Here is a 41,735-nt window from a genome sequence, read left to right as displayed (position 1 = left end):
CTGCTTCGACGAGATGGTGATCAACAACACCGCGGACGCGATGATCCTGTCGCGGCTGTTCACCGCGCTACTGAACGAGGGCGTGGCGGTGGTGACCACCTCCAACAGGCCGCCGCGTGACCTCTACAATGACGGCCTCAATCGCGAGCTGTTCCTGCCCTTCATCGACCTGATCGAAAGCCGCGTGCAGGTCGTCGAGCTGAACGGCCCGACCGATTACCGCCTCGACCGGCTGCAGGGCGTCCACACCTGGCACGTCCCCAACGGCCCCGCCGCCACCGCTGCCCTCGCCCAAGCGTTCTTCCAGCTCACCGACTACCCCGTCGAGGACCGCGCCAAGGTGCCCACCGAGGAGCTGGACGTCGGCGGCGGCCGCACGCTGCACGTGCCCAAGAGCCTCAAGGGCGTCGCCGTCTTCTCCTTCAAGCGCCTGTGCGGCGAACCGCGCGGTGCGGCCGACTATCTTGCCATCGCCCAGCGCTTCCACACGGCCATCATCGTCGGCATCCCCGTGCTCGGCCCGGAGAAGCGCAACGAGGCGGCGCGCTTCGTCACGCTGATCGACGCCCTCTACGAGCACAAGGTCAAGCTGCTCGCCGCCGCTGACGCCGAGCCGGCTGCGCTCTACCCGGCGGGCGACGGCAGCTTCGAGTTCGCGCGCACCGTCAGCCGCCTGGAGGAAATGCGAAGCGCCGAGTATCTCGCCGAGGGGCACGGAACGCCCGACATGGCGGCACATGAGGTTGCCCCTTCGCCCCTCCCGGTCTAGAGCGCCCCGGCACACGCCGTCCGTCCGGTGCGGCTTCACGGAACAGGGGAAAACGCACCCAAATGGCTCGCAAGAAGATCGCGCTGATCGGCGCCGGGATGATCGGCGGAACCCTGGCCCATCTCGCGGCCAAGAAGGAAATGGGCGACATCGTCCTGTTCGACATCGCCGAGGGCATGCCGCAGGGCAAGGCGCTCGATCTCAGCCAATGCGGGCCGATCGAGGGCTTCGACGCGAACATCACCGGCACCAACGACTATGCCGACATCGCGGGCGCCGACGTGATCATCGTCACGGCTGGCGTTCCGCGCAAGCCGGGCATGAGCCGCGACGATTTGCTCGGCATCAACCTCAAGGTGATGAAGGCGGTGGGCGAGGGCATCAAGACCCATGCCCCCGACGCCTTCGTGATCTGCATCACCAACCCGCTCGACGCGATGGTCTGGGCCCTGCGCGAGTTCTCCGGCCTGCCGCACGCGAAGGTGGTCGGCATGGCGGGCGTGCTCGACTCCGCGCGCTTCGCCACCTTCCTGGCGGAGGAGTTCGGCGTTTCGGTCAAGGACGTGAACGCCTTCGTGCTCGGCGGCCATGGCGACACGATGGTTCCGGTGACCAGCTACACCACGGTCAGCGGCATTCCGGTCGACGACCTGGTCAAGATGGGCCGGTCGTCCAAGGAAACGATCGACGAGATCGTCAAGCGCACCCGCGGCGGCGGCGGCGAGATCGTCGCCCTGCTGAAGACCGGCTCGGCCTATTACGCCCCGGCCACCAGCGCCATCGCCATGGCCGAAGCCTATCTCGGCGACCAGAAGCGCATCCTGCCCTGCGCGGTCTATGTCGAGGGTAAGTATGGGCTCGATGGCTTGTACGTCGGCGTGCCGGTGGTGATCGGCGCCGGCGGGGCGGAGGAGATCATCGAGATCGCGCTGGATGACGAAGCCAAGCAGAACCTCCAGGTCAGCGTCGGTGAGGTCAAAGGCCTGCTAGAAGCATGCAAGCAGATTGAAGGCTCGCTGGCGTGATCGTCATCCCGGCGGAGGCCGGGATCCAGTGCGCTGAACTAGCAAAAGATCATCACGAGTCTTTGTTTGAGCTGGATCCCGGCCTTCGCCGGGATGACGCAGAGGAAGTCGAATGAGCATTCTCGTCAACCGGAACACCAAGGTCATCACCCAGGGCATGACCGGCGAGACCGGCACTTTCCACACGCAACAGGCACTCGCCTACGGCACGCAGATGGTCGGCGGGGTGACTCCCGGGAAGGGCGGGACGACGCACCTCGACCTGCCGGTGTTCGACACGGTCGCCGAAGCGGTCGAGCAGACCGGGGCCGACGCGTCGGTCATCTACGTGCCGCCGCCCTTCGCCGCGGACTCGATCCTGGAAGCGATCGAGGCGGAGGTGCCGCTGATCGTCACCATCACCGAGGGCATCCCGGTGCTCGACATGGTCAAGGTCAAGCGCGCGCTGGTCGGCTCCAAGTCGCGGCTGATCGGGCCGAACTGCCCGGGCGTGCTGACGCCCGATGAGTGCAAGATCGGCATCATGCCGGGCAACATCTTCAAGAAGGGCAGCGTCGGCGTGGTCTCGCGCTCGGGTACGCTGACCTATGAGGCGGTGTTCCAGACGACCAACGAGGGCCTCGGCCAGACCACCGCAGTGGGCATCGGCGGCGATCCCGTAAAGGGCACCGAGTTCATCGACATGCTCGAGATGTTCCTCGCCGACGACGAGACCAAGTCGATCATCATGATCGGCGAGATCGGCGGCGCGGCGGAGGAAGAAGCCGCGCAGTTCCTCGCGGACGAGGCCAAGCGCGGGCGCTCCAAGCCGACCGTCGGCTTCATCGCCGGCCGCACCGCCCCTCCTGGCCGCCGGATGGGCCATGCCGGCGCCATCGTCTCTGGCGGCAAGGGCGACGCGGAGTCAAAGATCACGGCGATGGAAGCGGCTGGCATTCGCGTGTCTCCGAGCCCATCTGAGCTTGGCAAGACGTTGAAGGCATTGTTGCAGGGCTGACCTGCGCACCTGCGAAGGCAGGTGCCCAGTTCCTTCGGCGCCGCTACAAGAGGCACTGGGCTCCTGCCTTCGCAGGAGCACATCGAGGCAAGAATGGACATCTTCGAAACCGAGCAGGGACCAAGCTGGCAACGGCCGAACTGGCCGCTGGCGGAGCTTGACGAGGTCAACCTCGGCTTGGATCCGACCCAGGCCACGATCGAGAAGCTCAAGGACGGCGCCAGGCAGGCCGCGAAGGCCGCCGGCGTCACCGACGAAGCCGCGGTCCGGCGCGCCGCCGAGGACAGCATCCGCGCGATGATGTTGATCCGCACTTATCGCGTGCGCGGACACCTGGCCGCGGACCTCGATCCGCTCGGCCTGACCCACCGCGAACTCCCCGCCGACCTCACGCCCGAATACCACGGCTTCACCGCGGCCGACCTCGACCGCCCGATCTTCATCGGTGGAGTGCTCGGCCTGGAGCAGGCCACCGTGCGCGAGATCGTCGCCATCCTTCGCGCCAACTACTGCGGCCACGTCGGCCTCGAATATATGCACATCAACGATCTTGGGGAGCGCCGCTTCCTCCAGGAACGGATGGAGGGCCGCGACAAGGGGATCAGCTTCACGCCCGAAGGCAAGCAGGCGATCCTCGAAAAGGTGATCCACGGCGAGCAGTGGGAGAAGTTCCTCGCCAAGAAATATGTCGGGACCAAGCGCTTCGGCCTGGATGGCGGCGAGAGCATGATCCCCGCGCTGGAGGCCGTGATCAAGTACGGCGGCCAGCTGGGGGTCGAGGAGGTCGCCGTCGGCATGGCCCACCGCGGCCGGCTGAACGTCCTCGCCAACGTCATGGGCAAGCCATACCGCGCCATCTTCAACGAGTTCGCCGGCGGCGCCGCCAATCCGGCTGACGTCGGCGGCTCGGGCGACGTCAAATATCACCTCGGCACCTCCTCCGACCGCGAGTTCGACGGCTGCAAGGTCCACCTTTCGCTGCAGGCCAACCCGTCGCACCTGGAAGCGGTGAACCCCGTAGTGCTGGGCAAGGCCCGGGCGGTGCAGACGATCAAGGGCGACAAGCACGGGGAGCATGTGCTGCCCGTCCTGCTGCACGGCGATGCGGCCTTTGCCGGCCAGGGCATCGTCTGGGAGTGCCTGAGCTTCTCCGGCCTGCCCGGCTACGGCACCGGCGGCTGCCTGCACTTCGTCATCAACAACCAGGTCGGCTTCACCACCTCGCCGCAATTCGCGCGCTCATCGCCCTATCCGTCGGACGTGGCCAAGGGCATTCAGGCGCCGATCCTGCACGTCAACGGGGACGACCCGGAGGCGGTTACCTTCTGCTGCAAGCTGGCGATCGAGTTCCGGCAGCAGTTCAAGCGCGACATCGTGATCGACATGTGGTGCTACCGCCGCTTCGGCCACAATGAGGGCGACGAGCCGAGCTTCACCCAGCCCGTCATGTACGATGCGATCCGCAAGCATCCGCCGGTCAGCAAGCTCTACGGCGACCGGCTGGTCGCCGAGGGGGTGGTCGACCAGGCCTGGATCGATGAGCGAACGCGGCAATTCATTGAACTGCTCGAAGGCGAGTTCGACGCGGGCGCGAATTACCTGCCCAACAAGGCCGACTGGTTCGAGGGCCGCTGGGCCGGGCTCAGCAAGCCCGACGAGCCGGTCGGCGGCCGCCGCAACATCGTCACCGCCATCTCCGAGGAAGAGGTGCGGCGGGTCGGTGCGGTGCTGACGACCGTCCCCGAAGGCCTCGCTGTCCACAAGACGCTGTCGCGGGTGCTCGACGCCAAGCGCGCGATGTTCGACACCGGGCAGGGCTTCGACTGGACGACGGCCGAGGCGCTGGCCTTCGGGTCGCTGCTGGCGCAAGGCCACAACGTCCGCCTGTCGGGGCAGGATTCGGGCCGCGGTACCTTCAGCCAGCGCCATGCCGCCTGGTCCGACCAGAACAGCGGCGACAAATACATCCCGCTGTGCACGGTGGAGGGCGGCCGGTTCGAGGTGCGCGACTCTCCGCTGTCCGAATTCGGCGTGCTCGGGTTCGAATATGGCTACAGCGTCGCCGATCCCCGGACGCTGGTGCTGTGGGAAGCGCAGTTCGGCGACTTCGCCAACGGCGCGCAGGTGATCATCGACCAGTTCATCGCCAGCGGTGAGGCCAAGTGGTTGCGGGCGAGCGGCCTGGTGCTGCTGTTGCCGCACGGGTTCGAAGGGCAGGGGCCGGAGCACTCGTCCGCGCGGCTGGAGCGCTATCTGCAGCTGTGCGCCGAGGACAATCTGCAGGTCGCCTACCCGACCACGCCGGCCAACTATTTCCACCTGCTCCGGCGCCAGCTGCTGCGGGACTTCCGCAAGCCGCTGGTGGTGATGACGCCCAAGTCGCTGCTCCGCCACAAGCTGGCGGTCTCGGGCGCGGCGGATTTCACCGGCGAGAGCCATTTCCGCCGCATCCTGTCCGACCTCAACCCGCCGGCGGAAGGCAAGACCAGGCGGCTAGTGCTGTGCTCGGGCAAGATCGCCTACGAGCTGATGGAGGCGCGCGACACGGCCGAGGCCAACGACGTCGAGATCCTGCGCATCGAGCAGCTCTATCCATTCCCGTCCGAGCCGCTGATCAAGCGCCTGGCCGCGATGCCGGCGCTGGAGGACCTCTGCTGGACGCAGGAAGAGCCGCGCAACAACGGCGCGTGGTTCTTCGTCGAGCCATTCCTGGAGGAGTGCCTGCAAGCCGCGGGCCTCGGCCTGCGCCCGCGCTACGCGGGGCGGACCGCCGCGGCGTCGCCGGCCACGGGCCTGGCCAAGCGCCACGTCCGCGAGCAGGCGGACCTCGTCGGGGACGCCCTGCGCACGGGCGGGGCCAAGCCGGCTGCCGCGGAGGCGGCGGTCGACACCGTCCGCAAGGCCGGTAAAGCGGGCAGCTGAGGACAAGAAGGAAGATCATGGCGACCGAGGTCAAAGTCCCCGCGCTGGGCGAAAGCATCACCGAAGCGACGCTTGGCGCGTGGCTCAAGAAGCCGGGCGAAGCGGTCGCGGCCGACGAGCCGGTGGCCAGCCTGGAAACGGACAAGGTCTCGGTGGAAGTGCCCTCGCCGGTGGCCGGCACCTTCGGCGAAGCGCTGGTGGCCGAGGGCGACACGGTGAACGTGGGCGCGGTGATCGCCACCATCGGGAACGGCGCGGCCGCTGCTCCGAGTACCCCGGCGCAAGCCAGTACCCCGGCGAAGGCCGGGGCCCAGCCGTCAGCGGCTGCTGAGCAGCCCTCCGCACCGCAGGCCGCGCCAGGGAACGACATCACGGACGAACAGGCCGCCGCCCTCCGCCTCAGCCCGGCCGTGCGCCGCGCCGTGCAGGAAAATGGCGTCGACCCGGCGACGCTCACCGGCAGCGGCAAGGACGGGCGCCTGACCAAGGAGGATGTGCTCGCCGCTGCCAGCACCCCGGCAAACGCCGTGGCCCAGCCGCCCGAAGCACGAGCGCCATCACCGCCGACGCAAGCTGCACCTGCACCCGCCTACCCAGCTGCACGCGGGGAACGCCCCGAAGAACGCGTCAAGATGACGCGCCTGCGTGCAACCATCGCTACCCGGCTCAAGGAAGCGCAGAACACGGCCGCGCTGCTGACCACCTTCAACGACGTGGACATGAGCGAGGTCATCGGCGCTCGCGCCCGCTACAAGGACCTGTTCGAGAAGAAGCACGGCATCCGCCTGGGCTTTATGGGCTTCTTCGTGAAGGCCGTCGCGCTCGCCGCGCGCGATGTGCCCGCGGTCAACGCCCGAATCGAGGGCGAGGAGATCGTCTACCACAACTATCTCGACGTCTCGGTTGCGGTGTCCGCGCCCAAGGGGCTGGTCGTCCCGGTGATCCGCTCCGCCGACCGCATGAGCTTCGCCGAGATCGAGGCTGCGATCGCCGGCTACGGCAAGAAGGCCAAGGACGGCACGCTGACCGCCGAGGACATGAAGGGCGGCACCTTCACCATCTCCAACGGCGGCGTGTTCGGCTCGCTGCTCTCCACTCCCATCATCAACCCGCCGCAGTCGGCGGTGCTGGGCATGCACCGCATCGAGGAGCGGCCGGTGGTCAAGGACGGCCAGATCGTCGCCCGGCCGATGATGTACCTGGCGCTTAGCTACGACCACCGCTTGATCGACGGGCGCGAGGCGGTCACCTTCCTGGTCCGGATCAAGGAAGCGATTGAAGATCCGACCCGGCTGTTGATCGACTTGTAAGTGTCACAACCTCAACCACCTTGGTTGGCCCATGCGCATATTCCGGGCGGTTCGGTCGGGTGGAGAATGGGTCTAGGAGAAGAGACGTACGATAGGTTCTACCGCTGGCTAAGCAGCCTTTCCGATGACGACGTGGCCGCTTACGCGAAGCAATATCCTGAGCCCTCCGAGTGGAGCGGCACATATGCTCGGATCAGAGCGCATCCTTGGAAGTGATCATGGCTGATAATTACGACTTCGACGTTCTGGTAATCGGCGCCGGCCCGGGCGGCTACGTCGCGGCGATCCGCGCTGCCCAGCTCGGGCTCAGGACCGCCTGCGCGGAGAGCCGGGAGACGCTGGGCGGCACCTGCCTCAACGTCGGCTGCATCCCGTCCAAGGCGCTGCTCCATGCCTCCGAGCTGTTCGCGGAAGCCAGCTCCGGAGCGCTCGCCAAGTTCGGTGTCGAGCTGCAGGGCGCCACGCTCAACCTCGACGCCATGCACGGTGAAAAGGCCAAGGCCGTCAAGGAGCTGACCGGCGGCATCGAGTTCCTGTTCAAGAAGAACAAGGTCGAGTGGCTCAAGGGCCAGGCGAGCTTCCAAGGACCGAACAGCGTGCAGGTGGGCGAGCGCACCGTCACCGCCAAGAACGTCGTGATCGCCACTGGCTCGTCCGTGACCCCGCTGCCGGGCGTGGCGATCGACAATGAGGTGATCGTCGACTCCACAGGCGCATTGGCGCTGCCGCGCGTGCCGGAGCACCTGGTGGTGATCGGCGGCGGCGTCATCGGACTGGAGTTGGGCTCGGTCTGGCGGCGGCTCGGGGCGAAGGTCACGGTGGTCGAGTATCTCGACCAGATCCTGCCCGGCATGGACGAGGAGGTCCGCAAGGAATCCGCCAAGATCTTCAAGAAGCAGGGATTCGAGCTGCGCACCGGCCTCAAGGTCACCGGCGTCGAGCGCAACGGCGTGGGCGCGACATTGACGGTCGAGCCGGCGAAGGGTGGCGCGGCCGAGACGATCCAGGCCGACGCGGTGCTGGTCGCGATCGGCCGCCGCCCCAATACCGAAGGGCTTGGGCTCGACAAGGTCGGGCTGCAGGTCAACAACCGCCTGCAGATCGAGACCGACCACGACTTCCGCACCGCGGTGCCAGGCGTGTGGGCGATCGGCGACGTGATCCCCGGCCCGATGCTCGCTCACAAGGCCGAGGACGAAGGCATTGCGGTCGCGGAGAACATCGCTGGCCAGACCGGCATCGTGAACCATGCGGTGATCCCCTCGGTGGTCTACACCCATCCGGAGATCGCGGGTGTCGGCCTGACCGAGGAGCAGGCCCGCGCTAACGGCGACGTCAAGGTCGGCAAGTTCCCCTTCATGGCCAACAGCCGCGCCAAGACCAACCGCGACACCGACGGCTTCGTCAAGGTGGTCGCCGATGCCAAGACCGACCGGGTGCTCGGCGTGTGGATGATCAGCAGCCTGGCCGGGACCATGATCGCCCAGGCCGCGCAGGCGATGGAGTTCGGCGCCACCAGCGAGGACATCGCCTACACCTGCCACCCTCACCCGACCCATTCGGAGGCACTCAAGGAAGCGGCGATGGCGGTGCAGGGCAAGCCCATCCACGTATGACGAACCTCAACCGTCATCCCCAACTTGTTTGGAGATCCATGCCTCCGCGGTGAGGATGGCTCGCGCCGGAAGATGGATGCTGAAACAAGTGCAGCATGACGCTAGGTGGCCCCATGCGCCTACGCCAGACCCTTCGCCGCTGGCACATCTGGCTCGGCTGGCTGGTCGGCGTGCCCATGCTGTTCTGGACGGTGTCGGGCGTGGTCATGGTGTTGAAGCCGATCGAGGAAGTGCGCGGCACGGAGCTGCTGGCTGAGCCTCCGCCTGTTCGCCTGTCTGCGCCGCCCGTTCCGCCGCAGCTCACCAGGGTGGCGTTCAGCAAGCTCATTCTCGAACCCCGCGCCGCCGGCCCGCGCTGGGTGGTACAGGTGGCGGACGGGCCGACCCGCCTGGCCGACCCGCTCACCGGCCGACTGCTGCCCTCGCTCGGGGCGGCCGAGGCCGCCCGCGAGGTCATTGCGCGATACACCGGCCAGGCGGAGGTCGCTTCCGTCCGCCGCACCTCAGCCGACGATCCGCCGCTCGATCTCCGCCGCCCTGTTGCTGCTTGGGCGGTGGAGCTGACCGACGGCACCCGCTTCTACGTCGACGCGGGCAGCGGGGAGGTGGTCGCCCGCCGTACCCGCTGGTGGCGCGTCTACGATTGGATGTGGGGGCTCCACATCCTGGACCTGCGGACCCGCGAGGAGTCGCACAATCCGTGGGTGATCGGCTTCGGCATCGCCGCGATGGCGAGTACGCTGCTGGCGCTGCTGTTGCTGCCGCTAGCGAGCCGGCGTCGGCGGCGCGGGCGCGAGCGCGGCTAGCGCAGCCAGCCGAGCATCGCTCCCAACACACCGGCGTCCGCCGCAGCGATCCGGGCGGGCGCGACCGGCGGACACTCCAGGCAGCGCACCTGCAGGGTCGGGCCGGACAGAATCGTCCGAACATCAGCCGCCGCGCCGAACAGCTGGTCGCGCTCCCGCACCGCGAGGCCGGCAAAGGCGTCGGTCGTGCCCGCATCATCGTTGGTGTCGCGGAACAGGTCGGCGACTTCTTCCCGCCAGCTGGTCGGCCGTTCGAGGTAGGTCACCCCGCGTTCGTCCCCGAGCTTCGCCAACTGCGCGGCCTTGGCGATCGCCTCGTCCATGCCGCCGAAGCTGTCCACCAAGCCCAGTTGTCGCGCGGTGCCGCCGGCCCACACGCGGCCCTGAGCGACCTGGTCGATTTGCTGCGGGCTCCGTCCGCGCGACTGGGCAACCAGGCCAAGGAAGCGGCGGTAAATGCCTTCCACGCCCATCTGCACCAGCCGGCTGGCCTGCGGCGAGGGCCCGTTGAGCAGGTCCGGCTCGCCCGACAGCGGCGTGGTCTTCACCCCGTCCGCGCCGATCCCGAGCTTCTCGAGCGAACCCTGGAAGCTCGGCAGGATGCCGAACACGCCGATGGAGCCGGTGATGGTCGACGGCTCGGCCATGATGTGGTCGGCGCCTGCGGCCACCCAATAACCACCCGAAGCGGCGACGTTGCCCATGGAAGCGACCACCGGCAGCCCCGCGGCCCTGGCCTGCACCACCGCCTGGCGGATGCGCTCGGACGCGGTGACGGAGCCTCCCGGGCTATCGATCCGCACCACCAGCGCCTTGAGCTTGCCCGAGCGCAGGCCCTTCTCGACCGCTTGCGCGATGCTGTCGCCGCCGGCGGTGCCGAGCGGGGCCTTGCCGTCGACGATATTGCCGGCAACGGTCACCACCCCAATCGGGCCGCCCGGGTTGAGCGGTACTCGGTCCGCTACATAGGCGGCGATCGCGATCTTCTTGTAGCCGCCCCGCGCCCGCTCATCCTCGCCGCCTAGCTCCGCCAGCCGCGCCTCGAACTGCCGCCGCTCGCCCACCCGGTCGACCAGCCCGGCGCGCCGTGCCGCCGCCGCGAAGTCGCCGCCCGAGGCCGCCACGATACCCGCCGTATCCCGCAGGTAGGGCTCGATCGCCGCGCGCGGACGCGCACGACGCAGGTCGTCGCGCCACGTTTCCAGCAGGTTGCCGGCTAGCTCTTGCGCATTCTGCCGTGCTTCGGGCGACATGTCGTTGCGCGTGAACGGCTCCACCGCCGACTTGTAGGTGCCGACGCGGTAGATGTTAGCCGTCACGCCCAGCTTGTCGAGCAGGCCCTTGAAGTACAGGTTGTTGCCGCCCGGACCTGCCAGCGCCACGGTCCCGAGCGGGTTCAGCCACACCTCCGACGCGTGTGCCGCGAGCTGGTAGGCATCGTCGCCGTAAGCCGTGGCGTAGGCGAGCACCGGCTTGCCCGACCGGCGTACCCCGTCGAGCGCTTCACCAAGCTCGGCGATGGCGGTCTGCCCGCCGCCGCCGAAGCGATCCAGGTCGAGCGCCACCGCCTTGACCCGGTCGTCCTCCGCGGCTTCGGTGAGCGCGGTGCGCAGCTGGCGCAGGCTGTACTCCTTGGGCGCCGAACCACCGCCCACCGCCGCGAACGGATCGGCCGCGGTCGGCTGCTCGACCACGCTGCCGTTGAGCTCCAGCGCCAGAACCCCGTCCGCGACGGCGGGTGATGGCTTTGCCGACAGGACCGCATAAAGCAGGCCGAAGAACAGCAGCATGAAAAGGAGGACCAGCGCGTCCTTGATGCCGACCAGCAGCTTCCAGATTCCCGCGGCGAAACGCATGGCCGGCACACCTCTCGATAGACTCGGCTTCGCGCTAGCCCAGGCGGCGCCCTCGCAACAGGGGCTTTCGACAAAGGCGGCGGGCGGCTAGGTCCGCGAAATGTCCCAGCACCGGTCATTCGGCGCGGCCCCGTCCGGCTGGCGCGAGGAGCTTGCCGCGACCCTGCGGCTGGCCGCGCCGTTGGTCGGGACCAACCTGCTGCAGATGGCGATCTACTCGGTTGACGTGATCTTCGTTGCGCGGCTCGGCGCGGGGCCGCTGGCCGCCTCCTCGCTCAGCGTGTCGCTCACCGGCCTGCTGATGTGGGCGATGAGCGGGCTGGTCGGCGGCGCCTCCCCGCTGATCGCCGCGGAACTCGGCCGCAACCGGCACGCGGTGCGGGAGGTGCGGCGGACGTTTCGCATGGGGCTGTGGCTGGCGGTGGCGAGCGGCGCTGCGTGCATGGTCGTCTGTGCGTTCGGCGAGGAGATCATGCTGCTGACGGGGCAGAAGCCGTCGGTCGCTGCGGCCGCGGGCGACTTTCTTCTGATCCTGATGTGGACGATCATCCCGCTGGTCCTCGCCGCCCATCTGCGGAACACCATTTCCGCGCTGGGGCTCGCTGCCGCGTCCACCGCCATCGCCGCGTTCGCAGTCGCAGTGAACGCGCTGGGCAACTATGCGCTGATCTACGGCCATTTCGGCTTGCCCGCGCTCGGCCTCAACGGCTCGGCCGTGGCCAGCGTGATCACCAGCTTCGCCATGCTCGCCGCCTATGCGGTGGTGATCCAAACCAACCGCCGCCTTCGCCGCTTTCACCTGTGGGGGCGGTGGTGGCGCGGGGAGTGGCAACGGCTGAGGCAGATGCTGATGATCGGACTGCCGATCGCCGGGACCATCCTCGCCGAAGCCGGCCTGTTCAGCGCCGCGGCCTTCCTGATGGGTCGGATCGGCGAGGCCGAGTTGGCCGGACACACCATCGCCCTGCAACTCGCGGCCATCGCTTTTCAGGTGCCGTACGGAGTGGGCCAGGCGGCGACCATCAGGGTCGGCTTGGCTTTTGGCGCCCGGAACGCCGAGTGGATCAGGCTTGCCGGCAACATCGCAGTCGCGCTCGGGATCGGGTTCATGGTCGTGACGGCGCTGCTGATCTGGGGCTTCCCGCGCACCATCCTGCGGCTCTACGTCGACCCGGACCTGCCGGCGAACGCGGCCATGGTCGGGTTCGCCGTCCAGTACCTGCTGGTCGCGGCTGCCTTTCAGCTGTTCGATGGCGCGCAGGCCGTGGCCGCGGGGGCGCTCCGGGGTCTGCAGGATACGCGGATGCCGATGCTGATTGCGGTGTTCAGCTATTGGGTGCCGGGGTTCGGCCTTGCCGTCGGTCTCGGCTTCCTGACCGATCTCAGCGGAACGGGCGTCTGGATCGGCCTTGCCACCGGGCTGGTGGTGGTCGCGGCGCTGCTCCTGTGGCGGTGGAATGCGCGCGGTCGATTAGGCCTGGTACCCGCCTGAACGAAGCATTGACGTGTTGGAAAGCGGCTCCCATATGCCGGGCGTCGCTGGCACTCCCTTGCCGTGAGTGCTAGCGCCAGGGTTCAATAGCAAACAGCAAGAAAGGGGCTAAGCACATGGCTTTCAGGCCGCTTCATGATCGCGTTCTCGTCCGTCGGGTCGAGGCCGAGGAGAAGACTGCGGGCGGGATCATCATTCCCGACACCGCCAAGGAGAAGCCGCAGGAGGGCGAGGTTGTGTCCGTCGGCTCGGGTGCCCGTTCCGAGGATGGCAAGGTCACGCCGCTCGACGTCAAGGAAGGCGACCGCATCCTGTTCGGCAAGTGGTCGGGCACTGAGGTCAAGGTCGACGGCGAAGACCTGATCATCATGAAGGAAAGCGACATCCTGGGCATTGTTGGCTGAGCCAACGGTGACCAACCCCGGCGCAGGCCGGGCCCCAGTCCAATCAAGCAATTCGAAAGGGTAGCCACATGGCAGCCAAGGACGTGAAATTCAGCCGCGATGCGCGCGAGCGCATCCTCAAGGGCGTCGACATCCTCGCCGACGCCGTCAAGGTGACGCTGGGTCCCAAGGGCCGCAACGTCGTCATCGACAAGAGCTTCGGCGCTCCGCGCATCACCAAGGACGGCGTCACCGTCGCCAAGGAGATCGAGCTCAAGGACAAGTTCGAGAACATGGGCGCGCAGATGCTGCGCGAAGTCGCTTCGAAGACGAACGACCTCGCCGGCGACGGCACCACCACCGCCACCGTGCTCGCCCAGTCGATCGTCCGCGAGGGCATGAAGTCGGTCGCGGCCGGCATGAACCCGATGGACCTCAAGCGCGGCATCGACATCGCCGTCACCAAGGTCGTCGAGGACCTCAAGGGCCGTTCGAAGCCCGTCAGCGGTTCGAACGAGATCGCCCAGGTCGGCATCATCTCCGCCAACGGTGACACCGTCGTCGGCGAGAAGATCGCCGAAGCGATGGACAAGGTCGGCAAGGAAGGCGTGATCACCGTCGAGGAGGCCAAGGGCCTCGAGTTCGAGCTCGACGTCGTCGAAGGCATGCAGTTCGACCGCGGCTACCTGAGCCCGTACTTCATCACCAACCCCGAGAAGATGCAGGTCGAACTGAACGACCCGTACATCCTCATCCACGAGAAGAAGCTCAGCAACCTCCAGGCGATGCTGCCGATCCTGGAAGCGGTCGTGCAGTCGGGCCGTCCGTTGCTGATCATCGCCGAGGACATCGAGGGCGAGGCGCTGGCGACCCTGGTGGTCAACAAGCTGCGCGGCGGCCTCAAGGTCGCGGCCGTCAAGGCGCCGGGCTTCGGCGATCGCCGCAAGGCGATGCTCGAGGACATCGCCATCCTGACGGGCGGCGAGATGATCTCGGAGGATCTCGGCATCAAGCTGGAGAACGTCACGGTGGCGATGCTCGGCACCGCCAAGCGCGTCACCATCGACAAGGACAACACCACCATTGTCGACGGCGCCGGCACGTCCGAGAACATCAAGGGCCGCACCGAAGCGATCCGCTCGCAGATCGAGAACACCACCAGCGACTATGACCGCGAGAAGCTCCAGGAGCGTCTTGCCAAGCTCGCCGGCGGCGTGGCGGTGATCAAGGTCGGCGGTTCGACCGAGGTCGAGGTGAAGGAGCGCAAGGACCGCGTCGACGACGCGCTTCACGCGACCCGCGCGGCGGTTGAAGAAGGTATCGTTCCGGGCGGCGGTACCGCGCTGCTCTACGCCACCAAGGCGCTCGAAGGGCTCCAAGGTCAGAACGACGACCAGACCCGCGGCATCGATATCGTCCGCAAGGCGCTCTACTCGCCGGTCCGCCAGATCGCGTCCAACGCGGGTCATGACGGTGCGGTGATCTCGGGCAAGCTGCTGGAAGGCAACGACCCGACCCAGGGCTTCAATGCTCAGACCGAGACCTACGAGAACCTGGTCCAGGCCGGCGTGATCGACCCCACCAAGGTCGTTCGCACCGCGCTCCAGGACGCAGCCTCGGTTGCCGGCCTGCTCATCACCACCGAAGCGGCGGTAAGCGAGATGCCCGAAGACAAGCCGGCGATGGGCGGAATGCCCGGCGGTGGCGGCATGGGCGGCATGGGCGGAATGGACTTCTAAGCCGAAGCAGACAGGACCGACGTCATGGGATTAACTCCCATGACGGCCCGCCCGAGTTCAAACAAAGAAAGGGCCGGCACCCCACGGGTGGCCGGCCCTTCCTTTTACCTCACGAGCACAACCAAAAGGGCCGCCGCGGCATCCCGCGACGGCCCTCCCGTCTGTCGTCAGTAACTAACGCGCGAAGCCTTACTGGCCCGCGACGTTGTCCTGGCCATTCGCGACGTCCTCGGTGACGTTCTCGACCGCATTGCCGGCGTTCTCGACGGCGTTGCCGGCCGAGTCCAGCGCGTTGTCGGCGGTCGCGCCGAGGTTGTCGCTCGCGTTCAGCGCCGAGTTGGTGTCGGAGGCCGCTTCGGACTCGATCGTGTTCTCGGTCGAGGTCGTGTTGTCAGGCGCATTGTCCTGGCAGGCAGCGAGGCCGAGACCAAGAACCGCAACGGCCGTAAGAGCAATCTTCTTCATGGTTTCCATCCCTATCAGTCGGTGTGTCTTTCGCTCCTCGCGAAAGGCACGGGCTCAACCCGCCGCATTGTTTACGATCGGGCAGCCAACGGATTTAGGAACACCCGCCTTGTCACGCAATCTTCATTGCGACGAACCGAAAAGACGCAAGCGTGTCAACGGCTTCGTTGACCATATAAAGATATGTTTATATCCTTAAGCCGTGACTTCCGCTTTGCCCTTGGCCGAACTGTTCCAGGCGCTGGCCGATCCTACCCGGCTGCGCATCCTGGCGCTGCTGCGGGAGATGGAGCTATCGGTGGGCGAACTCGCGCAGGTCCTGGCGCAAAGTCAGCCGCGCGTTTCCCGGCACCTCAAGCTGTTGTGCGACTCGGGCCTCGCCGAACGCCGCAAGGAGGGCAGCTGGGTATTCCTTACCCTTGGGCAAGCGGAGCTCTCCGCCGCACTCTTTGCCTTGACTGACCAAGCCGCAGACGCTGCGACCGGGCGCGCCTTTGCCGCCGACCGGGCGCGCCTCGCCGCGGTGCGCCGGGATCGGGCGGCCGCGGCCGAGCGCTACTTCGCGGGCCATGCGGAGGTATGGGACGAGATTCGCTCGCTCCACGTGGCCGAAAGCGAAGTGGAGGGGGCGATCGGCCGCGCGCTGGGGACGGCGCAGCTCGGCAAGCTTGTGGATATAGGTACCGGCACCGGCCGGATGATCGAGCTGTTCGCGCCGCAGGCAGAGGCAGCGATCGGAATCGACAAGAGCTCGGAAATGCTCCGCCTGGCGCGCGCCAAGCTGGAAGCCGCCGAGGTGCAGGCGAGCCTGCGCCAGGGCGACATGTACGCGCTGCCCCTGGCGGACGGCTGCGCAGACGTGGTGCTGCTGCACCAGGTGCTCCACTACGCCCATGCGCCCGCCGAGGCGATCGGTGAGGCGGCGCGCTTGCTTGCGGCCGGCGGCCGGCTGTTGATCGTCGACTTCGCGCTCCACGAGCGGGAGGAGCTGCGGGAGCGGGCGCAGCATGTTCGCCTCGGCTTCGCGGACGAAGCGGTGCTCGGCTGGTTCGCCGCGGCGGGGCTGGAGGGCGAAGTGGTGGAGCAGCTGGCCGGCGGTGAGCTGACCGTGACGCTGTGGGCCGGCACCAAAGCGACAATCCGGCAACCGCAACGGAGGGCTGCATGAGCCGTCCCGCCTTAGCTGCCGTGCCGCTGCCCGAACCCGCGCCGCTGTTCGCCGCCGCCAAGGGTGACATCGCCGTCAGCTTCGAGTTCTTCCCGCCCAAGACCGAGAAGATGGCGGAGGTGCTTTGGAGCTCGGTCCAGACCCTCGCGCCGCTCCGCCCGCAGTTCGTTTCCGTGACCTATGGCGCGGGCGGATCGACCCGCGAGCGGACCCACGCCACCGTTGAGCGGATCGTGCGGGAAACCGACCTGCCGGCCGCGGCGCACCTGACCTGCGTCAACGCCTGCCGTGACGAGATCAACACGATCGCCCGCTCCTATTGGGACTCGGGCGTGCGGCACATCGTCGCGCTGCGCGGCGACCCGCCGGAGGAGGGCGCAACCTACCAGCCTCATCCGGACGGCTACGCGGACGCGGCGGCTCTGGTTGCCGGGCTGAAGCACGTTGCGCCGTTCGAGATCTCGGTCGCCTGCTACCCCGAGGTCCACCCGCAGGCGAGCTGCGCAGCGGGCGACCTCGACAATCTGAGGCGCAAGGTCGATGCGGGCGCCGATCGCGCGATCAGCCAGTTCTTCTTCTCGCCCGAAGCCTTTCTCCGCTTCCGCGATCGGGTCGCGGCCGCGAAAATCGATGTCGAGCTGGTGCCAGGCATTCTTCCCGTCAGCAACGTCGGCCAGACCCGCAAGTTCGCCGGCCAATGCGGCGCCGGCATCCCCGAGTGGATGGACGGCATCTTCGAGGGCCTCGACGACCAGCCGACCGCCCGGCAACTGATCGCCGCTACCGTTGCCGCCGAGCTGTGCGGCCAGCTCTACGCCGGCGGGGTCCGCCACTTCCATTTCTATACGCTCAACCGGGCGGAGCTGGCCTATGCCATCTGCCACCTGCTGGGCGTCCGCGCCAAGGTTGCCGCATGACCGCTTCCGAACAGCTGAAAGCCGCCGCGGCGGAACGCATCCTGATCAAGGACGGGGCGTTCGGCACTGCCATTCAAGGTGCGGGTCTGTCCGCCGATTGCTACCGCGGCGGGTATGAGCTCGCCAAAGACCAGAAGGGCAACAACGACCTGCTCTGCCTGTCCCGGCCCGAGCTGATCCGCGACATCGCTTGCGGCTACGCCGAAGCGGGCGCGGACGTGCTCGGCACCAACAGCTTCAACGCCAACCGTATCAGCCAGGCCGATTACGGCGCCGAGCATCTGGTGCCCGATATGAACGTCGCCGCCGCTCGGATCGTGCGCGAAGTGGCCGACGAGTTCACGAGCCGGGACGGCCGCCCGCGGTTCGTGGCCGGTGCGCTCGGCCCGACCAACAAGACGCTGTCGCTGTCGCCCGACGTCAACGATCCCGGCTACCGCGAGGTCGACTTCGACTTCGTCAAGCAGGTCTACCGCGAGCAGGCGAAGGCGCTGCTGGAGGGCGGCGCCGATTTCATTCTGATCGAAACCGTGTTCGACACCCTCAACTGCAAGGCCGCGATCGCCGCCGTGCTCGACCTCGCGCCGATCATGATCTCGATGACGCTCACCGATCTGTCCGGCCGCAACCTGTCGGGTCACACGGTGGAAGCCTTCTGGGCCAGCGTCCGCCACGCGCGACCGCTGACAATCGGCCTCAACTGCAGCTTCGGTGCCGCCCAGCTCCGCCCGCACCTGGCAGCGCTGGCGCAAACGGCGGACACGCTGATCATGGCTTATCCCAATGCTGGCTTGCCCAACGAGCTCGGCCAGTACGACGAGGCCGCCGCGGAAACCGCGGGCCAGGTTCGCGAATGGGCGGACGAGGGTCTGGTCAACATCGTCGGCGGCTGCTGCGGCACCACCCCCGCGCACATCGCCGCGATCGCAGGAACGGTGCAGGGCGCGGCGCCGCGCACCATTCCCGCCGCGCCACGGCGCACCCTGCTCGCCGGGCTCGAACCGATGGTGCTCGCGGCCTGACATGAGCGAAGCCGACCCGAAGCTCGCCGCCACGGCGGCCACCGCTTTCGTCAACATCGGCGAGCGCACCAACGTCACCGGCTCGGCCAAGTTCAAGAAGCTGGTCCTTGCCGGCGATTACGACGCGGCAGTCGAGGTCGCCCGCAGCCAGGTCGAGAACGGCGCGCAGATCGTCGACGTCAACATGGACGAGGCATTGCTTGACAGCGAGCTCGCCATGACCACCTTCCTCAAGCGCATCGCCGCCGAGCCCGACATCGCCCGGGTGCCGGTGATGATCGACAGCTCCAAGTGGAGCGTGATCGAGGCCGGCCTCAAGTGCGTGTCGGGCAAGCCGATCGTCAACTCGATCAGCCTCAAGGAAGGCGAGGAGCCATTCCTCGAACAGGCCCGCGCCTGCCGGGCGTACGGCGCGGCGACGGTGGTGATGGCGTTCGACGAGACCGGCCAGGCCGACACCGCCGAGCGCAAGATCGAGATTTGCGAGCGCGCCTACCGCACGCTCACCGCCGACGGCTTTCCGGCCGAGGACATCATCTTCGACCCGAACATCTTTGCGGTCGCGACCGGGATCGACGAGCACCGCCGCTACGCGCTCGACTTCATCGAAGCCGCGCGGGAGATCCGCCGCCGCTGCCCGGGCGCGCACATCTCGGGCGGGCTCAGCAATCTCAGCTTTTCCTTCCGCGGCAACGAGCCGGTGCGGCGGGCGATGCACTCGGTGTTCCTCTACCACGCTATTCCCGCCGGGCTGGACATGGCGATCGTCAACGCCGGGCAGCTCGACGTGTACGACGCGATCGACCCCGAGTTGCGCGAGGCTTGCGAGGACGTGATTCTCGACCGTCGCGACGACGCGACCGAGCGGCTGATCCAGCTGGCAGAGCGATTCAAGGGCACCGACGCCGCGGCCGAAAAGGCGGCTGCCGAGTGGCGCTCGCTCCCCGTCCGCGAGCGGCTGTCCTATGCGCTGGTCAAGGGCATCGATGCGCACATCGTGGAGGACACGGAGGAAGCGCGCCAGTCCGCGCCCCGCCCAATCGAGGTGATCGAGGGTCCCCTGATGGACGGCATGAACGTGGTCGGCGACCTGTTCGGTTCGGGCAAGATGTTCCTGCCGCAGGTGGTGAAATCGGCCCGCGTGATGAAAAAGGCGGTGGCGCACCTGCTGCCCTTCATCGAGCTGGAAAAGGACGAGGGCGCCAAGGGCAAGGGCCGGATCGTCATGGCCACCGTCAAGGGCGACGTCCATGACATCGGCAAGAACATCGTCGGCGTGGTTCTGCAGTGCAACGGCTACGAGGTGATCGATCTTGGCGTCATGACGCCCTGGACCAAGATACTGGAAGCCGCGAACGAGAATGGTGCGGACATGATCGGCCTGTCCGGCCTGATCACGCCCTCGCTCGACGAGATGGTGACGGTGGCGTCCGAGATGGAGCGGTCGGGCATGCGGATGCCGCTGCTGATCGGCGGCGCGACCACCAGCCGTGCGCACACCGCGCTCCGGATCGCGCCGGCCTACACCGGGCCGGTGATCCATGTGCTGGACGCGAGCCGGGCGGTGGGCGTCGCCTCCGCGCTGGTCAGCGACGGGCCGCAGAAGGCCGAGCTGATCGACCGTACCGCGACGGATTACCAGGCGCTGCGGGACTCGCGCTCCGGCCGCGGCGAACATCAGCTGGCGAGCATCGAGGAAGCCAAGGCCAACCGTTTCCATGCGGACCCGGAGCGGAAGCCGCCTGCGCCGGCCCGCCCGGGCCTGCACAGCTTCGGCGAGTGGCCGCTGCGGGACCTGCGTGCGCATATCGACTGGACGCCTTTCTTCCGTGCGTGGGAGCTGCATGGCAACTACCCCGGCATCCTTGACGACGAGGTGGTGGGCGAGAGCGCTCGCGCCCTGTTCCGCGACGCGGAGTCCATGCTCGACCGGATCATCGCCGAGCACTGGCTGCGCCCCCGCGGCACCGTCGGGCTGTGGCGCTGCTGGCGTGACGGCGACGACGTGCTGGTGCTCGCCGGCAACGAGCCCGTCCGCATCCCCTTCCTCCGCCAGCAGGTGAAGAAGCGCGAAGGCCGCCCCAACATGTGCCTGGCCGACTTCATCGCCGAGGAAGGCGAGGACTGGATCGGCGGCTTCGCGGTCGGCATCCACGGCATGGAGCCGCACCTGCAGCGCTTCCGCCAGGTGCACGACGACTACAGCGACATCATGCTGAAGGCGCTGGCTGACCGCCTGGCCGAGGCCTTTGCCGAGCGCCTCCACCACCACGTCCGCACCAGCATCTGGGGCTATTCCGATGAGCACCTCAGCAACCAGGAGCTGATCCGCGAACGCTACGCCGGCATCCGCCCCGCGCCGGGCTACCCCGCTTGCCCGGACCACAGCCTCAAGCCGGTGCTGTTCGATCTGCTCGGCGGCGAGCCGTCGGGCGTGACCCTGACCGAAAGCTTCGCCATGCTGCCCACCGCTGCGGTCAGCGGCTTCTACTTCGCCCATCCGGACAGCGCCTATTTCGGTGTGGCCAAGATCGGGCAGGACCAGCTGGCGGATTATGCCACCCGTCGCGGGGTGGATCTCGACACCGCGACCAGGTGGCTGCGTCCCAACCTGGATTGAGCAATCACGTCACCCTGAACTCGTTTCAGGGTCCATTCACCCGCCAAAGCCTTGGTGCGGCATGGCAGATGGATGCTGAAACAAGTTCAGCATGACGCTAATGGGTCCGATGCTGCGCTTGCTCCTTCTTCTGCTGACCTTGCTCGCGGCTCCAGCGGCAGCCCAGCTGCGCCCGCCCGGTCCTTCCAACATCAGCCCGCAGCTGGTGGTGGATGGCCCCGTTCAGCCCGGCAGCGAAGTCGACCTCGCCATCCTGATGACTCCGAAGGCCGGGTGGCACGGCTACTGGCTCAACCCCGGCGACGCGGGCCAGCCGATGCGGGTCGACTGGCAGCTGCCCCCCGGCGCCGCAGTTGGCGCCCTGCGCTTCCCGGTGCCGGAGCGCCTCACGATCGCCGGGCTGATGAACTATGTATACAAGGGTCCGTACGCGATCCTCACGCGGCTTAGGGTTCCGGCGGACGCCCGCGGCACCCTGCCGATCCGCGCTTCCACCCAGTGGCTCGCCTGCACCGACCAGATCTGCGTGCCCGAAGGCGGCAAGCTGGCTCTGGACGTGCCGGTTGGAGGCGGCGCGGATCAGGCCGCTCGCTTCGACCCGTGGCGGCAGGCGCTCCCGCGGCCGCTCGGTTCGCCCACTCGCTTTGAGGTCAGCGGCGACCGGTTGCGTGTCGCCATTCCGCTGCCCCGCTCGGTGCCGCTCGGCGAGCCCACCCTGTTCGCAGCGACGGACGGCGCGATCGACTATGCGGCGCCGCAGCGCTTCTTCCGTTCCGGCGACACGCTGGTGGCGGAACTGAAGGCACGGGCGGGCGGCGAACTGCGGGACTTCGCCGGAGTGCTCACGACCGGCAACGGAAGCGGCCTTGAGTTCCGCGCCGGGCCGGGCGCGGTGCCGGCGGGCGGAACGCCGGTCGGCGAAGGCCAGGGCAGGGCCATCCTGCTCGCGGTGCTCGGCGCGCTCGCGGGCGGGCTGCTGCTCAACCTCATGCCCTGCGTGTTCCCCATTCTCGCGCTCAAGACCCTGGCGCTGGCCAAGGCTGGCGGCGAGGAGCGGGCGGCCCGCCGCGATGCGCTCGCCTACGCGGCGGGAGCGGTGATCGGCACGGGCGCGCTCGGCCTGGCGTTGCTCGCCATCCGGGCCGGCGGGAGCGCCACCGGCTGGGCGTTCCAGCTGCAGGACCCGCGCACCGTGCTCCTGCTGTCGCTGCTCGCCACGGCCATCACCCTCAACCTGCTCGGGCTATTCAAGCTGCCGGTCATCGGCGGCGAGGCCAGCCCCCGCAGCGGCTTCGCAACGGGTGCGCTCGCAGCGTTCGTGGCCACCCCCTGCGCCGGGCCGTTCCTCGGCGTGGCGCTGGGGGCCGCGCTGCTGCTGCCGGCCGCGGGCGCGTTGGTGGTGTTCGCGGCGCTCGGCCTCGGGCTCGCCTTGCCCTTCCTCCTGCTGGCCTTCGTGCCCGCGCTCCGCCGCCGCTTGCCCCGGCCTGGGCCGTGGATGGCGCGGCTGCAGCGCATCCTGGCGATCCCCATGGCGCTCACCGTCGCCGCCTGCCTGTGGCTATTGTGGCGGCGTGGCGGTGAACCGGCGCTGCTCATGGCGCTGGCTGCGGTGGCGCTGCTGGCGTTGCTGCTGATCGGCTACGGCCGCCTTCAGCCGCGCGGGCGGTCGCTGGGCGCAGCCGCTCTGCTCGGGTCGCTGGCGATCGGCGGGACGGCCGCCGCGGCCCTCCCTGTGAATACCGCCGCCACCCGCCCGGTGGCCGGTGCCGAGCCGTGGAGCGAGCAGCGGGTCGCCGCCGCGCTTGCCGAGGGCCGCCCGGCATTCGTCTATTTCACCGCCGACTGGTGCCTCACCTGCAAGGTCAACGAGGCCGGCGCGATCGATCGGGACAGCGTCCGGGACGCTTTCCGCAAGGCGGGCGTGGAAGTGCTCGCCGGAGACTGGACGGACGGCAATCCTGCGATTACCCGCTTTCTGGAAAGCCGGGGACGGGCAGGGGTGCCGCTCTACCTCTGGTACCGGCCGGGGTCGTCCGAGCCGGAGGAACTGCCCCAGGTGCTGACGCCGGGGATGCTTATCGCCCGGATTGAGGCTTAGCCTCCCACACCTTCTCACCCGCGATCCAGGTCTGCACCACCTGAGTCCGCGCCAACTCGTGCGGGCTAACTGCGGCAACGTCCCGATCAACCAGGATGAAGTCCGCGTGGGCGCCCGGCTCCAGGCTGCCGAACTTTCGCTCCGCGAACCCCGCCCAGGCCGCATCGCGGGTGAAGCCCGCCAGCGCCTGCGCGAAGCTCAGCCGCTCCCATGGCCACCACCCGCCCGTCGGCTGGTCGTCGAGCCCCTGCCGACTCACCCCTGCCGCCAGGCCGTGGAACGGATTGGGATGCTCCACCGGAAAGTCGGAGCCGAGCGCCAGCCGAGCCCCGCTCTTGTCCAGCGTCTGCCAGGCGTAGGCGCCGGTCAGCCGCCTGGGCCCGAGCCGCGCTTCGGCCATCAACCGGTCGCTGGTCTGATGCACCGGCTGCATGGAGGGGACGACCTTGCCGCGCGCGAACCGGCTCAGGTCGGCCGCGTCCACCACCTGCGCATGCTCCACCCGCCAGCGCTTGTCGCCGCGGGCCGAGCCGAGCGCCTCATAGGTATCGAGCACCATGTCGTTGGCCGCGTCGCCGATCGCGTGCACCGCCAGCTGGAAGCCCTTGGCCGCCGCCGCACCCGCCTGCGCCTTGAGCTCCGCCGGTGTCAGCAGCGGCAGCCCGCGCGTGTCCGGCTTGTCCGCATAAGGCTGCTTGAGCCAGGCTCCGCGCGAACCCAGCGCGCCGTCGGCATAGAGCTTGATCCCGCCCAGCCGCAGCCGGTCGCCATGTAGCCATTCGGTCGGCCCGCCCGGAGCGATGGCGTTCAACGCATCGCTGCCGCCGGCATAGGCGATCACCCGCATCTGCAGCCGCCGGCCTTCGTACAGCCGCCTAATCGCCGCCCAATCCTCCGGGCTCGTGCCCATGTCCGCCGCGGTGGTCAGCCCATGCTCGAGCAGCATGGCCTGCGCCTTGAGCAGCGCCGCCTCGCGCTGCGCCGGGGTGGGCGGCGGCACCTTGTCGTCGATGAGGCGGGTGGCAACGTCCACGAACAGCCCGTTCTCGATCCGCCCGCCCGGCGGTGCCTTTGTGGCCGCGGTCACGCCCGCCGCCTTCATCGCCGCGCTGTTGGCGACCGACGCATGGCCGTCGACCCGCTCCAGCCACACCGGCCGATTCGCCACCGCAGTGTCCAGGTCCGCCGCGGTCGGAAATCGCTTGTCCGCCCATAACTCCTGGTTCCACCCGCGGCCGGTGATCCACGGCAGGTCCGGGTTCGCCGCCGCATAGTCTCGCAAGCGCCCCTGCAGCTCGGCCAGCGACTTGGTGCCAGTCAGGTCCAGCTGGCTGAGCGCCAGGCCGAGCCCCATCACATGGCCATGCGCGTCGATCAGCCCGGGCAGCATCGTCCGCCCGCCGGCATCCACCGTCCGCGTGCCGACGGACAGCTTCAGCTGCTCGCCCCGCAGCACCTGCTTCACCTTGCCGTCGTCGCCGATCAGCAGGCCCGTGAAGCGCTGCAGCTTGCCATCCGCGCCGACCTGGACGCCGTTGGCGTTGGCGACCAGCGTGTCGGCGAGTGCGGGCGAGGCGAGCAGGGCGGCGGCGAGGAGCAGGGCGGTACGCATGAGCCCGCCCTAGCATTGTTCCCGCGACGGGGAACAGCTACGCCGCGCCCCCATGACCCTGCCGCTGCCCACCATTGACGACATCCGCGCCGCCGCCGCCCGCATCGAGGGCGCCGTCCTGCGCTCGCCCACGCTGAAGAGCCGCACCCTGTCGGAGATCACCGGCGCGGAGGTGTTCCTCAAATTCGAGAACCTGCAGTTCACCGCGGCCTACAAGGAGCGCGGCGCATTGAACAAGCTGCTCCACCTGACCGACGACGAGCGCCGCCGCGGGGTCATCGCGGCTTCCGCCGGCAACCACGCCCAGGCGGTCGCCTACCACGCCAAGCGGCTCGGCATTCCCGTCACCATCGTCATGCCGACCAACACGCCCACGGTGAAGGTCATGCAGACCGAGGAGCATGGCGCCCGCGTGATCCTCCACGGCGAGCGGTTCGACGACGCCTTCGCCCGTGCGCAGGAGCTGGAAGCGGCGGAAAGCTTGGTGTTCGTCCACCCGTTCGACGACCCGCACATCGTCGCCGGCGCGGGCACCGTCGCGCTGGAGCTGCTCGCCGACGTGCCCGACCTCGACACGATCGTGGTGCCGATCGGCGGCGGCGGGCTGATGTCGGGCGTCGCCACCGCCGCTAAAGCGCTCCGCCCGGACATCGAGGTGGTCGGAGTGGAAGCCGAGCTCTACCCGTCCATGAAGAACTGCATCGACGGCACCACCACCTCGATCGGCGGCGACACGCTGGCCGAGGGCATCGCCGTCAAGGAGCCGGGCGCGCTCACCCGCCGGATCATCGGTGAGCACGTCGACCGCATCGACCTGGTGGCCGAGCGAGACATCGAGCATGCGGTGGCGCTGCTGGTCGGGATCGAGAAGACGGTGGTGGAGGGGGCAGGCGCCGCGGGCCTCGCGCTCATCCTGGCGCAGCCGGAGCGGTTCAAGGGCAAGCGCGTCGCCACCGTGCTGTGCGGCGGCAACATCGACACCCACCTGCTCGCCAACGTCCTCATCCGCGAGCTGGTCCGCGCGGGCCGCATCGCGCGGCTGCGCATTGCGGCGCAGGATCGACCCGGCGCGCTCGCCGCCATCACCGCCAAGTTCCACGAGGGCGGCGTCAACATCATCGAGACCAACCACCACCGCATCTTCACCCGCCTGCCGGCCAAGGACACGGTGATCGAAGTCGAATGCGAGGCCCGCGACGCCCAGGCGATCGAGGCGCTGGTCGGGCGGCTGGAGGAAGGCGGCTTCGTGGTCGAACGGGCCGAGCTGGATTAAGTCTAGATGGGAGGCCTTGCCCCACCCCGGCACATCTTCCTAAATTAACCCTTCTCCTCCATGGCTCCAGCTCTTCCCAAGAGCGTTGGGCTATGGGTAGTTAGTCGCGTAAACCCTCTCGAGGATCAGCGAGGCCGCTTGAGCGCACCGTTTCGTTTTCCGAAATTCTTCGTCACCTCGCCGAGCCCGTGCCCGTACCTGTCTGGCAAGGTCGAACGGAAGGTGTTCACCGAACTGTCCGGCAACCATGCCGGGGAGCTCAATGAGGCATTGGGCCGAATCGGCTTTCGCCGCAGCCAGTCGGTTGCCTATCGCCCGAGCTGCATCGACTGCAATGCGTGCGTCTCGGTCCGTGTCGTGGCGGACGAGTTCCAGCCGACCGCCACCCAGCGCAAGCTGATCCGTCGCAATTCCGACCTCGAGGTCACCGCCTGCAAGCCGTGGACCACCGAGGAGCAATACGCCTTGCTCCGCCGCTACCTGGCGGTGCGCCACCCGGGCGGCGGCATGGCGGAAATGGACGAGAACGACTTCGCCGACATGGTCGAGCAGACGCCCGTCCGCACCTATGTCGTCGAGTATCGCGAGCCCTCGACCGACGGCCGCCCGGGCAAGCTCGTCGGCGCCTGCCTCAGCGACCAGCAGGCGGACGGGCTGTCGATGATCTACAGCTTCTACGACGTCGGTCCCGAGGCGCGCAGAGGCCTGGGCACCTACATCATCCTCGACCACATCGTCCGCGCTGCGCGTGCCGGGCTGCCCTACGTCTACCTCGGCTACTGGGTCGATGGCTCCGACCGCATGGCTTACAAGGTCGGCTTCAAGCCCATGGAACGCCTCGGCCGCGAAGGCTGGAAGCCGCTGGACGCGCCGGGCGCCGACCTGCCGGAGCGGCGCTTCATGCAAAACGCGATCGGGGTCGAGCGGCGGCGGGGGCTACTGAAGATTTAGCGCGAACTCTCTGCTCTGGCCGTCCGTTCTCATCGTCATTCCCGCGAACGCGGGAACCCAGACCAACACTCAAAGCGAGCCTAGTCCGAAGTCCTCCGCCAAGTCGCGCCACTCGGGATTGCTCGCATCGATAAGTTCAAGCTTCCAGGCACGGTTCCACTTCTTGATGCGCTTCTCACGTCCGATAGCAGCTTCCATCGTGGCATGCTGCTCGAACCAGACAAGCAGCTCGACGCCGTAGTCGCGGGTGAAGCCAGGAAGCAGTCCGAACCGATGTTTGTGGATGCGGGTGAGGAGATTGGACGTCACACCTACGTAGAGCGTTCCATTGCGCTGCGACGCGAGCAGATAGGTGGTAGGCCCGAAATCTCGGTGCATGGTCGGGCTTAGCTGGGTTCCCGCTTTCGCGGGAATGACGAACTAAGGCTCCAAACTCACGCCACCGCCGTCTCCGGCAGCGCATTCTCGTTGCTGTCCCGCAGCACGTAACCGCGGCCCCACACCGTCTCGATGTAGTTGTCGCCGCCGCACGCCAAGCTCAGCTTCTTCCTGAGCTTGCAGATGAACACGTCGATGATCTTGAGCTCGGGCTCGTCCATGCCGCCATAAAGATGGTTCAGGAACATCTCCTTGGTCAGCGTCGTCCCCTTGCGGAGCGAAAGAAGCTCCAGCATCGCATATTCCTTGCCGGTCAGGTGCACGCGGCTGCCGTCGACCTCGACCGTTTTGGCGTCGAGGTTGACCGCCAGCTTGCCAGTGCGGATCACCGACTGGCTGTGGCCCTTGGACCGGCGGACGATGGCGTGGATGCGGGCGACTAGCTCGTCGCGGTGGAAAGGCTTGGTGACATAATCGTCGGCGCCGAAACCGAGCGCGCGGACCTTCGAATCCATCTCGCCGATGCCCGACAGGATCAGCACGGGCGTGGTGACCTTGTTGCTCCGCAGCTTCTTCAGCACGTCGTAGCCGTGCATGTCGGGCAGGTTCAGGTCCAAGAGGATGATGTCGTAGTCGTACAGCTTGCCGAGATCGAGGCCTTCTTCGCCCAGGTCGGTGGTGTAGACGTTGAAGCCTTCGGTTCCGAGCATCAGCTCGATGCTCTTGGCCGTCGTCGGCTCGTCCTCGATCAGTAGCACCCGCATGCGTGTGTCCCCCCGTTCAGGTCGCCCGAGCGTTACGCCCTCTTAACGGCCTTGAAGCCAGCATTAACCATTCGCGGTCTGACCGACAAAGGTTAAGATGGTCTAAAGCAAGGTTTTCCGCGGGAATCGTTGCACGGGTGCATCAGTGACCTCGTCGTCACCCCCGGGGACTGACCCGGGGTCCGCCTTCCCTTTACCGTCATGCGTTTGAAGAACAGGCGGACCCCGGCCCAGGGCCGGGGTGACGAGTTGCGGTAGCTACGTCCGCGTGTCATCGCGCGCACCATGCTCTCCGACCGCATCCTCTTCGTCGACGGCGAGGCGCTCGTTATCGACAAGCCCGCGGGCCTGCCGGTCGACCGGCCGCGCGCCGGGGGCGAGAGCATCGAGGGGCGCCTCCATGAGCTGAAGCTCGGCTTCCAGCGTCCGCCGACCCCGATGCACCGGCTCGATCGCGATACCTCGGGCTGCCTGCTGCTCGCCCGCAACGCCAAGGCGCGGGCTCGGCTGCAGCAGGTGTTCGAGCAGCGGCTGGTCGAGAAGGCTTACCTCGCCCTCATCGGGGCGGAGCTGACGGAGGAGAAAGGCACTATCGCCATCCCGCTCGCCAAGCATTCCACCGCCGATGCGGGTTGGCGGATGGTGGCCGACGTCCGGGGACAGGAAGCGGTCACGCACTGGCGCCGGTTGGCCAGCTATGGCGAGCGCACTCTGGTCGAGTTCCGTCCGGTGACCGGGCGCACCCACCAGATCCGCGTGCACGCGCGCGAGGCGTTCGCCACCGGGATCGTCGGCGACCGGGTCTACGGCCTTCCCGGCGGGCCCATGTTGCTGCATGCCTCGCGCCTCCGCATGCCGCGCGACCCCAGGCCCGCAATCGACGCCACAGCGCCGTTGCCCGACTTCTGGCCCGAGGATATCCGGACGCATGGTCATACGGCCTGAAGAGGTGGTGCTCCCCGAAGCCGCGCTGTCCGAGCGCTTCCTCGCGGCCAGCGGGCCCGGCGGGCAGAACGTCAACAAGGTCGCGACCGCCTGCCAGTTGCGAGTGGACGTGTTCCGCCTCGGCCTGCCGCCGTATGCCTACGAGAAGCTCAAGAGCCTGGCCGGCAGCCGCATGACGGGCGCGGGCGAGCTGGTGATCACCGCCCGCAACTACCGCACGCAGGAGGCCAATCGCGAAGATGCGCGGCGCAGACTGGCGGAACTGATCGCGGCTGCCCATGTGCGGCAGGCCAAGCGTCGGCCGACCAAGCCGTCGCGCGCCGCCAAGGCTAGGCGGGTCGAAGCCAAGAAGGGCCGGGGTGCGATCAAGGCGGGGCGGGGCAGGGTGAGCCTCGACTGAGCGTCATCCCAGCTCACGCTGAGCTCGCAACCGCATGAGATCCCGGCCTGCGCCGGGATGACGAAGGAACAAGATGTACGACTTCGAGATCGCCGCCGCCGACAAGCCCACGCTCTACCGCGACCTCACCGCCGCCCTGGAGAGCCTGGTCGCGGGTGAGCCCGATCCGATCGCCAACATGGCCAACGCTTCCGCGCTGATCATGGAAAACCTGCCCGACCTCAACTGGGCCGGCTTCTACCGCAACATCGGCGGCGAACTCGTCCTTGGCCCGTTTCAGGGCCGCGCCGCCTGCATCCGCATCCCGTTCGGCAAGGGCGTGTGCGGCGCGGCGGCGCAGACGCTGCAGGTGCAGCGGGTAGAGGACGTCCACGCCTTTCCAGGTCACATTGCTTGCGACGCCGCGAGCGCGAGCGAACTGGTGGTGCCGATCGTCCGCAATGGCGAGCTGCTCGCGGTGCTCGACCTCGACAGCCCAAGCAAGGCGCGGTTTGACGCGGAGGATGAGGCCGGCTGCGTCGCGCTGGGAGAGGTGCTGGCGCGGGTGCTCTAGCTCAACTGCTCCAACCGCGCGTCACTCAGCCCACCCGGGATGATCATCACCGGGCACGGCAGCCTGCCCGCATCCGTGCCGGCGAACGCCGCGACCAGCAAGCCGGGCGACCCGCTCGGGGCCGCGCCAAGCACTAGGGCGGCGATCTCCTGCCGTGTGCCGATGACCTCGCGCACGACCTGCACCGGATCGCCCGCTTGCACGGTGATCCGTGGTCGGCTGCCCTCCGCGTCCGCAATCTCGCCGAGGCTGCCGCCAACGATGCCCTCGATCCGCAGTCGCTGCTCCTCCTCGATCGCCGCCTGCACTCCGCCCCACTGGACGAAGTCCTGCGGCTCGACCACCGCCAGCACCTCCATCGCCCCGCCGGTCTTGGCCGCGCGCCGGGCGGCGAAGCGCAGCGCGACGCGCGCTTCCTCGCTGTCGTCGATCACCACTAGGTAGGTACGGGTGGGCTCCGGCTCCATCATCCATATCCGTGCGCGTTTCGCTGCGTCCGCGCAAGCTTGACGGAGCGGGGCGGCTGGTCTTTGAGCGGGTGGACTCTTCTCACCCAGCGCAAGGCCTCTCCATGGCGACCGAACTCAAGATGCCCGCTCTGTCCCCGACCATGGAGGAGGGTACTCTGGCCAAGTGGCTGGTCAAGGAAGGCGACACCGTCAGCTCCGGCGATATCCTGGCCGAGATCGAGACGGACAAGGCGACCATGGAGTTCGAAGCGGTGGACGAGGGCACCGTCGCAAAAATCCTGGTGCCCGAAGGCACGGACGGAGTGAAGGTCGGCACCGCCATCGCGCTGATCGCGGGCGAGGGAGAGGATGCGGCGAGCGTCACCCCGGCGCAGGCCGGGGCCTCAGTCGCTGGAGAACCGAAGTCCCCGCCGCCTGAAACCCCGGCCTCCGCCGCGGCGACGCAACCGGCACCGACCGCACCTGCCCCCGTCGAGACCCCGGCCGCTCCGGCCCAGCCCGCGGCCACCCCGCAGCCCACGGGCGACCGTATCAAGGCTTCTCCGCTAGCCCGCCGCCTGGCGGAAGCGCAGGGTATCGACCTGTCCTCTCTGAAGGGCAGCGGCCCCGGCGGCCGCATCGTTCGCGCCGATCTCGGCACCGCCGCTGGTGGCGGGCTGGCTCAGCCGCAAGCGCAGCAGCAGCCGGCCGCCGCTGCCCCGGCACCCGCACAGCCCGTCACCACCGACATTCCGCATGAAGCGGTCAAGCTCAGCAACATGCGCAAGACCATCGCGCGCCGCCTGACCGAGTCCAAGCAGCAGATCCCGCACATCTACCTGACAGTCGACATCCGCCTCGACGCGCTGCTGAAGCTCCGCGGCGAGCTCAACGCGAGCCTGGCGGCGCGGGGCATCAAGCTCAGCGTCAACGACATGCTGATCAAGGCGCTCGCCCTCGCCCTCCTCGAAGTGCCGGAGGTGAACGTCAGCTTCGCCGGCGACAGCCTCATCAAATACAGCCGCGCGGACATCTCGGTCGCGGTCAGCATCGCGGGCGGGCTCATCACTCCCATCGTCACCGACGCCGCGGCCAAGTCGATCTCCGCGATCAGCACCGCGATGACCGACCTCGCCGCCCGCGCCAAGGACGGCAAGCTGCAGCCCCACGAATATCAGGGCGGCACCGCGAGCATCAGCAACATGGGCATGTTCGGCATCACCCAGTTCGACGCGGTCATCAACCCGCCCCAGGCGATGATCCTGGCGATCGGCGCGGGTGAGAAGCGGCCCTATGTCCACGGCGACCAGCTCACCGTCGCCACCGTGATGAGCGCCACCGGCAGCTTCGACCACCGCGCCATCGACGGCGCGGACGGCGCCCGCTTCATGAAGGCGTTCAAGGCGCTGGTGGAGAACCCGCTGGGGCTGGTGGCCTAGGTGCTGTCTCCCGTCGAACAACGGCAAATCAGCTTTGCGCCTCTTCTCCTAAAATCTTACCTGATTGGCACACCCGTGGCCGCGGCTGCGCTCCACATTGCTGTCGCACTGATCGCGCCGGGCGACGGTGGTACGATGCTCGCGCTTACCAGTGGATTGATCTTCATTCTGCTCCTGGTCGTTATTGCTTGCGTCGCGATGATAGCACTCCCCTTAGCTGCACTTGTTAGTTGGCCACTTCGGGGTCTTGTTTATTCTCAACCCGTCACCGCCTTCTTTCTAGCGACAGGGATTGGATTACTTCTCGGTGCAGTTCCAACGAAGACGCAGCTCCAGATTGGGCCTGGAGACTTTTGGTCCGGTCCTCTGGTTGGCTTCGTATTTGGAGCAGTCTGGTTCTGGGTAGTGCTTGTAGCTTCGCGAGAGGCGCGTCACGTTGACTAACCGCACGCCCCTCATCCGCACCACCGCCATGCCGGCCGACACCAACCCGTACGGCGGCGTGTTCGGTGGGTGGGTGATGGGGCAGATGGGCCTCGCCTGCGGCTCCTTCGCCTCGCGCCATAGCCAAGGCAAGGCGATCCTGGTGGCGGCCGACGAGCTGCGCTTTCCCGGCGCGATGGCGGTCGGCGACGAGCTGTCGGTTTATGTCGACTTGCTCCGCCAGGGCCGCACCTCGCTCCGCCTCAGGGCCGAAGCGCTCGGTCGGGAGCGGGACGGCGACAAGGAAGCGCTGGTCGCAAGCGGCGAGTTCACCTTTGTCGCGCTGGACGAGAACAACAGGCCGCGGCCCCTCGCGGCAGAGGATGGAACGAATGGCTGACCAATATGACGTGATCGTGCTCGGCTCGGGACCCGGCGGCTATGTCGCGGCGATCCGCTGCGCGCAGCTGGGCTTGAAGACCGCGATCGTGGAGCGCGAGAACCTCGGCGGCATCTGCCTCAACTGGGGCTGCATTCCGACCAAGGCGCTGCTCCGCTCGGGCGAGGTCTATCACCAGATGAAGCATGCGGAGAGCTACGGGCTCTCGGCGGGCCAGGTCGGCTTCGATCTCGCCAAGGTGGTCGCCCGCAGCCGTGCCGTCGCCAAGCAGCTCAATCGCGGCGTCGGCGGCCTGATGAAGAAGAACAAGATCGTGGTCCACATGGGCACCGGCAAGCTGACCGCGCCCGGCAAGCTGCAGGTTGCGCTCAACGATGGCGGCACCGCTGACCTGCAGGCGAAGCACATCATGATCGCCACCGGCGCCCGCGCCCGCGAGCTGCCCTTCGCCCAATCCGACGGCAGGCGCCTGTGGACCTACCGCCACGCCATGGTCCCGGAGGAGATGCCGACCGACCTCCTGGTCATCGGCTCGGGCGCGATCGGGATCGAGTTCGCCAACTTCTACAACGATCTCGGCGCCAGGGTGACGGTGGTCGAGATGCTCGACCGCATCGTGCCGGCCGAGGACCTGGAGATCTCCGCGGCGCTCCAGAAGAGCCTGGAAAAGCAGGGCATGACCATCCTCACCGGCGCCGGCGTCGAGAGCCTGACCGACGACGGTCAGGGCGTCGCGGCCAAGATTAAGGCCGCGGACGGCACCGTCAGCGATCGCCGCTTCAGCCATTGCATCGTCGCGGTCGGGATCGTCCACAACATCGAGGGTATCGGCCTCGAGGAATTGGGCGTCGTGGTCGAGAAGGGCCGCATCACCATCGACGGGTACGGCCGCACCAACGTGCCGGGCGTGTGGGCGATCGGCGACGTGACCGGCGCCCCCTGGCTCGCGCACAAGGCCAGCCACGAGGGCATCGTCGCTGCCGAAAGCATCGCCAAGGAACTCGGCAACAATCAGGTTCACCCGCACAAATTCGAGGCCAGCAACATCCCGGGCTGCACCTACTGCCACCCCCAGGTCGCTTCCGTCGGCCTGTCCGAGGCCAAGGCCAAGGAAGCCGGCTACGAAGTCCGCGTCGGTAAGTTCCCGGCGATCGGCAACGGCAAGGCCATCGCGCTCGGCGAGACCGAGGGCTTCATCAAGACGGTGTTCGACGCCAAGACCGGCGAGCTTCTGGGCGCGCACATGATCGGCGCGGAGGTGACCGAACTGATCCAAGGCTACACCATCGGCAAGACCGCGGAGCTGGTCGAGGACGATTTCGTCAACACCATCTACCCGCACCCGACCCTGTCCGAGATGATGCACGAAAGCGTGCTCGCCGCCTACGACCGGGTGCTGCACATTTAGCTTGCGCCTGAACCGCTTGCCGGGCGGAACCGGGCTGCTAGGGTCTTGGCGCAACCAACCTGCCGGGAACCCTGCATGACCGCTCCGCGCCGTTCGTCCGTTCGCCACCTGCTGCTTGGAACCGCGGGGCTGTTGCTCGCGGCCGGAACGGCGGCGCAGCAGGCGCCGATCCTCCAGCCCGGCGCGCCCGGTCAGCCTACGCGCCCCCTGTCCCCGGCGGACGCCGTGCGGATCGCGGACAACCGCTACTCGCCCGACGACGTCCGCTTCATGCAGGACATGATCGTGCACCACGCCCAGGCAGTGGAGATGACGGGGCTGGTCAAGGGCCGCACCGCGCGCAAGGAAGTGAACGACGTCGCCGGGCGGATCGACGCCTCGCAGGCCGACGAGATGCGCTTCATGCGCACCTGGCTGCGCGAGCGGAACCAGCCGCTGGCGGCGGCGCAGATGCAACACGGCGCCGGTCATGCCCAGCATGGCTCCGGGCATAACGAGCACGCCCGCATGGGCATGGCCACGCCCGAGCAGCTGGCGGCGCTCCGTGCGGCGAGCGGACCCGCCTTCGACCGTCAGTTCCTCCAGCGCATGATCACCCACCACGAGGGTGCGGTGACGATGGCCAAGGAGCTGCTCGACAAGCCCGGCTCGGCCCACGACCCCGTGCTGTACGCCTGGGTCGACGAGGTGATCAACGAGCAGGGCGAGGAGATCAAGCGCATGACCGGCCTGCTGGTCGGCCTGGTCGAGGACCCGCGCTCGGGCCTCCAGGCCGGCTTCCGCAATGCCGGCCAAGCCGCGCGGCACATCAGCCTGGTTGCCAGCCTGCCCAAGCCGACCGGCTTCTTCGATCCCGGCAACCCCGGCGGACTGCCGCTGCCCAAGCCGGCCAAGGCGGAGGAAGAAGGACGTAAGGCGGGCCAGCCCGCCAAGCCCGACGAGCCGGAGGTCAGCGACCGCGGGCCCTTCCTCGACTTCGCCAACACCGACATGGCTTTTTCCCGCGACCTGCTGGCGGCCGGCAACTACCACGGCTTCAATCTCTACCGCGTCGGGCAGAGTGCGCCGCCGCAGCTGCTCAGCTCGGTCATCTGCCCGGGCGGGCAGGGCGACATGAGCATCGTCGGCAACCTCCTCATCATGTCGGTGGAACAGCGTCGCGGCCGGGTCGACTGCGGCCGCCAGGGCGTCGCCGAGGACGTCAGTGCCGAGCGCTTCCGCGGCCTGCGCATCTTCAACATCGCCGATCCCACCCGCCCGGTGCAGGTCGGCCAGGTCCAGACCTGCCGCGGCTCCCACACCCATTCGGTGGTGTCCGGGCCCGGCCGCGACGGCAAGATCATCGTCTACGTCTCGGGCACCTCGTCGGTCCGCAAGGAGGAGGAGCTCAAGGGCTGTGTCGGCGACGTGCCCGGCGACCGCCGCACCGCCCTGTTCCGCATCGATGTGGTCGAGATCCCGGTCGCCGACCCCTCGCGCTCGCGCATCGTCGACAGCCCGGCGGTCTTCGCAGACCAGCGCTCGGGCACGCTCGCCGGCCTGTGGCGCGGCGGCGACCATGGCGACGGCACGCAGACCACCAGCCGCACCGACCAGTGCCACGACATCACCGTGTTTCCCTCCGCCAAGCTGGCGGCGGGCGCCTGCTCGGGCAACGGCATCATCTTCGACATCGCCGATCCGCGGAAGCCCCGCCGGATCGACGCGGTGGTCGATCCGACCTTCGCCTACTGGCACTCGGCGACCTTCAACAACGACGGCACCAAGGTGCTGTTCACCGACGAGTGGGGCGGCGGCAGCCGACCGCGCTGCCGCGCGCAGGACCCGCGGAACTGGGGCGCCAACGCGGTCTACGACATCGACGGCGGCAAGCTGAAGTTCCGCAGCCACTACAAGCTGCCGGCGATCCAGACGGAGCAGGAGAATTGCGTCGCCCACAACGGCTCCATCGTCCCCGTGCCCGGCCGCGACATCTTTCTCCAGGCCTGGTACCAGGGCGGGATCTCGGTGATCGACTTCAGCGACTCCGCGAGCCCGCGGGAGATCGCCTATTTCGATCGCGGTCCGGTCGATCCCAAGCATCTGGTGCTGGGCGGCTACTGGTCGGCCTACTGGTACGGTGGCCGGGTCTACGGGACGGAGATCGCGCGCGGCCTGGACGTGCTGGCGCTGCAGCCCAGCACCGACCTGACTGCCAACGAGATCGCGGCCGCAGCGCTCGCGCAGCACCCGGACGACCGCTTCAACCCGCAGCAGCAGCAGCCGGTGCGCTGGCCCGCCCATCCGGTGGTAGCGCTCGCCTACCTCGACCAGCTGGAGCGCAGCCGCAGCCTCGCCCCCGAACGGACGGCCGAGCTGCGGGCGGCGCTGGCGCAGGCCGCGCCGGCGATCGCGGCGCGCCGTACCGACCGCCAGCTCGCGGCCCGGCTGCAGGCGGCCGCGGGCGGGCTGACGCTGGCCGCGGCAGATCCGGCCGCGAGCAAGCGGCTGACCGCGCTGCGCGCTACGCTCGGCGCACTGGCTGGCACGTTGCGCTGATCCGCTGGGGCGGCGGGGCGTAACAGGTGAAAACCCTGTCCTACAGCCGCTCGGCTGTGCCATGGTTTGGGAAGGTCAGGAAGCAGGCGAGCAAATGAAGGTCACGAAGGTCACACGGTCCGTAGGCAATTTCTCCAGAACGGCTGATTTCCGCCAGGCTGGAAACCGTGTTCTTGGTCAATCGAGTCAACTTGCCCGCATGATCCTCGTCGCGGCCGCGGCCTTCGCCTTCGCGACGCCGGCCGCCGCCGAGAAGGTGGTGGTCACCGCCGACCGGATGGTCGACGTGCTGACCGGCCGGGTGGTGGAGCGCCCCGCGGTGTTCATCGGCGACGATGGGCGCATCACGGCCGTGGCCGACGCCCGCACCGCCCGCTGGGGCAGCGACGTCCGGCACATCGACCTCTCCGGCCAGACGCTCTTGCCCGGGTTCATCGACATGCACGTGCACTTGGACAGCCCGGCCGACATCGGCGGCTACCGCGACCTGGAGTTCACCGACAGCTTCTTCGGCATGACTGCGGTCGGCAATGCGCAAGACATGCTTCGTGCCGGCTTCACCACCGTCCGCAACGTCGGCGCGCAGAACCGCAACGATGTCGGACTCAAGCAGGCGATCGAGAACGGCTATGTGGTCGGACCGCGGATCGTTCCCGCCGGCTTTTCGATCGGCGCTACTGGCGGGCATTGCGATTCCACCTTCCTGCCCCCCAGCCTGGAGACGGAGCAGGAAGGCGTGGCCGACGGCGTTGAAGCGCTGCGCTACCAGGTCCGCCGCCAGCGGAAATATGGCGCGGAGGTGATCAAGGTCTGCGCCACGGGCGGCGTCTTCTCCCGCAACACCGAGCCCGGGCAGCAGCAGCTGTCGGAGCCCGAGCTCCGCGCGATCGCCGACGAAGCGCACCAGTGGGGCCTGCGCGTCGCCGCCCACGCCCATGGCGCCGACGGCATCAAGGCCGCGATCCGCGCAGGCATCGACACCATCGAGCATGCTAGCCTGGTCGACGAGGAAGGCATCCGCCTCGCCGCCCGGCGCCAAAGGCCGGTTTGGTTCTCCATGGACATCTACAACACCGAATATACCCAGGCGGAGGGCGCCAAGAACGGCGTGCTGCCCGACAACCTCCGCAAGGACCGGGAAGTCGCGCAGATCCAGCGCGACAACTTCCGCCGGGCGCACCGCGCAGGGGTGAAGATGGTGTTCGGCTCCGACGCCGGAGTGATGCCGCACGGGACCGCGGCGGGTCAGTTCAAGACGATGATGGACTATGGCATGACCCCGCTGGGGGCGATCCAGGCCGCCACCCGCAACGCCGCCCAGGCCCTCGGTCGGGAGCGTGACGTTGGCGCCATCGCCGTCGGCCGCTTCGGCGACCTGGTGGCGGTCGGGGGCGATCCGCTGACGAACCCGGGCACGCTCGCGCAAGTCAATGTGGTGATCAAGGGCGGCCAGCTGGTGAAGCCCGCCCCGAGCACGGCAGGACGGATCCTCAGCGGAACGGCAACGCCGCGCTAGGGTTGTGCCTCCGAGACCGGCTGAACGGTTCCACGGAGGATTGATGACCCGAATGATGTCGCTTGCCGCGATTGCGGCACTGGCGCTCGGCGCCGCGGCCTGCAAGCAGGAGGGGACCACCGTCTCGAACAACGTCTCGGGCTCGACCGACCAGACCGACGAGCCTGGCGTCGCCAACCTCGGGGCGGCCGCCGCTCCAGCCGGCATGCAGCTGAACGCTCAGCAGTTCTCCGAAACCGCCGCCGGCAGCGACCTGTTCGAGATCGCCACCGGCAAGCTGGCCCAGCAGAAGGGCTCATCGGCCGCGGTGAAGGGCTTCGGCGGCATGCTGGTGGACGAGCACACCAAGGCGTCGAACGAGCTCAAGGCCGCCGCCGCCAAGGTCCCGGGCGTTGCTCTCCCCGTGGTCCCGCCGCCCGAGCTCCAGGCCCGGATCGATGCGCTGAAGGGCCTCAGCGGCGAAGCCTTCGACCGCCAGTTCCTCGCCGATCAGACAGCTAGCCATCAGCAGACGCTGACGGCACTCAACGCCTATGCCGCCACCGGCGAGGCCCAGCCCCTCAAGGAACATGCGGCGCGAGCCACAGGCGTAGTGCAGAAGCACCTCAACGAACTCAACCAGCTGCAGCAGTAGGAGGACGGGATGGCCGCCGAGACCCTTGACCGCGACGAGACCGTTCGCGAGTTCCACGACGCCGTGAACATGAGCGCGTCCGAGCTCAACAAGTGGCTGGATACCGAGGACAGCAAGGCTGTCGGCTGGAAGGGCGAGGACGGCCACGGCGACGGCGAGAGCGTCGGCCATGCCAGCGGTCGCCGCATCGTCGAGCTGCTCGGCAGGAAGAAGTCCGACCTCGACGAGGATGACTTGGCGCACATGCGCAAGGTGGTGGGCTACGTGCACCGTCACATGGCGCAGGGACCCGGCAGCGACGTCGAGCATTCCCGCTGGCGGTACAGCCTGATGAACTGGGGTCATGACCCTGTGAAGAAAGGATCGGCCAAGTGAAGCGCGGTTATTGTGCAGACATCGAGGAAGCCACGATCGCCAACAACGACTTCCGCCGCGTGCTCTATACGGGCGAGCACCTGCAGCTCGTGCTGATGAGCCTCGCGCCAGGCGAGGAGATCGGCGAGGAAGTGCACGAGGACCGCGACCAGTTCTTCCGCTTCGAGGAGGGTGAGGGCGTGGTGCTGATCGATGGTCAGGAGAACAAGGTCGAGGACGACTTCGCCGTGATCGTGCCCGCCGGCGCCCGTCACAATGTCAGGAACACCAGCGACGAACCGCTGCAGTTCTACACGCTGTACGGTCCGCCCGAGCACAAGGACCATACCGTCCACAAGGACAAGGAGCAGGCCGAACGCGACCACGACAACGACGAATGGGACGGCACAACGACCGAGTAGCTTGGCTGTCACCCGTTGACCGGCATGGAGGCGCCCTGTATGGGCCCGCTCGTCGGGCGTTGGTGAGCCAACACTCGCCGGACAAGAGCTGAATATTGCTCAACATGCGTGAAGGCCGGGCGGCTCCGAAGCCGCCGGGGTTTCACGCCTTTGGTGTTGAGCAGAGTAACCGCCGGGGCTGCCGGCAAGAAAAGGTGAAGAGGCTTCATGCCAACAATCAATCAGCTGATCCGCAAGGGTCGCGAGCCGCAGAAGGCCAAGTCGAAGGTTCCTGCGATGGAGCAGAACCCGCAAAAGCGCGGCGTCTGCACCCGGGTCTATACGACGACCCCCAAGAAGCCGAACTCGGCGTTGCGCAAGGTGGCCAAGGTCCGCCTGACCAACCAGCGCGAGGTGATCAGCTACATCCCGGGCGAGGGCCACAACCTCCAGGAGCACTCGGTGGTGCTGATTCGGGGTGGCCGTGTGCGCGACCTTCCAGGTGTGCGCTACCACGTGCTGCGCGGCGTGCTCGATACCCAGGGCGTCAAGGACCGCCGTCAGAGCCGTTCCAAGTACGGTGCCAAGCGGCCCAAGTAAGCTGGTTCAGGCTGCGCCGCTCCGGCTGGCGCGCCGATCGTCATAAAGGATTGCTGATATGTCCCGTCGTCGTCGTCCCGAGAAGCGCGAGATCCTGCCCGATCCGAAGTTCGGGGATCTCACCCTGTCCAAGTTCATGAATTCGGTTATGCTGGACGGCAAGAAGTCGGTCGCCGAGCTGATCGTCTATGGCGCGCTCGAGAATGTCGAGACGCGCCTGAAGCGCGATCCTCTGGGCGTGTTCCACGACGCCCTCAACAATGTGAAGCCGGGCATCGAGGTCCGCAGCCGCCGCGTCGGCGGTGCGACCTATCAGGTGCCGGTCGAGGTCCGCGACGTGCGCGCCCAGGCACTGGCCATTCGCTGGCTGATTTCGGCTGCGCGGTCGCGGTCCGAGAAGACCATGTCGGGCCGCCTGTCGGGCGAACTGATGGACGCCTCGCAGAATCGCGGCAATGCCGTTAAGAAGCGCGAGGACACGCACCGCATGGCCGAAGCCAACCGCGCGTTCTCGCACTATCGTTGGTAAAGGTTCCTCCGGCTGCCGCCTCCGGGTGGCGCTGGTAAAACAAGCACCTATATAGCGGGGAGCTGGTTCACCGCCGGTTTCCCACATCGCCAAGGAAGACAACGATCATGGCCCGCAGCCATCCGCTCGAGCGTTATCGCAATATCGGCATCATGGCGCATATCGACGCCGGCAAGACCACGACGACCGAGCGCATCCTCTATTATACCGGCAAGTCCTACAAGATCGGGGAGGTCCACGAGGGCACCGCGACCATGGACTGGATGGAGCAGGAGCAGGAGCGCGGGATTACCATCACGTCGGCCGCGACGACCTGTTTTTGGAAGGCGCAGGACGGCGAAGGCGAAGAGCACCGCATCAACATCATCGATACGCCCGGCCACGTCGACTTCACTATCGAGGTCGAGCGCTCGTTGCGCGTGCTCGACGGCGCGGTGGCTTGCTTCGACGGCGTTGCGGGCGTGGAGCCGCAGTCTGAGACGGTGTGGCGCCAAGCGGAGAAATATAAGGTTCCGCGGATGTGCTTCGTCAACAAGCTCGACCGCACGGGTGCAAGCTTCGAGCGCTGCGTCGACATGATCAAGGACCGCCTTGGTGCGCGTCCGGCGGTGCTCTACCTGCCGATCGGCATCGAGGGTGGGTTCAGGGGCTTGGTCGACCTGGTTGAGAACCGCGCGATCATCTGGCTCGAGGAGAGCCTGGGCGCGAAGTTCGAGTATCAGGATATCCCGGCCGACCTGGCCGGCGCCGCCGCGGCAGCTCGGATGGAGCTGATCGAGATGGCCGTCGAGCAGGACGACGACGTTATGGAGACATATCTCGGCGGCGAGGAACCGGACACGGCCACGCTCAAGGCGTTGATCCGCAAGGGCACGCTCAACTTCTCCTTCGTGCCGGTGCTGTGCGGTTCGGCGTTCAAGAACAAGGGCGTTCAGCCGCTGCTCGACGCGGTGGTCGACTATC

At 67.8% G+C, this 41,735-nt stretch carries 37 protein-coding genes; 31 read left to right on the top strand and 6 right to left on the bottom strand.

All coding sequences use genetic code 11. The annotated features are described in order from the left end of the window. From zapE to QZX62_RS05105, 7 genes are all read left to right on the top strand, one after another. The coding region (zapE, locus tag QZX62_RS05135) for a cell division protein ZapE (RefSeq protein ID WP_294172686.1) at positions 1-769 on the top strand (769 nt) is incomplete at its 5' end. A gap of 62 nt (positions 770-831) precedes the next feature. Further along, complete coding sequence (mdh, locus tag QZX62_RS05130) at positions 832-1,794, top strand: malate dehydrogenase (protein ID WP_294172684.1); 963 nt, start codon at positions 832-834, stop codon at positions 1,792-1,794. A gap of 112 nt (positions 1,795-1,906) precedes the next feature. Continuing rightward, positions 1,907-2,791: a succinate--CoA ligase subunit alpha gene (gene sucD, locus QZX62_RS05125; protein ID WP_294172682.1), complete on the top strand. Its 885-nt coding sequence runs from the start codon at positions 1,907-1,909 to the stop codon at positions 2,789-2,791. 93 nt (positions 2,792-2,884) lie between these two features. Next, a complete protein-coding gene (locus QZX62_RS05120) occupies positions 2,885-5,713 on the top strand; it encodes a 2-oxoglutarate dehydrogenase E1 component (protein ID WP_294172681.1) in 2,829 nt (942 codons plus the stop codon). A 17-nt stretch (positions 5,714-5,730) separates the two neighbouring features. Continuing rightward, a complete protein-coding gene (gene odhB / locus QZX62_RS05115; protein WP_294172679.1) occupies positions 5,731-7,023 on the top strand; it encodes a 2-oxoglutarate dehydrogenase complex dihydrolipoyllysine-residue succinyltransferase in 1,293 nt (430 codons plus the stop codon). A 218-nt stretch (positions 7,024-7,241) separates the two neighbouring features. After that, positions 7,242-8,639 carry a dihydrolipoyl dehydrogenase gene (gene lpdA, locus QZX62_RS05110; protein ID WP_294172677.1) on the top strand — a complete coding sequence of 466 codons (1,398 nt, stop codon included), beginning with the start codon at positions 7,242-7,244 and terminating at the stop codon, positions 8,637-8,639. 113 nt (positions 8,640-8,752) lie between these two features. Then, positions 8,753-9,445 (top strand): PepSY domain-containing protein, encoded by a 693-nt coding sequence (locus QZX62_RS05105; RefSeq protein WP_294172675.1) that lies wholly within the window; start codon positions 8,753-8,755, stop codon positions 9,443-9,445. On the opposite strand, the gene sppA is transcribed toward QZX62_RS05105, so the two are convergent. Continuing rightward, the gene (gene sppA / locus QZX62_RS05100) at positions 9,442-11,301 is read right to left on the bottom strand and encodes a signal peptide peptidase SppA (protein WP_294172673.1); all 1,860 of its coding nucleotides are present in this window, start codon (positions 11,299-11,301) and stop codon (positions 9,442-9,444) included. The two genes, QZX62_RS05105 and sppA, sit on opposite strands and share 4 nt — an antisense overlap. A 100-nt stretch (positions 11,302-11,401) precedes the next feature. Between sppA and QZX62_RS05095 the strand changes: the two genes are divergently transcribed. The 3 genes from QZX62_RS05095 to groL all read left to right on the top strand — a co-directional run bounded on the left by QZX62_RS05095 (position 11,402) and on the right by groL (position 14,915). After that, a complete protein-coding gene (locus QZX62_RS05095; RefSeq protein ID WP_294172671.1) occupies positions 11,402-12,793 on the top strand; it encodes an MATE family efflux transporter in 1,392 nt (463 codons plus the stop codon). Positions 12,794-12,909: 116 nt separating this feature from the next. Further along, positions 12,910-13,197, top strand: coding sequence for a co-chaperone GroES (gene groES, locus QZX62_RS05090; protein ID WP_294172669.1), 288 nt, complete (start codon positions 12,910-12,912; stop codon positions 13,195-13,197). Positions 13,198-13,265: 68 nt separating this feature from the next. Then, positions 13,266-14,915 carry a chaperonin GroEL gene (gene groL / locus QZX62_RS05085; RefSeq protein WP_294172667.1) on the top strand — a complete coding sequence of 550 codons (1,650 nt, stop codon included), beginning with the start codon at positions 13,266-13,268 and terminating at the stop codon, positions 14,913-14,915. Positions 14,916-15,104: 189 nt separating this feature from the next. Here groL and QZX62_RS05080 read toward each other — a convergent pair whose 3' ends face one another. Further along, positions 15,105-15,380 (bottom strand): circumsporozoite protein, encoded by a 276-nt coding sequence (locus QZX62_RS05080; RefSeq protein ID WP_294172665.1) that lies wholly within the window; start codon positions 15,378-15,380, stop codon positions 15,105-15,107. Positions 15,381-15,582: 202 nt separating this feature from the next. On the opposite strand from QZX62_RS05080, the gene QZX62_RS05075 reads away from it, so the two are divergent. The 5 genes from QZX62_RS05075 to QZX62_RS05055 all read left to right on the top strand — a co-directional run bounded on the left by QZX62_RS05075 (position 15,583) and on the right by QZX62_RS05055 (position 23,205). Then, positions 15,583-16,548 carry a metalloregulator ArsR/SmtB family transcription factor gene (locus QZX62_RS05075; RefSeq protein ID WP_294172663.1) on the top strand — a complete coding sequence of 322 codons (966 nt, stop codon included), beginning with the start codon at positions 15,583-15,585 and terminating at the stop codon, positions 16,546-16,548. Further along, positions 16,545-17,465 (top strand): methylenetetrahydrofolate reductase [NAD(P)H], encoded by a 921-nt coding sequence (gene metF, locus QZX62_RS05070; protein ID WP_294172662.1) that lies wholly within the window; start codon positions 16,545-16,547, stop codon positions 17,463-17,465. The genes QZX62_RS05075 and metF overlap by 4 nt, the downstream gene beginning before the upstream one ends. After that, on the top strand, positions 17,462-18,487 hold the full coding sequence (locus QZX62_RS05065; protein ID WP_294172660.1) for a homocysteine S-methyltransferase family protein: 1,026 nt from the start codon (positions 17,462-17,464) through the stop codon (positions 18,485-18,487). The genes metF and QZX62_RS05065 overlap by 4 nt, the downstream gene beginning before the upstream one ends. A gap of 1 nt (position 18,488) precedes the next feature. Beyond that, a complete protein-coding gene (gene metH / locus QZX62_RS05060; protein ID WP_294172659.1) occupies positions 18,489-21,107 on the top strand; it encodes a methionine synthase in 2,619 nt (872 codons plus the stop codon). Positions 21,108-21,216: 109 nt separating this feature from the next. Further along, positions 21,217-23,205, top strand: coding sequence for a protein-disulfide reductase DsbD domain-containing protein (locus QZX62_RS05055; protein WP_294172657.1), 1,989 nt, complete (start codon positions 21,217-21,219; stop codon positions 23,203-23,205). On the opposite strand, the gene QZX62_RS05050 is transcribed toward QZX62_RS05055, so the two are convergent. Beyond that, on the bottom strand, positions 23,183-24,817 hold the full coding sequence (locus QZX62_RS05050) for an amidohydrolase (protein ID WP_294172655.1): 1,635 nt from the start codon (positions 24,815-24,817) through the stop codon (positions 23,183-23,185). The genes QZX62_RS05055 and QZX62_RS05050 overlap by 23 nt on opposite strands. A gap of 52 nt (positions 24,818-24,869) precedes the next feature. Between QZX62_RS05050 and QZX62_RS05045 the strand changes: the two genes are divergently transcribed. Further along, entirely contained in the window at positions 24,870-26,090 is a 1,221-nt protein-coding gene (locus QZX62_RS05045) for a threonine ammonia-lyase (RefSeq protein ID WP_294172654.1), read from the top strand. A gap of 138 nt (positions 26,091-26,228) precedes the next feature. Beyond that, complete coding sequence (locus QZX62_RS05040) at positions 26,229-27,041, top strand: arginyltransferase (protein WP_294172652.1); 813 nt, start codon at positions 26,229-26,231, stop codon at positions 27,039-27,041. 69 nt (positions 27,042-27,110) lie between these two features. Here QZX62_RS05040 and QZX62_RS05035 read toward each other — a convergent pair whose 3' ends face one another. Together QZX62_RS05035 and ctrA are read right to left on the bottom strand one after the other, a co-directional pair. Next, positions 27,111-27,419: a GIY-YIG nuclease family protein gene (locus QZX62_RS05035; protein ID WP_294172651.1), complete on the bottom strand. Its 309-nt coding sequence runs from the start codon at positions 27,417-27,419 to the stop codon at positions 27,111-27,113. 56 nt (positions 27,420-27,475) lie between these two features. Beyond that, complete coding sequence (gene ctrA / locus QZX62_RS05030; RefSeq protein WP_294172650.1) at positions 27,476-28,183, bottom strand: response regulator transcription factor CtrA; 708 nt, start codon at positions 28,181-28,183, stop codon at positions 27,476-27,478. A 285-nt stretch (positions 28,184-28,468) separates the two neighbouring features. Here ctrA and QZX62_RS05025 point away from each other — a divergent pair, with 285 nt between their 5' ends. The 3 genes from QZX62_RS05025 to QZX62_RS05015 all read left to right on the top strand — a co-directional run bounded on the left by QZX62_RS05025 (position 28,469) and on the right by QZX62_RS05015 (position 30,081). Then, a complete protein-coding gene (locus tag QZX62_RS05025; RefSeq protein WP_294172648.1) occupies positions 28,469-29,128 on the top strand; it encodes an RluA family pseudouridine synthase in 660 nt (219 codons plus the stop codon). Next, entirely contained in the window at positions 29,112-29,528 is a 417-nt protein-coding gene (gene arfB / locus QZX62_RS05020; RefSeq protein ID WP_294172646.1) for an alternative ribosome rescue aminoacyl-tRNA hydrolase ArfB, read from the top strand. Before QZX62_RS05025 ends, arfB begins: the two co-directional genes overlap by 17 nt. A 73-nt stretch (positions 29,529-29,601) precedes the next feature. Continuing rightward, positions 29,602-30,081 carry a GAF domain-containing protein gene (locus tag QZX62_RS05015; RefSeq protein ID WP_294172645.1) on the top strand — a complete coding sequence of 160 codons (480 nt, stop codon included), beginning with the start codon at positions 29,602-29,604 and terminating at the stop codon, positions 30,079-30,081. Here the strand turns inward: QZX62_RS05015 and QZX62_RS05010 are convergent. Further along, positions 30,078-30,551, bottom strand: coding sequence for a universal stress protein (locus tag QZX62_RS05010; RefSeq protein ID WP_294172644.1), 474 nt, complete (start codon positions 30,549-30,551; stop codon positions 30,078-30,080). The two genes, QZX62_RS05015 and QZX62_RS05010, sit on opposite strands and share 4 nt — an antisense overlap. A 101-nt stretch (positions 30,552-30,652) precedes the next feature. Here QZX62_RS05010 and QZX62_RS05005 point away from each other — a divergent pair, with 101 nt between their 5' ends. From QZX62_RS05005 to QZX62_RS04955, 11 genes are all read left to right on the top strand, one after another. Then, positions 30,653-31,969: a pyruvate dehydrogenase complex dihydrolipoamide acetyltransferase gene (locus QZX62_RS05005; RefSeq protein WP_294172643.1), complete on the top strand. Its 1,317-nt coding sequence runs from the start codon at positions 30,653-30,655 to the stop codon at positions 31,967-31,969. 436 nt (positions 31,970-32,405) lie between these two features. After that, positions 32,406-32,792, top strand: a complete 387-nt coding sequence (locus QZX62_RS05000) for a hotdog domain-containing protein (RefSeq protein ID WP_294172641.1) — start codon at positions 32,406-32,408, stop codon at positions 32,790-32,792. Next, positions 32,785-34,200: a dihydrolipoyl dehydrogenase gene (lpdA, locus tag QZX62_RS04995; protein WP_294172639.1), complete on the top strand. Its 1,416-nt coding sequence runs from the start codon at positions 32,785-32,787 to the stop codon at positions 34,198-34,200. Before QZX62_RS05000 ends, lpdA (QZX62_RS04995) begins: the two co-directional genes overlap by 8 nt. Positions 34,201-34,275: 75 nt before the next feature. Continuing rightward, entirely contained in the window at positions 34,276-36,738 is a 2,463-nt protein-coding gene (locus tag QZX62_RS04990; protein WP_294172636.1) for a DUF305 domain-containing protein, read from the top strand. Between the two features lie 199 nt (positions 36,739-36,937). Beyond that, positions 36,938-38,254 carry an amidohydrolase family protein gene (locus tag QZX62_RS04985; protein ID WP_294172634.1) on the top strand — a complete coding sequence of 439 codons (1,317 nt, stop codon included), beginning with the start codon at positions 36,938-36,940 and terminating at the stop codon, positions 38,252-38,254. A 43-nt stretch (positions 38,255-38,297) separates the two neighbouring features. Further along, positions 38,298-38,888, top strand: a complete 591-nt coding sequence (locus QZX62_RS04980) for a DUF4142 domain-containing protein (RefSeq protein ID WP_294172631.1) — start codon at positions 38,298-38,300, stop codon at positions 38,886-38,888. Between the two features lie 9 nt (positions 38,889-38,897). Continuing rightward, complete coding sequence (locus QZX62_RS04975; RefSeq protein ID WP_294172628.1) at positions 38,898-39,263, top strand: DUF3140 domain-containing protein; 366 nt, start codon at positions 38,898-38,900, stop codon at positions 39,261-39,263. Beyond that, positions 39,260-39,664: a cupin domain-containing protein gene (locus QZX62_RS04970; protein ID WP_294172626.1), complete on the top strand. Its 405-nt coding sequence runs from the start codon at positions 39,260-39,262 to the stop codon at positions 39,662-39,664. Before QZX62_RS04975 ends, QZX62_RS04970 begins: the two co-directional genes overlap by 4 nt. 207 nt (positions 39,665-39,871) lie before the next feature. After that, positions 39,872-40,243 carry a 30S ribosomal protein S12 gene (gene rpsL / locus QZX62_RS04965; RefSeq protein WP_028969180.1) on the top strand — a complete coding sequence of 124 codons (372 nt, stop codon included), beginning with the start codon at positions 39,872-39,874 and terminating at the stop codon, positions 40,241-40,243. A gap of 58 nt (positions 40,244-40,301) precedes the next feature. Further along, complete coding sequence (gene rpsG / locus QZX62_RS04960) at positions 40,302-40,772, top strand: 30S ribosomal protein S7 (RefSeq protein WP_294172623.1); 471 nt, start codon at positions 40,302-40,304, stop codon at positions 40,770-40,772. Positions 40,773-40,879: 107 nt separating this feature from the next. Continuing rightward, a partial coding sequence (locus QZX62_RS04955; RefSeq protein ID WP_294172621.1) for a GTP-binding protein occupies positions 40,880-41,735 on the top strand: 856 nt, incomplete at its 3' end.

It is taken from the genome of uncultured Sphingomonas sp. (genome assembly GCF_902806265.1).
Lineage (GTDB): Bacteria > Pseudomonadota > Alphaproteobacteria > Sphingomonadales > Sphingomonadaceae > Sphingomicrobium.
This window is presented reverse-complemented; position numbering and strand designations above follow the sequence as displayed.

What these genes read in the sequence shown, in the direction of transcription:
- mdh (WP_294172684.1), top strand. Translation starts at nt 832, where the DNA reads ATGGCTCGCAAGAAGATCGCGCTGATCGGCGCCGGGATGATCGGCGGA.
- sucD (WP_294172682.1), top strand. Translation starts at nt 1,907, where the DNA reads ATGAGCATTCTCGTCAACCGGAACACCAAGGTCATCACCCAGGGCATG.
- QZX62_RS05120 (WP_294172681.1), top strand. Translation starts at nt 2,885, where the DNA reads ATGGACATCTTCGAAACCGAGCAGGGACCAAGCTGGCAACGGCCGAAC.
- odhB (WP_294172679.1), top strand. Translation starts at nt 5,731, where the DNA reads ATGGCGACCGAGGTCAAAGTCCCCGCGCTGGGCGAAAGCATCACCGAA.
- lpdA (WP_294172677.1), top strand. Translation starts at nt 7,242, where the DNA reads ATGGCTGATAATTACGACTTCGACGTTCTGGTAATCGGCGCCGGCCCG.
- QZX62_RS05105 (WP_294172675.1), top strand. Translation starts at nt 8,753, where the DNA reads ATGCGCCTACGCCAGACCCTTCGCCGCTGGCACATCTGGCTCGGCTGG.
- sppA (WP_294172673.1), bottom strand. Translation starts at nt 11,301, where the DNA reads ATGCGTTTCGCCGCGGGAATCTGGAAGCTGCTGGTCGGCATCAAGGAC.
- QZX62_RS05095 (WP_294172671.1), top strand. Translation starts at nt 11,402, where the DNA reads ATGTCCCAGCACCGGTCATTCGGCGCGGCCCCGTCCGGCTGGCGCGAG.
- groES (WP_294172669.1), top strand. Translation starts at nt 12,910, where the DNA reads ATGGCTTTCAGGCCGCTTCATGATCGCGTTCTCGTCCGTCGGGTCGAG.
- groL (WP_294172667.1), top strand. Translation starts at nt 13,266, where the DNA reads ATGGCAGCCAAGGACGTGAAATTCAGCCGCGATGCGCGCGAGCGCATC.
- QZX62_RS05080 (WP_294172665.1), bottom strand. Translation starts at nt 15,380, where the DNA reads ATGAAGAAGATTGCTCTTACGGCCGTTGCGGTTCTTGGTCTCGGCCTC.
- metF (WP_294172662.1), top strand. Translation starts at nt 16,545, where the DNA reads ATGAGCCGTCCCGCCTTAGCTGCCGTGCCGCTGCCCGAACCCGCGCCG.
- QZX62_RS05065 (WP_294172660.1), top strand. Translation starts at nt 17,462, where the DNA reads ATGACCGCTTCCGAACAGCTGAAAGCCGCCGCGGCGGAACGCATCCTG.
- metH (WP_294172659.1), top strand. Translation starts at nt 18,489, where the DNA reads ATGAGCGAAGCCGACCCGAAGCTCGCCGCCACGGCGGCCACCGCTTTC.
- QZX62_RS05055 (WP_294172657.1), top strand. Translation starts at nt 21,217, where the DNA reads ATGCTGCGCTTGCTCCTTCTTCTGCTGACCTTGCTCGCGGCTCCAGCG.
- QZX62_RS05050 (WP_294172655.1), bottom strand. Translation starts at nt 24,817, where the DNA reads ATGCGTACCGCCCTGCTCCTCGCCGCCGCCCTGCTCGCCTCGCCCGCA.
- QZX62_RS05045 (WP_294172654.1), top strand. Translation starts at nt 24,870, where the DNA reads ATGACCCTGCCGCTGCCCACCATTGACGACATCCGCGCCGCCGCCGCC.
- QZX62_RS05035 (WP_294172651.1), bottom strand. Translation starts at nt 27,419, where the DNA reads ATGCACCGAGATTTCGGGCCTACCACCTATCTGCTCGCGTCGCAGCGC.
- ctrA (WP_294172650.1), bottom strand. Translation starts at nt 28,183, where the DNA reads ATGCGGGTGCTACTGATCGAGGACGAGCCGACGACGGCCAAGAGCATC.
- QZX62_RS05025 (WP_294172648.1), top strand. Translation starts at nt 28,469, where the DNA reads ATGCTCTCCGACCGCATCCTCTTCGTCGACGGCGAGGCGCTCGTTATC.
- arfB (WP_294172646.1), top strand. Translation starts at nt 29,112, where the DNA reads ATGGTCATACGGCCTGAAGAGGTGGTGCTCCCCGAAGCCGCGCTGTCC.
- QZX62_RS05015 (WP_294172645.1), top strand. Translation starts at nt 29,602, where the DNA reads ATGTACGACTTCGAGATCGCCGCCGCCGACAAGCCCACGCTCTACCGC.
- QZX62_RS05010 (WP_294172644.1), bottom strand. Translation starts at nt 30,551, where the DNA reads ATGATGGAGCCGGAGCCCACCCGTACCTACCTAGTGGTGATCGACGAC.
- QZX62_RS05005 (WP_294172643.1), top strand. Translation starts at nt 30,653, where the DNA reads ATGGCGACCGAACTCAAGATGCCCGCTCTGTCCCCGACCATGGAGGAG.
- lpdA (WP_294172639.1), top strand. Translation starts at nt 32,785, where the DNA reads ATGGCTGACCAATATGACGTGATCGTGCTCGGCTCGGGACCCGGCGGC.
- QZX62_RS04990 (WP_294172636.1), top strand. Translation starts at nt 34,276, where the DNA reads ATGACCGCTCCGCGCCGTTCGTCCGTTCGCCACCTGCTGCTTGGAACC.
- QZX62_RS04985 (WP_294172634.1), top strand. Translation starts at nt 36,938, where the DNA reads ATGATCCTCGTCGCGGCCGCGGCCTTCGCCTTCGCGACGCCGGCCGCC.
- QZX62_RS04980 (WP_294172631.1), top strand. Translation starts at nt 38,298, where the DNA reads ATGACCCGAATGATGTCGCTTGCCGCGATTGCGGCACTGGCGCTCGGC.
- QZX62_RS04975 (WP_294172628.1), top strand. Translation starts at nt 38,898, where the DNA reads ATGGCCGCCGAGACCCTTGACCGCGACGAGACCGTTCGCGAGTTCCAC.
- rpsL (WP_028969180.1), top strand. Translation starts at nt 39,872, where the DNA reads ATGCCAACAATCAATCAGCTGATCCGCAAGGGTCGCGAGCCGCAGAAG.
- rpsG (WP_294172623.1), top strand. Translation starts at nt 40,302, where the DNA reads ATGTCCCGTCGTCGTCGTCCCGAGAAGCGCGAGATCCTGCCCGATCCG.